Annotated in this window: 47 protein-coding genes (1 of these 47 running past the window's edge); 21 read left to right on the forward strand and 26 right to left on the reverse strand. The window is 35.7% G+C overall.

Going from position 1 to position 57,671, the window contains the following annotated elements; translation table 11 throughout:
* Positions 1-74: 74 nt before the first annotated feature.
* Together ACT9TX_RS09845 and ggt are read right to left on the reverse strand one after the other, a co-directional pair.
* Positions 75-401, reverse strand: coding sequence for a hypothetical protein (locus ACT9TX_RS09845; RefSeq protein WP_481338115.1), 327 nt, complete (start codon positions 399-401; stop codon positions 75-77).
* 164 nt (positions 402-565) lie between these two features.
* Positions 566-2,329, reverse strand: a complete 1,764-nt coding sequence (ggt, locus tag ACT9TX_RS09850) for a gamma-glutamyltransferase (RefSeq protein ID WP_481338116.1) — start codon at positions 2,327-2,329, stop codon at positions 566-568.
* A gap of 130 nt (positions 2,330-2,459) precedes the next feature.
* Here ggt and ACT9TX_RS09855 point away from each other — a divergent pair, with 130 nt between their 5' ends.
* Positions 2,460-4,967 (forward strand): M14 family metallopeptidase, encoded by a 2,508-nt coding sequence (locus ACT9TX_RS09855; protein WP_481338117.1) that lies wholly within the window; start codon positions 2,460-2,462, stop codon positions 4,965-4,967.
* 482 nt (positions 4,968-5,449) lie between these two features.
* Complete coding sequence (locus ACT9TX_RS09860) at positions 5,450-5,806, forward strand: helix-turn-helix domain-containing protein (RefSeq protein WP_481338118.1); 357 nt, start codon at positions 5,450-5,452, stop codon at positions 5,804-5,806.
* 88 nt (positions 5,807-5,894) lie between these two features.
* Here ACT9TX_RS09860 and mutS read toward each other — a convergent pair whose 3' ends face one another.
* A complete protein-coding gene (gene mutS, locus ACT9TX_RS09865) occupies positions 5,895-8,588 on the reverse strand; it encodes a DNA mismatch repair protein MutS (protein ID WP_481338119.1) in 2,694 nt (897 codons plus the stop codon).
* Positions 8,589-8,704: 116 nt separating this feature from the next.
* Between mutS and ACT9TX_RS09870 the strand changes: the two genes are divergently transcribed.
* On the forward strand, positions 8,705-8,902 hold the full coding sequence (locus tag ACT9TX_RS09870; RefSeq protein ID WP_481338120.1) for a KOW motif-containing protein: 198 nt from the start codon (positions 8,705-8,707) through the stop codon (positions 8,900-8,902).
* A 43-nt stretch (positions 8,903-8,945) separates the two neighbouring features.
* Here the strand turns inward: ACT9TX_RS09870 and ACT9TX_RS09875 are convergent, their stop codons facing one another.
* Positions 8,946-9,620, reverse strand: coding sequence for a DUF4197 domain-containing protein (locus ACT9TX_RS09875; protein WP_481338121.1), 675 nt, complete (start codon positions 9,618-9,620; stop codon positions 8,946-8,948).
* Positions 9,621-9,823: 203 nt separating this feature from the next.
* On the opposite strand from ACT9TX_RS09875, the gene ACT9TX_RS09880 reads away from it, so the two are divergent.
* Positions 9,824-10,339: a DUF1572 family protein gene (locus ACT9TX_RS09880; protein ID WP_481338122.1), complete on the forward strand. Its 516-nt coding sequence runs from the start codon at positions 9,824-9,826 to the stop codon at positions 10,337-10,339.
* 52 nt (positions 10,340-10,391) lie between these two features.
* Complete coding sequence (fmt, locus tag ACT9TX_RS09885; RefSeq protein WP_481338123.1) at positions 10,392-11,375, forward strand: methionyl-tRNA formyltransferase; 984 nt, start codon at positions 10,392-10,394, stop codon at positions 11,373-11,375.
* 50 nt (positions 11,376-11,425) lie between these two features.
* Here fmt and ACT9TX_RS09890 read toward each other — a convergent pair whose 3' ends face one another.
* The 4 genes from ACT9TX_RS09890 to rpsF form a co-directional block, all read right to left on the reverse strand.
* The gene (locus tag ACT9TX_RS09890) at positions 11,426-11,875 is read right to left on the reverse strand and encodes an RNA recognition motif domain-containing protein (RefSeq protein ID WP_481338124.1); all 450 of its coding nucleotides are present in this window, start codon (positions 11,873-11,875) and stop codon (positions 11,426-11,428) included.
* Positions 11,876-12,243: 368 nt separating this feature from the next.
* On the reverse strand, positions 12,244-12,690 hold the full coding sequence (rplI, locus tag ACT9TX_RS09895; protein ID WP_379012268.1) for a 50S ribosomal protein L9: 447 nt from the start codon (positions 12,688-12,690) through the stop codon (positions 12,244-12,246).
* A gap of 85 nt (positions 12,691-12,775) precedes the next feature.
* Positions 12,776-13,039: a 30S ribosomal protein S18 gene (gene rpsR, locus ACT9TX_RS09900; protein ID WP_481338125.1), complete on the reverse strand. Its 264-nt coding sequence runs from the start codon at positions 13,037-13,039 to the stop codon at positions 12,776-12,778.
* Positions 13,040-13,041: 2 nt separating this feature from the next.
* Positions 13,042-13,395: a 30S ribosomal protein S6 gene (rpsF, locus tag ACT9TX_RS09905; RefSeq protein WP_481338126.1), complete on the reverse strand. Its 354-nt coding sequence runs from the start codon at positions 13,393-13,395 to the stop codon at positions 13,042-13,044.
* A gap of 291 nt (positions 13,396-13,686) precedes the next feature.
* On the opposite strand from rpsF, the gene ACT9TX_RS09910 reads away from it, so the two are divergent.
* A complete protein-coding gene (locus ACT9TX_RS09910; protein WP_481338127.1) occupies positions 13,687-14,919 on the forward strand; it encodes a proline dehydrogenase family protein in 1,233 nt (410 codons plus the stop codon).
* Here ACT9TX_RS09910 and ACT9TX_RS09915 read toward each other — a convergent pair whose 3' ends face one another.
* The 8 genes from ACT9TX_RS09915 to ACT9TX_RS09950 form a co-directional block, all read right to left on the reverse strand.
* The gene (locus tag ACT9TX_RS09915) at positions 14,920-15,309 is read right to left on the reverse strand and encodes a response regulator transcription factor (protein ID WP_481338128.1); all 390 of its coding nucleotides are present in this window, start codon (positions 15,307-15,309) and stop codon (positions 14,920-14,922) included.
* 226 nt (positions 15,310-15,535) lie between these two features.
* Complete coding sequence (locus ACT9TX_RS09920; RefSeq protein ID WP_481338129.1) at positions 15,536-16,165, reverse strand: response regulator; 630 nt, start codon at positions 16,163-16,165, stop codon at positions 15,536-15,538.
* A 14-nt stretch (positions 16,166-16,179) separates the two neighbouring features.
* Complete coding sequence (locus tag ACT9TX_RS09925) at positions 16,180-19,182, reverse strand: sensor histidine kinase (RefSeq protein WP_481338130.1); 3,003 nt, start codon at positions 19,180-19,182, stop codon at positions 16,180-16,182.
* A 155-nt stretch (positions 19,183-19,337) separates the two neighbouring features.
* A complete protein-coding gene (locus tag ACT9TX_RS09930) occupies positions 19,338-20,393 on the reverse strand; it encodes a glycoside hydrolase family 5 protein (RefSeq protein ID WP_481338131.1) in 1,056 nt (351 codons plus the stop codon).
* An 841-nt stretch (positions 20,394-21,234) separates the two neighbouring features.
* Positions 21,235-22,293: a glycoside hydrolase family 5 protein gene (locus ACT9TX_RS09935; RefSeq protein ID WP_481338132.1), complete on the reverse strand. Its 1,059-nt coding sequence runs from the start codon at positions 22,291-22,293 to the stop codon at positions 21,235-21,237.
* A gap of 260 nt (positions 22,294-22,553) precedes the next feature.
* The gene (locus tag ACT9TX_RS09940; protein WP_481338133.1) at positions 22,554-23,180 is read right to left on the reverse strand and encodes a response regulator; all 627 of its coding nucleotides are present in this window, start codon (positions 23,178-23,180) and stop codon (positions 22,554-22,556) included.
* Positions 23,181-23,281: 101 nt separating this feature from the next.
* On the reverse strand, positions 23,282-23,908 hold the full coding sequence (locus tag ACT9TX_RS09945) for a response regulator transcription factor (protein ID WP_481338134.1): 627 nt from the start codon (positions 23,906-23,908) through the stop codon (positions 23,282-23,284).
* Between the two features lie 38 nt (positions 23,909-23,946).
* Positions 23,947-25,818 (reverse strand): PAS domain-containing sensor histidine kinase, encoded by a 1,872-nt coding sequence (locus ACT9TX_RS09950; RefSeq protein ID WP_481338135.1) that lies wholly within the window; start codon positions 25,816-25,818, stop codon positions 23,947-23,949.
* A gap of 416 nt (positions 25,819-26,234) precedes the next feature.
* On the opposite strand from ACT9TX_RS09950, the gene ACT9TX_RS09955 reads away from it, so the two are divergent.
* The 6 genes from ACT9TX_RS09955 to ACT9TX_RS09980 all read left to right on the forward strand — a co-directional run bounded on the left by ACT9TX_RS09955 (position 26,235) and on the right by ACT9TX_RS09980 (position 31,226).
* Positions 26,235-27,029 carry a thymidylate synthase gene (locus tag ACT9TX_RS09955; RefSeq protein ID WP_481338136.1) on the forward strand — a complete coding sequence of 265 codons (795 nt, stop codon included), beginning with the start codon at positions 26,235-26,237 and terminating at the stop codon, positions 27,027-27,029.
* An 85-nt stretch (positions 27,030-27,114) separates the two neighbouring features.
* On the forward strand, positions 27,115-27,609 hold the full coding sequence (locus ACT9TX_RS09960; RefSeq protein WP_481338137.1) for a dihydrofolate reductase: 495 nt from the start codon (positions 27,115-27,117) through the stop codon (positions 27,607-27,609).
* 7 nt (positions 27,610-27,616) lie between these two features.
* Entirely contained in the window at positions 27,617-28,129 is a 513-nt protein-coding gene (locus ACT9TX_RS09965) for a hypothetical protein (RefSeq protein ID WP_481338138.1), read from the forward strand.
* Position 28,130: 1 nt separating this feature from the next.
* On the forward strand, positions 28,131-28,799 hold the full coding sequence (locus ACT9TX_RS09970; protein ID WP_481338139.1) for a hypothetical protein: 669 nt from the start codon (positions 28,131-28,133) through the stop codon (positions 28,797-28,799).
* Positions 28,800-28,809: 10 nt separating this feature from the next.
* Complete coding sequence (locus tag ACT9TX_RS09975; RefSeq protein WP_481338140.1) at positions 28,810-30,168, forward strand: methyltransferase RsmF C-terminal domain-like protein; 1,359 nt, start codon at positions 28,810-28,812, stop codon at positions 30,166-30,168.
* A 29-nt stretch (positions 30,169-30,197) separates the two neighbouring features.
* On the forward strand, positions 30,198-31,226 hold the full coding sequence (locus ACT9TX_RS09980; protein ID WP_481338141.1) for a LysM peptidoglycan-binding domain-containing protein: 1,029 nt from the start codon (positions 30,198-30,200) through the stop codon (positions 31,224-31,226).
* Positions 31,227-31,286: 60 nt separating this feature from the next.
* On the opposite strand, the gene ACT9TX_RS09985 is transcribed toward ACT9TX_RS09980, so the two are convergent.
* Both ACT9TX_RS09985 and ACT9TX_RS09990 read right to left on the reverse strand, forming a co-directional pair.
* Entirely contained in the window at positions 31,287-31,664 is a 378-nt protein-coding gene (locus ACT9TX_RS09985) for a pepsin/retropepsin-like aspartic protease family protein (RefSeq protein ID WP_481338142.1), read from the reverse strand.
* Positions 31,665-31,769: 105 nt separating this feature from the next.
* A complete protein-coding gene (locus ACT9TX_RS09990; protein ID WP_481338143.1) occupies positions 31,770-33,395 on the reverse strand; it encodes an ABC-F family ATP-binding cassette domain-containing protein in 1,626 nt (541 codons plus the stop codon).
* Between the two features lie 316 nt (positions 33,396-33,711).
* Here ACT9TX_RS09990 and ACT9TX_RS09995 point away from each other — a divergent pair, with 316 nt between their 5' ends.
* The 3 genes from ACT9TX_RS09995 to ACT9TX_RS10005 all read left to right on the forward strand — a co-directional run bounded on the left by ACT9TX_RS09995 (position 33,712) and on the right by ACT9TX_RS10005 (position 37,018).
* Positions 33,712-34,728: a threonine aldolase family protein gene (locus ACT9TX_RS09995; RefSeq protein ID WP_481338144.1), complete on the forward strand. Its 1,017-nt coding sequence runs from the start codon at positions 33,712-33,714 to the stop codon at positions 34,726-34,728.
* A 21-nt stretch (positions 34,729-34,749) separates the two neighbouring features.
* Positions 34,750-36,405 (forward strand): glucose-6-phosphate isomerase, encoded by a 1,656-nt coding sequence (gene pgi, locus ACT9TX_RS10000; RefSeq protein WP_481338145.1) that lies wholly within the window; start codon positions 34,750-34,752, stop codon positions 36,403-36,405.
* Positions 36,406-36,529: 124 nt separating this feature from the next.
* Positions 36,530-37,018, forward strand: coding sequence for a GNAT family N-acetyltransferase (locus ACT9TX_RS10005; RefSeq protein ID WP_481338146.1), 489 nt, complete (start codon positions 36,530-36,532; stop codon positions 37,016-37,018).
* Between the two features lie 8 nt (positions 37,019-37,026).
* Here the strand turns inward: ACT9TX_RS10005 and ACT9TX_RS10010 are convergent, their stop codons facing one another.
* The 6 genes from ACT9TX_RS10010 to ACT9TX_RS10035 all read right to left on the reverse strand — a co-directional run bounded on the left by ACT9TX_RS10010 (position 37,027) and on the right by ACT9TX_RS10035 (position 45,523).
* Positions 37,027-38,346: an HlyD family secretion protein gene (locus ACT9TX_RS10010; RefSeq protein WP_481338147.1), complete on the reverse strand. Its 1,320-nt coding sequence runs from the start codon at positions 38,344-38,346 to the stop codon at positions 37,027-37,029.
* 9 nt (positions 38,347-38,355) lie between these two features.
* Positions 38,356-40,572, reverse strand: coding sequence for a peptidase domain-containing ABC transporter (locus tag ACT9TX_RS10015; protein ID WP_481338148.1), 2,217 nt, complete (start codon positions 40,570-40,572; stop codon positions 38,356-38,358).
* A gap of 15 nt (positions 40,573-40,587) precedes the next feature.
* Positions 40,588-41,517 (reverse strand): hypothetical protein, encoded by a 930-nt coding sequence (locus ACT9TX_RS10020; RefSeq protein WP_481338149.1) that lies wholly within the window; start codon positions 41,515-41,517, stop codon positions 40,588-40,590.
* 610 nt (positions 41,518-42,127) lie between these two features.
* Positions 42,128-43,738 (reverse strand): vitamin K epoxide reductase family protein, encoded by a 1,611-nt coding sequence (locus ACT9TX_RS10025; RefSeq protein ID WP_481338150.1) that lies wholly within the window; start codon positions 43,736-43,738, stop codon positions 42,128-42,130.
* A gap of 101 nt (positions 43,739-43,839) precedes the next feature.
* Positions 43,840-45,090 carry a thioredoxin family protein gene (locus tag ACT9TX_RS10030; protein ID WP_481338151.1) on the reverse strand — a complete coding sequence of 417 codons (1,251 nt, stop codon included), beginning with the start codon at positions 45,088-45,090 and terminating at the stop codon, positions 43,840-43,842.
* Positions 45,091-45,160: 70 nt separating this feature from the next.
* Positions 45,161-45,523 (reverse strand): hypothetical protein, encoded by a 363-nt coding sequence (locus ACT9TX_RS10035; protein WP_481338152.1) that lies wholly within the window; start codon positions 45,521-45,523, stop codon positions 45,161-45,163.
* Positions 45,524-45,720: 197 nt separating this feature from the next.
* On the opposite strand from ACT9TX_RS10035, the gene ACT9TX_RS10040 reads away from it, so the two are divergent.
* From ACT9TX_RS10040 to ACT9TX_RS10060, 5 genes are all read left to right on the forward strand, one after another.
* On the forward strand, positions 45,721-46,431 hold the full coding sequence (locus ACT9TX_RS10040; RefSeq protein ID WP_481338153.1) for a response regulator: 711 nt from the start codon (positions 45,721-45,723) through the stop codon (positions 46,429-46,431).
* 81 nt (positions 46,432-46,512) lie between these two features.
* Positions 46,513-47,079 (forward strand): hypothetical protein, encoded by a 567-nt coding sequence (locus ACT9TX_RS10045; RefSeq protein ID WP_481338154.1) that lies wholly within the window; start codon positions 46,513-46,515, stop codon positions 47,077-47,079.
* Between the two features lie 145 nt (positions 47,080-47,224).
* Positions 47,225-50,167: a type IX secretion system periplasmic lipoprotein PorW/SprE gene (porW, locus tag ACT9TX_RS10050; protein ID WP_481338155.1), complete on the forward strand. Its 2,943-nt coding sequence runs from the start codon at positions 47,225-47,227 to the stop codon at positions 50,165-50,167.
* Between the two features lie 17 nt (positions 50,168-50,184).
* Entirely contained in the window at positions 50,185-52,653 is a 2,469-nt protein-coding gene (locus ACT9TX_RS10055) for a penicillin-binding protein 1A (protein WP_481338156.1), read from the forward strand.
* Positions 52,654-52,743: 90 nt separating this feature from the next.
* Positions 52,744-54,084 carry a sigma-54-dependent transcriptional regulator gene (locus ACT9TX_RS10060; RefSeq protein WP_481338157.1) on the forward strand — a complete coding sequence of 447 codons (1,341 nt, stop codon included), beginning with the start codon at positions 52,744-52,746 and terminating at the stop codon, positions 54,082-54,084.
* On the opposite strand, the gene ACT9TX_RS10065 is transcribed toward ACT9TX_RS10060, so the two are convergent.
* Complete coding sequence (locus ACT9TX_RS10065; protein WP_481338158.1) at positions 54,081-55,037, reverse strand: aldo/keto reductase; 957 nt, start codon at positions 55,035-55,037, stop codon at positions 54,081-54,083. The two genes, ACT9TX_RS10060 and ACT9TX_RS10065, sit on opposite strands and share 4 nt — an antisense overlap.
* A gap of 232 nt (positions 55,038-55,269) precedes the next feature.
* Positions 55,270-56,229 carry an alpha/beta fold hydrolase gene (locus ACT9TX_RS10070; RefSeq protein ID WP_481338159.1) on the reverse strand — a complete coding sequence of 320 codons (960 nt, stop codon included), beginning with the start codon at positions 56,227-56,229 and terminating at the stop codon, positions 55,270-55,272.
* Positions 56,230-56,980: 751 nt separating this feature from the next.
* On the opposite strand from ACT9TX_RS10070, the gene ACT9TX_RS10075 reads away from it, so the two are divergent.
* Positions 56,981-57,671, forward strand: the 5' portion of a protein-coding gene (locus ACT9TX_RS10075; protein WP_481338160.1) for a DUF6261 family protein. 68 nt of this gene lie beyond the right edge of the window; the window shows 691 of its 759 coding nt (coding positions 1-691); its start codon is at positions 56,981-56,983; the stop codon falls past the right edge of the window.

Consider the following 57,671-nt stretch of genomic DNA (forward strand, 5'->3'; position numbering starts at 1 on the left):
AGGCTTCCCCCTGAAAATAGCATTATTCCTGTTTGCTTTACAGCTAAAGAAAATTAACTAGCAACTTGAGTTAATTATAGAATTAAAATCAACAGTAAAATAATGATGATGATAGCGCCTACTGATAAATAAATACCACCATTATTTCTAGCTTCTTTACCTAAAACTCTTAATTCTTTTCTCAAGGCTTTTCTATCAGCACTAGTTAGTGTCGATTTATCCATGTCTTTTATTTCCTCTACCCTAGCTTTTATACGTACAAGATTGGCTTGTTTTACAGCTTCATTATCGGCCGTAGCACTTGTAATTACTGCATTTGGTGCAAGGTTGGTAGCATTTGAAGTTACGCTTGTTGCCAGTAATACCATTAGCATTAGTGACATGTAGACTTTCTTTTTCATAATAATTATTTTATTAATTATTACTTAGAACAAATCGTGCCACGTATTGCTAAATGTTAAAAGCAGACGTAAAAGAATTTTTAAATGGTAAACATAGGAGCAATAAAAACGACAAACCACATCTACACCTCATCACATCTACTTCTAAAGCACTATCACAAATGCTAAAAGCCTGCTACACTATCGTCGCCTCTTTTATCTGCGGCTGTTTCTAATTTACCATTAGGCAATATGCGAATAACTTCTGTTCTTCCTATAGCTGTTCGTGGTGATATTTTATAGCCCATTGCTTGCAGTTCTGCAATTGTTTTTGCAGGAAAACTAGGTTCTACAGCTACTTCATCTGGCAGCCATTGGTGGTGAAACTTGGGTTTATTCACAGCATCTTCTGCACTCATATTAAACTCAAGTAAGTTTACCAATGTTTGAAAAACAGAGGTAGGTATGGTTGTACCGCCAGGCGTACCACAAACAATGTATGGCTTGCCTTTTCTCAATACCAATGTTGGTGTCATACTACTTAACATGCGCTTATTTGGTTGAATAGCATTTGCTTCGCCACCAACAGCACCATACATATTGGGTACACCTGGTTTTACGCTAAAATCATCCATTTCATTGTTCATTAAAAAGCCAGCACCACCTACTACCGTTCTGCTACCATAACCACCATTTAAAGTAGTGGTCACACTCACCATATTACCTGCTGCATCCATTACACTGATGTGCGTGGTTTCATCACTTTCGTGAATGATGCCAGCTTTAATAGTAGTGCTTGGTGTTGCTTTGGTACTATCATAGTCAGCCATTCTGTTTTTTATGTAAGTATTATCTGCCAATGTTTTCAACGGCACTTTCCAAAAATCAGGGTCACCTAAATTTGCTGCCCTATCTGCATAAGCTCTGCGTTCTACTTCTACCATTAACTGCACCGCTTTTGTTGACTGAAACCCATAACTAGCAATCGGTTTTTGCGCAATCATTTTCATCATTTGCAATACAATAATACCGCCGCTACTTGGTGGTGGCATACCAATAATGCTATAATCTTTGTAGTTAAAAGTTAACGCTGTACGTGCTTTAGCTTTATAATTTTTCAAGTCTTCTTTACTAATGATGCCCTTACCTCTTTGCATTTCTGCTACAATCAAGTCAGCCGTTTTGCCTTCGTAAAAACCTTTTTGACCCAAATCTCTTACACGCTTTAAAGTTTCGGCTAGTTCTTTTTGTACCAATGTATCGCCAGCTTTCCATTTACCTTCTTTTACAAATGCGGTAGGCATGGTAGAATTTTTAATAAACGATTCTCTTGTCGCATTTAAGCCTGCGGCCTCTCTTTCTGTAATTACAAAACCAAACTCTGCAATATCAATAGCTGGCTGTATCAATGCTTTCATGGGTAATTTGGCATAAGGCAAGGTTGCAAATAAACCTGCAATGGTACCTGGCACGCCATTAGCCAAGTGACCAAGTAAAGATAAGTTTGGAATCACTTTACCTGCTCTATCTAAGTACATATCTCTAGAACCTTTGCTTGGTGCGGTTTCTCTATAATCTATGGTAATATTTTTACCAGCCGGTGTGTGACCTACCAAAAAACCACCACCACCAATATTACCAGCACCAGGATACACAACAGCCAAGGCTAATTGCGTAGCAATAACAGCATCAAAGGCATTACCACCTTGTTTCATAATGGCTGCACCTACCATACTTGCCAATGGATGCGCACAACTTACTGAGGCTTTATTAAACGATTCTGATTTTACGATACTGTAATGATATGGGTCTACCATTTTACCTGCACCAATTATTTGTAGACCTGACAGGTTTTTAAAACCTGTCAGGTCTTGTTTTGTTTTTTTTGGCTGCGCAAATAGCGAAAGTTGGCAAATGCAAATGATTAAGAGTGAGACAATTTTTTTCATAAGCGAAAGATAAATGTTTTGCTGAAACAAGTGCAACCAAATAGAGAAACGTCCTTTCAAATAAAAAACTACCATTTACTTTGGACTGTTTTTTACTTGTTATATATTCACCTCTCACACAAACATGTTTATGAGAAAACTATTCTTAGGATTGATGTTGCTTACATCTATCACTTCATTTGCACAAAACCTACAAAGCCCCGATCAATTTCTTGGCTATAAAGTAGGTACACGTTACACCCGTCACCACAAAGTAGTTGAGTATTTTAAAAGCGTAGCTGCAGCTTTGCCAAGCATGGTAAAAACTGAGAAATATGGCGAAACCAACGAAGGCAGAGAACTGATGATTGCCTACATAGCCACACCAGAAAATTTAAAAAACTTAGAAACTATTCGCTTAAATAATTTACGCATTGCTGGCGCTGCAAAAGATAAGGCTGCACCTACGGTAAAAGATGCACCTGCTATTGTATGGTTGAGTTACAATGTGCATGGCAACGAAACCTCTTCATCTGAAGCAGCCATGATGACTTTGTATGCCTTGGTAGACCCTACCAATACACAAACCAAAGAATGGTTGAAAAATACCGTCATCATTATGGATCCTTGTATTAACCCAGATGGTCGTGACCGCTATGTAAACTGGTTTAATAGCATGGTGGGTAAAAACTATAATGCTAATCCACAAGCTAGAGAACATGCAGAACCTTGGCCTGGTGGCAGAAGCAACCATTACAATTTTGACCTTAACAGAGATTGGGCTTGGCAAACACAAGTAGAAACCCAACAACGCTTGGTAAAATACAACCAATGGTTACCACAAATTCATGTTGATTATCACGAGCAAGGCATTAACGAGCCTTACTATTTTGCGCCAGCAGCAGAACCTTTTCACGAACAAATTACCCCTTGGCAACGTGAGTTTCAAGAGATGATTGGTAGAAACCATGCTAAATATTTTGATGCAAATGGTTGGTTGTTTTTCACCAAAGAACGCTTCGATTTGTTTTACCCGTCTTATGGTGATACCTACCCTATTTACAATGGTTCTATTGGTATGACCTACGAACAAGGTGGTGGCCCACGTGGTGGTCTTGGTGTATTAAAAGCAGATGGCGATACATTAACATTGCTTGACAGAGCGACGCACCATTTCACCACAGGTTTATCTACCATAGAAATAGCTAGTAAAAACGCTCAAAAGCTTATAGACGAATACAAACGCTTTTTCGACGATGCTCGTAGTGCGAAAAACTTCACGTACAAAACCTATGTACTTACAAGTGATAATGCAGACAAACTAGCCGCTGCTGAAAAACTATTTAAAGCCAATGGTATTGAATATGGTGTATTGAGCAATACTACTTTTAAAGGCTTTAACTACAATACTTTAAAAGAAGGTGATGCCAGCTTAAAGAAATACCATATTGCTGTGAGTATGCAGCAGCCAAAATCAGTATTAGCAACGGTTTTACTTGAGCCAAAAGGCAATTTATCTGACTCAAACACCTACGATATTACAGCTTGGGCCGTGCCTTATGCGTATGGCTTAGATGCTTATGCTGTAAAAGAAAATTTAGCGGTTACTGCTAAACCTGTTGAAGGTATTACACCAGCTATTTTACCAGCTAACAAGTACGGTTACTTAATTAAATACACCTCATTGGCTAGTGCTAAAGTAATGGCTAGTTTGCTTAAGCAAGGCATTAAAGTGCGTATGGCCAACTTACCATTTACCTACAATAAAGAAAGCTACGACCGTGGCACTTTAATTATTTTAAGCAAAGGCAATCCTGCTGATGTAAACCTAAAAGTTAGTGACGCTGTTAAAGGCTCATCTGTGGCTGTAAGTGTTGTAGAAACTGGCTTTATGGATAAAGGTGCTGACTTTGGTAGCCCTGATATTAGCTTCATTAATGCGCCTAAAGTAGCGATGCTTAGTGGCGAACAAACCTCTTCTACAGCTGCTGGTGAAGTTTGGAATTTCTTTGACCAAACACTTGATTATCCTATTACCTTGTTTAATGCGGCTGACCTTGCTAGAATAAGCCTGAAAGATTACACGGTATTGATTGTACCGGATGGCTTTTACCGCAACTTAAACGACAAAGCCATTAGCGATAAACTAAAAGAATTTGTACGCAGCGGAGGTAAAATTGTAGCCTTAGACAATGCGGTTATGCAATTTGCTAATGGCGATTGGGGCTTAAAACCAAAAGAAGATAAGGCTGACGATAAAGACAAAAAAGATGAATATGCAGCCATTAAAAAATATGCTGACAATGACCGTTCACGTATATCAGACCAAATACCTGGTGCTATTTACAAAATCGATTTAGACAATACGCATCCACTAGCTTATGGCTACCCTAACTATTACTACATCTTAAAACAAGACGATAATATTTATCAGTTTTTAAAAGATGGCTGGAACGTTGGTACCATTAAAAAGGAAGCCTATGTTACTGGTTTTGGTGGCGTAAAAGTAAAAGCCAAACTAAAAGATGGTACGTTATTCGGTGTGCAAAACCTAGGCAACGGTAGTGTTGTGTACCTAAGCGATGACCCAATTTTCCGATTATTCTGGGAAAATGGTAAGCTGTTGTTTTGCAATGCTGTGTTTGTGGTAGGGCAGTAAAAATTCCTCAACCTATAAGGTCACAAAATACTTTATGGGTTTACAATGAATATTGCGGTCGGCTTTGCCGACCGCTTTTGTATTTATGTAACCAGCGTTCTGCACATTAATCGGCTGCATATGCACACTGCATCTATAAAACATTTATTTAGCATTAAAACCTAGAAAGATTTTTGAGATATCTGTATTACAGGCAATAAAAAAACGCACTTAGGCAGTAAGCAGGCATTCAGCGAGAAATAAAAAACTATCTCTGACAGTAAGCAGGCATTCAGCGAGAAAGAAAAAATTATCTCTGGCAGTTAGCAGACATTCAGCAGCAAAGAGAAAAGTATCTCTGACAGTAAGCCGATCTTCATCTGGAATGAAAAAAATATCTTGGGCAGTAAGAAGACATTCATCGGGAAAGAAAAAAATATCTTGGGTAGTCAATCACCTATTTGAAAATTCTAGAAAACCAATTATTTTAGCTAAAAAAAATTATGCTACAACTAGATGTATTGAAAGTATGCAACAACAAAGGCATTGATAATCCCAAACGCTTTTTAGTACAAAACGGCTTCTCGCATTCGGCGGCTTTTAGATTGGTAAATAACCGTCAAGAAAGTGTAAGCATGTCAGTACTGCAAAAACTCTGTACCATTTTATATTGCACACCCAACGATTTAATGAGTTGGCACGCTACCGAAACAAACCCCTTACCAGAGGCACATCCACTTACCACACTAAAACCAATTGCGAAGCAAGCTTCAATTTCCAGCCAATTAAAAACAATGGCACCCGATAAAATTTTAGAAGTACAAGCGTTTATTGATAGTTTAACAAAGAAAGAGGGGTAACCCAGGCCTTTAAGTGTGGGCGAAACTTCAAGCACTTAATTACAAATAAAGTAGCATCTGCGAGAATCTGCGTTATCTGCGAGACATGCTATGCCTTCACCATCTCTTTAATAGTCTGTAATTTCAGCAAGGCTTCTACAGGTGTTAAGCGGTTAATGTCAATAGCGTTTAAAGCATTGCGTATATCGCTAAAGGTTTCAGAATGTGCATCAAAAATAGAGAGTTGCATTTGTGGTGCTTCAAGGCTGCGCAAAGAAGATGACAAGTGTTTGTTCATTCGGTCCACAGTCGACGGTCGACGGTCGACTGTAGAAAGCTTTGCTGTGGTCTGTGGTCTGTCGTCTATCGACTGTTCACTATTTACCGAATCACGACTATCTTCTAATTGCTTTAAAATATCATTGGCACGGGAAATTAATTTAGGTGGCATACCAGCCATTTTTGCCACATGAATACCAAAACTGTGCGTGCTACCGCCAGGCGCTAGCTTACGTAAGAAGATGATTTTATTACCCACTTCTTTATTGGTAACGTGGTAGTTTTTTACCGTTGGCAGTTTCTCTTCAAGTTCGTTCAATTCATGGTAGTGTGTAGCAAACAAGGTTTTAGGTGCAGCGGGCGAGCTTTGCAAAAATTCTACAATGCTCCATGCAATAGAAATACCATCATATGTAGACGTACCACGGCCAATTTCATCGAGTAATATCAAACTACGCTGCGAAATATTATTGATAATACTAGCCGTTTCGTTCATCTCAACCATAAAAGTACTTTCGCCGCCACTTAAGTTATCGCTAGCCCCTACACGGGTAAAAATCTTATCGGTCAACGGTATTTTAGCCACATCAGCGGGCACAAAACTGCCCATGTGTGCCATTAAAGTAATTAAAGCAGTTTGGCGTAAAATGGCACTTTTACCACTCATATTTGGCCCCGTGAGAATGATAATTTGTTGCTCATCAGGATGCAGGTAAATATCATTGGCAATATAGGTTTCGCCAGCTTGTAGGTTACGCTCAATAACAGGGTGGCGACTTTCTTCTAAATGTAATTCTAAGCCATCATGCAGTTGGGGCTTTTTGTAGTTATACTGCAATGCATTTTCTGCAAAGCACAGCAAACAATCTACAATAGCCAGCAAATTACCATTCACTTGTATCGGCGCTATATAATCTTGCAAAGCCAATAATAGCTTATCATACAGCGCTAATTCAATGGTTAAGATTTTATCCTCAGCACCAGTAATTTTCTCTTCGTATTCTTTTAATTCAGGTGTAATGTAGCGCTCTGCATTGGCCAAGGTTTGTTTGCGAAACCAATCAGCAGGCACTTTACTTTTGTGTAAATTGGTAACTTCTAGGTAATAGCCAAACACATTATTAAACCCAATTTTCAGCGATGAAATACCCGTTGCCTCAGCTTCTCTTTGCTGAATACCAATTAAATATTCTTTACCACCAGAAGCAATGTTACGCAACTCATCTAGTTCTGCATTTACGCCAGTTTTAATCACACTGCCTTTATTTACAGCAATAGGTGGTGCTTCATTTATTTCGTTGATAATTTTCTCTACAATAAAATGGCAAGGATTCAATGCATCGGCCAATCGCTTCAAATAATCGTTATTGCTTTGGCTCAATTGCTGTTTAATAATATCTACTTGCTGCAAGCCTTTTGCCAATTGCAATACCTCTCTTGGATTAATTTTCTTTAAAGGCAGTTTACTCACCAAACGTTCTACATCACCACAAGTTTTAATGGCTACGGCTTGTTGCTTACGCAAATCTGCTTGCAGAATAAAGTACGCCACAGCATCTAATCGCTCATTAATTTTACCAATATCTTTTAAAGGTAAAACCGTCCAGCGTTTCAGCATTCTAGCGCCCATTGGACTTACGGTATTGTCAATGGTTTTTAGCAGACTATTACCTTCATTAGCACCAGTAGATAACAATTCAAGGTTGCGAATGGTAAACTTATCCATCCACAAATAATCTTCCTTTTCCATCCGCTGTATAGCGGTTATATGTTGCAGATTGGGATGTTCTGTTTCTTTTAGATAGTATAAAACCGCACCAGCAGCCACTATGCCACTGTGCATATTTTCTACACCATAACCTTTTAAAGAATGGGTTTGAAAATGCTTGAGCAAGCTTTCGGTGGCAAAGGCTTCTTCAAACAACCAGCTTTCCATTGTGTACGTGTAAAACTTAGTACCAAACAGTTCTTTAAACTGTTTTTGGTAGCTACGCTGAAAAATGACCTCGGCAGGTTTCAGACTTTGCAGTAATTTATCCATATATTCTGCATTGCCTTCGGCTACAAAAAATTCCCCCGTACTAATATCTAAAAATGCAACGCCTAATACATCTTCTGTAAAATGTAGCGCTGCTAAAAAGTTATTGGTATTGTGTTCAAGTAGTTTATCGTTAGTGGCAATGCCAGGTGTTACCAATTCTGTTACACCACGTTTTACAATGCCTTTGGCTTCTTTAGGATTTTCTAGTTGGTCGCAAATGGCTACTCTGTAACCAGCTTTTACCAATTTGTGCAAGTACGTATCTAGCGCATGGTGCGGAAAACCAGCCAACTGACTACTATTTTCATCACCATTGTTACGCTTGGTTAATGTGATGCCCAAAACAGTAGACGCTTTTACCGCATCATCACCAAAAGTTTCGTAAAAATCGCCCACACGAAACAGCAAAATAGCGTCAGGATATCGCTGTTTGATAGCCTTATGTTGCTGCATTAATGGGGTTTCTGTACTTGCCTTTGCCATAGCGACAAATATAAGTGCCTCATCAATAATGCTTGGCTTTTGTTATTCAGATAATGTGGGTGAAAATAGGTAGCTATCTTAGCTTAAAACAGGTTCATTTACTTTTAAATGTTTTTATGGATAATACATCATTAAAAGATGGCGATAACTGCCAAGTAATAAGCGGTACACACAAGGGCAAAACTGGCATTGTACGAGATATTAATACCAGCAAGACGGGCCACATTACCATTACTGTGGTGCAAGAAAATGGTGTTCGTTTTAAAACACTTGGTAGAAATGTAACAGTAATTACTGACAATAAAAGAGCCTAGCAATACAAACATTGCTAGGCTTTCAAAAGTATTTTAAATGTTACTATTTAGCAGTTGTAGCCGTCCAATCTTTACCAAATACACGTTGCAATGTAGGTGATGTTCTCGCAGCAACATTGGTACGAATGTTTGTTTCTTGTTCTTCAATTTTCTTAAACATTTGGTTCGTTACTAGCACTGCCAAAATATTGTCTAGATTTAAGTTTAGCTTGGCTTTGTTACCCAACAATAATTTTGCAGGCCCTACTAGTTTATCCCACTCTTGGGTAATTTTATAGCTATCCAAAGCAGTTTTCATTACAGGCGTTACAGCTCTACTCAAGCTATCGCCTACTTTATTACGTAAATAATCAGTTGCTGCAGTACCACCATTTTTCACAATATCAATGGCATCAGTAAAAGACATTTGCTTAATACCACTTACAAAAATGGGTGCAGATTTATTAACAGTTTCTGTAGCTGCATTGTCTAAGGTATTGGTAAACTTATCAAGCTGCGATGTTAAGCCCAATTGATCGAGTGTTTTTACAACGCCTTGCAAATTATCAGGTAAAACTGCTGCTAACAGCACATCTTTACTAAAAGAGCCTTTTTGCCCCAAGGTTGCAGTACCATTTTGCACACCAAGTAATAAGGCTTCACGTAAAGCATTGCCAGCATCTACTTCTGTTAATAAACTACTAGCAAGGGTTTTGATAGAATCGCAACTACTAAACAAACAAGTAGATGCTAATTACACTGTGTACAAAATTTTCTTCATGGTGTAAAATGGTTTAGGCTGACTATTAGGCAAATTGCGTGCCTTAAAACCAATTGTGGCGTTAATCAATTTTTTCAAAGATAGTTTTAGCCCCCCCTAAAAATAAACTAAAAAATTTACTTCAACTTTACGTCACTTTTATTCACTAAATAATATGGAGTATGAACTTTTTAAAAGATGCCATTAAACGCTTTAGGTACTACAAAGAATTAGGCGACAAAACCTTTGCACAGCTAAACGATGAAGATGTATTGTTTCAACCTTCACCAGATAGCAACAGTATTGCCATTATTGTGCAGCATTTGTATGGTAATATGCTTAGCCGCTGGACAAATTTTTTAACAGAAGATGGTGAGAAAGAGTGGCGCAAACGAGATGGCGAATTTGAAGCAATGACGCTATCTAAGGCCGATGTTTTATCTTTTTGGAATGCTGGCTGGGATTGCTTGATTAAAACGCTAGAAAGCCTTACAGAAGCCGATTTAGAGAAAACCATTACCATACGCAGCGAGCCCTTACAAGTATATGATGCTATTTTACGTCAGCTAGCACATTACCCATATCATGTGGGGCAAATAGTAACCATTGGCAAAATGATTAAAGACGAATCATTTGCGACACTAAGTATTGCCAAAAACAAAAGCAAAGATTTTAACGATAGCATGGGGCATAAATAGATTTCCAATTTGAGATTTGACATTAGCCAATTCTGCATCTTACATTTGCCCAATGACATTGCAAGATTTGAGAATTGTTTTTATGGGTACACCTGAGTTTGCAGTTGCCTCTTTAGATGCTTTGGTACAGGCAGGTTGCAATATTGTAGGTGTAATTACAGCGCCAGATAAACCAGCCGGTAGAGGTATGCAGCTTACACAGAGTGCTGTAAAAAAATATGCAGTTGAAAAAGGCTTGTACACACTTCAACCAGAAAAGCTAAAGAATCCTGAGTTTTTAGCTGATTTAAAGGCCTTAAACGCAGATATACAAGTTGTGGTAGCATTTAGAATGTTGCCTGAAATTGTATGGTCTATGCCACCAATGGGTACCATCAATGTGCATGGCTCATTGCTACCGCAATATCGTGGTGCAGCACCCATTAACTGGGCTATTATTAATGGCGAAACTGAAACAGGCGTTACTACTTTTAAGCTGCAGCATGCCATAGATACTGGTGATATTCTATTACAGCAAACCATGCCAATACCTGAAGATGCGACTGTTGGTGATATTCATGATGCCATGAAAGAGATAGGTGCAGCAACTTTGGTTAAAACGATGCAGGGCCTAGCAGAAGGAAGCATCAAGGAAGTACCGCAAGAAATAAGTTACAAGATTCAAGAAGACAACTATGCTAACAGTATATCAGATTCACCATTCACTATTGACCATTCACTAAAACATGCACCAAAAATATTTACAGAAACTTGTGTCATTGACTGGCATAAATCTGCCGCAGAAATTCATAATCTAATTAGAGGTTTATCGCCCTACCCTGCTGCCTTTACTACTTTAAACAATAAGAAACTGAAGATTTTTAAAAGTAAAAAAGAAATTGCGTCTCATAGCGAAGCCATTGGTTCTGTAATAACTGATAATAAAACTTATTTAAAATTTAGCTGCGCAGATGGCTTTATATATGTGCTTGATATGCAGCTTGAAGGTAAAAAACGATTATTGGTAGAAGAATTTTTACGAGGTTATAGGGCATAAAAAATCCTACCCAAAACTGGGTAGGATTTTTTATGTGTAGTTAGATAGAATTAATATCTGTTGTAACCACCACCGCTGTTACCGCCACGGTCGCCACCACCACGGTTTCCACCGCCATAGCCACCACCACGACTGCCGCCGCCGTATCCACCGCCGCTACCGCCACGGCTTCCACCGCCGCCGTAACCGCCACCGCTGTTACCACCGCCGCCAAAGCTGCGTTTTTTAAATCCACCTTCTCTTCTTTCGCCTTCTGGACGAGGTGTAGATTCGTTTACAACAATTTGACGACCAGAAATTTCGCTATCGTGTAAAGCACTGATTGCAGTACGAGCTGCATCATCATCGCTCATTTCTACGAAGCCAAAACCTTTGCTACGATTGTTGTTAAATTTGTCAGTAACAATTTTAGCACTTGTTACTTCACCATACGGTGCGAAAAGCTCTTGTAATTCTTCACTAGTCATTGCCCAGTTAAGATTACCAACGTAAATGTTCATGTTTTTTTAATTAAAAAAAGTAAATAAATCAATGGGAAAACAGTAACCAAAAACCCTGAGTATTTACGTAGAAATCTTTCGAGAGAATTGTAAAACTGACCATTGTGAGAAGTAAAAGTATCATATTAATTGACTTAGCAAAATTTATTTTTCTGTTAACAAAAATAAATGGTCAAAAAATTTCGAATTGTTTGATTTTTTACGTATGCAAAGGGCCGAAAAATGTACTGGACGTACAAGTCCCGATTCAAGTGTAACATCGGGATGCCGACGAAAAAAGTCGGCAAGTGAACACAACGAAGTTTCATAGAAATACAAAAGCCCGTAACATAATTGCTACGGGCTTTAATTAAATATTGCAATTGAAATTATTCTGCAACTACTTCAAATTCAACTTCTGTAGTGTTACCATTACCGAAATCGATAGATGCTTTGTAGGTACCTAATTCTTTCACTTCCTCAGCAATTGAGATACGTTTGCGGTCAATTTCGTAACCTTTTTGGTCGCGAATTGCACGTGCAATTTGTAATGAAGTTACGCTACCGAAAATTTTACCAGTAGTACCAGTTTTTGCACCCAATTTTACTGGTGATGCGGTTAAAACTTCTATTACTTTTTTCAATTCAGCTAGCATTGCTGCTTCTTTCTTCGCTTTTACTTTAAGCGTTTCTTCCAATTTTTTAAGATTGGTAGGGTTAGCTTCGATAGCAAATTTTTGTGGAATTAAGAAGTTACGAGCATAACCGTTTTTTACGGTTACTAGTTCGTTACGGCCACCTAAATTATCAACGTCTTGAATTAATATTACTTGCATTGTGTGTATTGTTAGTTCCCAAGAGCCCAGCTTTTAAGCTGTCTTTCAACCTTATTTTGAAATTAGGGAAGGTTACTAAAATTGTTTATTTAAATAAATCTGTTACGAATGGTAATAAAGCCATTTGACGTGACTTTTTAATCGCATCAGCAACTTTACGTTGGTATTTTAAAGAGTTACCGCTTAAACGACGTGGTAACATTTTACCTTGTTCGTTAATGAATTTCTTTAAAAATTCTACGTCTTTGTAGTCTACATATTTGATACCGTATTTTTTAAAGCGGCAAAATTTCTTTTTTGGCTTTTCTTGCTTAATAGCGGTAAGGTATTTTATTTCGTTCTTTGCCATGATTATGCAGTTACTTTATCAAGGTTTTTAAATCCGCCATTTCTTTTTACATGATTGTACTCAACGGCGTTTTTGTCAAGTTTAGAAATCATGTGACGCATTACTTGTTCGTCACGTAATAATTGGATTTTCAATTTTTCGTTGAAATCGCTTTGAGCTGTAAACTCTAGTACCCAATAAATACCTGTAGTTTTTTTCTGAATTGGGTAAGCTAATGATTTTAAACCCCAAGGATTGCTGTTAACAATCTCGCCGCCAGCTTCAGTAACTAGGTCAGCGTATCTTTTTTGAGAAGCTTTAAAATCTTCTTCTGAAAGAACGGGTGTGAAAATCACCATTAATTCGTAATTGTTCATTACTTAAATTTTTTGGTTCTTAAAATGGTTTTATCCCATCGGACAATCTGCAAATGCGCAGAAAGAATATGCCAAGACATATTTGGGGCTGCGAAAGTAAGGGGTTTTAAGAAATTGAAAAATATTTTTTCTCAATAGAATAGACATGGCATGGAATTAGCTAAAACCTCGAGGCATCTTGTAGATGTTTTGGTGATTTAAAAGTAATACGAGATATTCTTTTGTAAAAACCAATAATTGACGCAGCAAAATACAATATTATTAACTCTTTTTACTAAACACTTTTTTGTTATGACGGCTACACCGATATTTGCTTTACGAACAGATGTTAGTATGACGACGATTTCTTTTGATAACACAGAAAATGCCTTTGCTTATAAAAGCGATAAAGAGTTAAAGCAATCAAAATTCTTATTTAGTACAATGGATTATCCATTGTTTGTACCAATAGGCACAAGAATTACCCCTTTTTTAATGAAAACGGGCTTGCCAATAAATGGCATCATAAAAAATACCATTTTCAAGCAATTTGTAGGTGGCGAGACTTTACATGAAACAGCTGAGGTTGCTAGTACATTAAGTAAATATGGTGTAGAGGTAATTTTAGATTATGGTGTAGAAGGTAAAGAAGGTGAAGATAATTTTGAACATGCTACTGAAGAATTTATAAAAGTGATAAAATATGCAGCTACGCAAAAAAATATTCCTTTTATAAGCATAAAAGTTAGCGGCTTTGCAAGGCATGGTTTACTACAAACCTTAAACGAAGCACCAAGGCTACGTAGTGGCATTCATGACCATGAAGAAGAACAAGCTGAATGGGATAAAGTATGCGATAGAATGTATCGCATCTGCGAAACAGCAGCCGAAAATAATATTGGTGTTTTGGTAGATGCAGAAGAAAGTTGGTTTCAAGACCCAGTAGATAGATTGACGATTGAAATGATGGAAGAATTTAATAAAGAGAAAGCCATCGTTTACAATACCATACAACTTTACAGACACGATAGATTGAAATTTTTAGAGCTATCGCACAAAATAGCAAAGCAAAGAGACTTTATACTAGGTGTCAAATTGGTGCGTGGTGCATACATGGAAAAAGAACGTAAACGTTCTAGTGACTATGGTTACCCATCGCCTATTCAGCCATCAAAAGAAGCATCTGACAATGATTACAATACTGCTATAAAATTCTGCATTGACAATATTGATAACACAGCTTTTATTGTTGCTTCGCACAATGAAAAAAGCAACTTGCTTGCAGTTAAACTACTAGAAGTAAAAGGGTTATCATTAAATCATCCTCATGTACACTTTTCGCAATTGTACGGCATGAGTGATCACATCACATTTAACTTGGCAAAGGCTGGTTGTAGTGTAAGTAAATATTTGCCTTTTGGGCCAATAAGAGATGTGATACCTTATTTAATGCGTAGAGCGCAGGAAAACAGTAGTGTAAGTGGCCAAACAGGCAGAGAATTAAGTTTAATAAAGAAAGAATTAGCTAGACGTAAAAGCGCTTAATTATTTTGTAGTTAGGCTCTTTGATATTGATTCAATTATATCTGGAATTAATTCAAATTCGGTAGACTTATCTATAAAGTATTCTGCACCAAATTCCATGCATATTGGTTTATAATAGTCTACAGATTGATTAGTAACCATCATTACTTTTACTTTTGGATAAAGTTGCTTTACCTCTCTTAGCAGTTCAATGCCATTTTTGTGTGGCATATTAATGTCTAGCAATATTAATTCAGGTTGGTGAGATGCCAAAAATTCTAATGCTTCAATGCCATTGGTGGCAATATCGATGTTATTCACACACCGTATTTCAGACAAAATCTCTCTCATTCTTGTAAGAATAGTGATAGAATCGTCAACAAGAAGAATATTAATTTTTTTTACGGGCATTGGGGGCATTTGACAATAATTCGAAAATCACAAAAAAAACGTAAATACACCTAGAGGTGTATTTACAATAATTTGGTAACGATTAGATTCGGATAATTGGCAGGATATTGACGATAAAACGGGCTTTAGGCTTTTACAAAGGAAGCACTTGGCTCTTATGAATATTGTAACCAATACTACAATTTATACGTAGTAGTTTTACTACACAAATTATAAAAAGCCGTACTTAAATAATCCCTTTATCTAAGGCATATTTTGTTAAATCAGCATTATTATCTATACTCATTTTTTGTAAAATTCTGGTTCTATAAGTACTAATAGTATTTACACTTAGCGATAATTTTGTAGCAATATCAGAAATTTTATAGCCTTCGGCAATCATTTTCATAACATCAAACTCTCTGTTAGATAGTTGTTTATATAATTGATTCTCATAAACAGCATCTTCCTTAGCATCTACTAGCAAATTAGCTATTTCTTGTGTAATAAACTTGTGACCGCTTGTAATTGTTTTAATTGCAAGTATCAATTCTTCAGATGCACTTTCCTTTGTGATATAACCATATGCACCAGCTTTTAAGGCTCTAATTGCATAATGTTCTGCAGGGTGCATGCTTAATATAAGTACAGGTATTTTGGGTGCTTGTTCTTTAATAAGCTGCATTATTTCTAGCCCGCTGCGGCCAGGCATTGAGATATCACATATAATTATATCCCACTTTTGAAGATGCAATTTTTTTAGTAATGTAGCACCATCGGCTGCTTCTTCTATAATTACATCGGGGTAAGCATCTACAATTATCATTTTCAATCCACGCCTTACCACATGGTGATCGTCACCTATTAATATTTTCATTACCAATCTATAGTTTATAGCAACGGTACTTTTATAACAATTTTTGTTCCTTTACCGGCTTCGCTCTGTAGGTCAAAAATACCATTAATCATTATAACTCGTTCTTTCATGCCCAATAAACCAAAAGTTCTACCTGTTATATCAGTTTTAAACCCATCACCATTATCTACAATTGTAAGTGTTAAAGTGTTACTAATATAAACTAAAGAGGCATTAACAGCAGTTGCATTTGCATGACGAATAATATTGGTTAACGATTCTTGAAAGATTCTAAATAGATTAGACTTTACGTCCATAGAAACCTCAATATCCTTTGATTCATTTAAAAATTGGCACTGAATATTGGTTCTTTTTTCAAATTCTTTTGCCTGCCATTCTAATGCTGCATCTAAGCCTATATCATCTAAAATACTTGGCCTTAGTTCTGATGCAATTCGCCTTACAGTATGAATAATCTCATCTGTTACTTCCATAATTGTCACCAATTTATCGCCAAGTTCAGGAGCTTGTTTTTCTACTTTCTTTTTGGTAATACTAATATCCATTTTTAAGCCCGTTACCAATTGCCCAAGCTCATCATGAATTTCTCTGGCTATGTGCTTTCGTTCTTCTTCTCGTATTTTTTGCAAATGAGACGCTAATTCTCTTAATTGAGTATGTGATTCAAGCAACTCTTTCTCTGCTTTTTTTCGCTCTGTAATATCTACAAGCATTATATAAACTACATCTTTATAAATACTAAATAAAAAGCTAAATGTTTTTGTCAATCCATTTTTGCAAAGAATAGACGTTTCAATATCTGGCACGTGCTGTAGTTCGCCACGCCTGTAAGCTGCAACAGTTTCTAGCCAATGATTGTATAATTTTTCTCGTATTTCTGAATTGGGTTGCGTATGTGCGTACCACTCTTTTAGGGTGGGAATATCTTGATTAGTGTAACCTATAGTTTGTACAAAAAATTTATTTAAAAACATTACCTCACCATCTATATGATGACTTCCAATTGCAATTGGCATATTTTCGGCCAAAGCTTTAAAACGTTGTTCGCTTTCAAATAATAATGCTTCTGCTTTTTTACGTTCTGTCACCTCATTTAAAATGGCATAAACAAGCTTATTATTAACCGTAAAGCTAATTTCAAATATTTTATGTTCACCATTTTTACAAATGATTGTACGCTCTAAAACAGGTGTTTTTCCTTTTGGGTTGCGCCATTTATTTTCAATAGCCATTAGCCATTCTTGTCTACCAATTTCGGTACTTTCAGCATCAGGATAATAAATAAAATGTGGCCAAGCATCGGCCTTGGTAACATCTTCAAATGTGTAGCCACTTATATCTAAAAACCTCTGATTGATATAAGTAATGTTCATATTCATATCAAAATTGCAAATAGGTATTGGTGTATTATCTGCAATTCTTTTAAATCTTTGCTCACTTTCTATTAAACGCTTTTGAGCTACTTTTAAATCTGTAATATTTACTGCATAGCCTATTGCAAGCTGCATATTACCGTCTGCATTTAATACGGGAAATAATGTTCGCAAGTAATACTCAACATTGCCATTTTGATTAATTAATTTTTCTTCCCAACTCTTTAACTCATTCGAGTTTTTAACATCACTAAATCGCTTATGCCTAAGTTCGGCTATAGTCAATGGCTTATCCTTAAAAATACAATATTCTTCATCTGTTTTACCAATAAGCCATTCACGCAATTCTGGATCTTTTACCGCCACAGGATTTACAAATAAATACCGATGGTCACTATCAAAAACAGCAATATCAGAAGGAATACTGTTTAATATTGTTTCATAAAAATCTTTCTGCTTTTTTAAGTTTGTATTATACAATACTCTGGCAGTAATTTCATTATATATAACGTATAAAATTTCATCTTCTAAAGAAAATGAAATTTCAAAATGCCTTTGAGTACCATCTTTACAAATAATTATACGTTCCATAACAGGAAACGAAATATTTTTACCTTTACGAAAACCTGCAAATAAGTTTTCCCACTCTTTTTGCCCTGCCTCAACTAATTGAGCAGATGTATATTTTATATAATTATAAGCAGATGCAACAGTAGGCACTTCATCAATAGAATAACCGATAATCTCAATAAATTTTTTATTCAAAAAAACAGTTTGGCTATCTTTATTGCATATTGATACAGGCAAAGGAATATTCTCAGCAATGCGTCTAAACCTATTTTCTCTGTCTAATAGTTGTTTCTCCTTATTTTTTTCGTCGGTAATATCTTTGCCAATACTTACTCTACCAATGTTTTTCCCATTTAAAATCAATGGATTATTCATCCAACTTATTACTCTTTCTTCACCATTTTTTGTTCGTAATGGCTCCTCATACGAATTAGGAAATTCTCCCGATTTACGTAGTTCTTTTATTTTTTTGTGATATTCTGGATAATAAACTTTTGGTAATAACACCTCTAAAGGATCTTTACCTCTCACTTCATCAATTGAAAAACCAATAAGCACTTCGGTATACTTACTGATGCCAGAAATTTTGTTATTAATATCAACGGTAATAATAATTGCGTTAGAATTATTTACAATGGCTTCATTAATTTGGTAAGTGTTTTGTAAAACTTCTATAGTGTGCTTTTTTTCTGCCAATTGCAGAAGAAGCTGCTCTTCTCTAAGCTTAAAGGCGTGTATATCAGTAGCAAAAATGTGAAAGGTGTTATTGGCAGTTGAAGTAGATTGCTTGTAAATATCAAGCGAAAACCAATATTCTTTTTTTGAAGTAGTAACAAACTGAAGTTCTACAGTTGTTGTCTTTTTTTTAGTAGATGAGTTGAGTAACTCAATAGTCTCTAAAAATAAATTTTGATGTCTCGGTGCAATAAAAGTAACAATACTTTTATTAATAATAAATGTATTTGTATAACCCAATACATTTTTAAATTCAATTGTTATATGGCCAATTATTAGGCTACCATCAAGGGCAAATTCTATAACATTAGTTTTTCTTGTAGGAATTTTAAGGGGCATATTATACTATGTTACAGCTAATATACCAACATTTATATTGATTAAGGCAATTGTTACAACTTAATTGATTAGTGATTTTAAATTTTATAAATAATATTACTTGATATAAAGTGAAAACATTTTAAATTATGTTTAATACATTCGTAATCAATATATTACCTTGAAGCAACAGTAGTGCTTAATGCAATTACAGGGTTGCTGCTATTTTGTAAATACTTAGCATATATCGCCATTTGTGGTTGATCGCTACCTGCAATTGGGTGTAACGATAATGGATAACTTTTCCACCACTGACCCGCTGCCCAATATGAACCACTGATGTCATTTGCAGTTAAATATTTTAAGAAATTATCTAGCATAGGTAACCAACGTGTATCATTTTTAGGCACCCCAAACTCACCCACAAAACCTCTTTTACCGTTGTCTTTTAACCATTCAATAAAAGGTTTTACTTTTTCAACACCTGTTTGCGCATTTACACCCGATGCATCGTAACCAAACTGATAGCGACCAGAATTATCATTATCAAAGTAGCAATGCGCATTGTACACAATTCTATTAGATGGATCGTTTAAGTTTTTAAGATTATCGTTGAATTTAGCCCAGTTTACAGCATTTGAATAGCTCTCGCCTTGCACCATAATTGGCACTTCTACGTTTACATCTCTAATGGCTGCAATAGCTGCTTGTGCTGATGCGAACCATGAAAAAGAGCCCATATCGTGCGGTTCATTCATAATATCTAAGCCATAAATATTACTAAAACCATTTAATTCACTTGTTAGTTTCCTCCACACATCTTTATAAGCAGTTACTGGTACCATTGGCGAGCCAATAATGTTTTCTATGCCATTTATTTTATATCTGCCAAAATTGTGCATGTTTAAAATAACCGCTACACCGGTAGAATCGCAATCGTGTAAAAACTTTTTCATTCTTCCTAGCTCTTCCACATCTAATGGGCCATATAATTCGTGCTGAATTCTTTCCCATCTAAATGGTAGTTGCATTAATGCTACGCCTTTATCGGCAAAGTATTCTATTTCTGATTTTTCTGGATATATATAGTTTTTATTGTACTGACCAGGTAAATTTTCAGTTCCAAATTCAGCACCGCAAAGCGCTACACCAAATGGTAAAACTGAAGTTTGTGCGAAAGTTGCTGAAATATACAGGCATAATGACAAGATAAAAAGAGTAATGGATTTCATAGTTTTTTTAAGTTTAGGCTATTATCAGGATATTGGTTGTTAGATATTGGTTTAGGTTTTTGTTTAGGTTTTTGTTTAGGTTTTTGTTTAGGTTTTTGTTTAGGTTTTTGTTTAGGTTTTATTTAGGTTGGTTTTCAATAGGACTTTAAAATAGTATAATTTATTTATTTTTATTTTATTTATTTACAATTATTTATACTAGTTTTATTTTTAAAATCTATTACTTTCATGCCGATAATTTTAGACTGTTGGTTACTAGGCTTCTTCTAGCTTTGCGTTCACCTTACAAAGCATTAGCGTAGTCTCTTATCTATGTAATCATGGTATTTTTTTTAAATGGTTTAACAATTGGATTTTAAGTATCATTTCATTGGTATTGGTAAAAGATATTAATAGGGTGTTAATAGAATTGATTTTGTGTGGTAAAACATAAAAAACGGCTATACTTATTGTAAAATAAATACAACCGTTTAAAAAGTAGATGCTATGTGCACATAATGGTATAACGCAAAAAAATGGCAGTACGATAGTGAAACTACCGCTGCCAAAAGTTTGTTGCAAACTATTGATGCCACTAAAACGCAATGGTATAGTGTAAGTATCTGAATCGTAAATTAAAGGAGGGCTGAAGCCATGCAACCAGCGCAACAACCTAGTGTAGGTTGCACAAAATGCGACGCTGCGATATTCGTTTGGGCTGAATATTGGCTTCATAGAATAGGATGTTCTGAGCGAAAATAAGTTTTTTTATTAACAAACAAAAAACTTGTCACGTTTTTTCCTATCTGTGCCAAAAGGCCTAGGCACTAAGCCTAGACCTTTACACTTTCCAAAAACCATATTATCTTGTAGCTACCACTCTATTCATAGCAAGTGCAGGATTAGTAGCAGGATTTTGTAAATATTTTGCGTACACACTCATTTGTGGTTGATCGTTACCAGCAACTGGGTGTAAAGACAATGGGTAACTTTTCCACCATTGGCCAGCAGCCCAATAAGAACCGCTAATATTATTTGCAGTTAAGTATTTTAAAAAATTATCTAAAACTGGTAACCAACGGCCATCATTTTTTGGTACACCAAACTCACCCACAAAACCTCTTTTACCATTTACTTTTAACCAATCAATAAATGGTTTTACTTTTTGAACACCAGTATGAGCATTTACATTTGCTTGGTCAAAACTTTGTTCGTAACGACCAGAATTGTCATTATCAAAATAGCAATGTGCATTGTAAACGATGTTATCGTAAGGGTCTTGCAAGTATTTCAAACGATCGTTGAAAACATTCCAATTTACTGCATTAGAATAACTTTCGCCCTCAATCATTATAGCTACTTCTTTATTTACTTGTCTTATTGTGTTGATGGTTTCTTGAGCAATATTGAACCAAGAATATGTACCCATATCGTGAGGTTCATTCATAATATCTAAACCATAAATATTATTGAATGGTTTTAATTCTTGTGCTAGTTTTTTCCAAACATCTTTAAAGGCTTTTAAAGGCACTTCATTAGAACCAATAATGTATTCTTGACCGTTAATTTTATATCTAGCAAAGTTGTGCATATTTAAAACCACCATTACACCTGTGTTAGCACAATCTGTAAGAAATTTTTTAATACGAGCCATTTCTTGAACATCTAATGGTGCATATAATTGGTGTTGCACTCTTTCCCATCTAAAAGGCAATTGCATTAAAGAAACACCTTTGTCTGCAAAATAATTGATTTCTGATTTTTGTGGGTAGATGTAATTTTTGTTGTATAAACCTGGTAGGCTTTCAGTACCAAATTCTGCACCACACAATGAAACGCCAAAAGGCAAAATGCTTGTTTGAGGAAATGCTTTAACCCAGCAAATGCTTAGGCTTAAAACGATGATGAATAGGTTTTTCATAACTAGGAATTTTGGATAGTGATATTGGCATCACAAAGATGCATCAGCCCAAAAGCCCAATAGCTAGTAATACGTATTGCAGTTGTTTACGCATTTGAGGTAGTAGTGTAGTAATGCGCTTAGCCCCGTTTAAACAACTTGAAATACAATAAAGTAAACAATTGTTGAGTTATACACAGCTCTTTAGTTGGTACATAAAAAAGCCCCAAAATCTACCTTGTTAGATTTTGGGGCTTTTTTATTTTTGAAGAAACTAGTAATTAAACTAGACCATGTGCGTAAGCATACTTAATAATATCCGAATTACTTTTTACATCAAGCTTAGTCATAATTCTCGCTTTATAAGTGCTTATTGTATTAATGCTTAGCGCTAGTTCTGTACTTATGTCTGATATATGTTTGCCTTTAGCAAATAATTGAAACACTTGAAATTCTCTTTCAGAGAAGTTTTCGTGTGGTAATTTATCGCTACCACCTACATAGGCATCTGCAAGCAACTCGGCCATTTCTGGTGTAATATATCTACGCTTTGTAAGCACATATTGTACTGCTTTTATTAGTTCCTCTGGTGCATTATCTTTTGTAATATACGCGTTTGCGCCAGCACGAATAACACGTACTGCACTTTGTTGTATAGCAGACATGGTAAGCACAATAATTGGTACTTTACTACCATCTGCTCTTACTTTTTTTATTACATCAATTACAAGTGGGCCGGGCATTTGTAAATCTGTAATTACAATATCTAAGGTTTCATCTGCTATTAATTCTTGCAGTGCAGTGGCATTATTGGCCTCAATTATTTCGGCAGAAGGGTAAGTTTCTTTAAGCAGCATTTTTATTCCTTGACGAACCATGCCATGGTCGTCAGCTAATAATATTTTCATCGGCTCAATTTTTTAGCGGGGTAATTTTTTATTGATAAAGGGTAATTTAACTCAAGCAAATGTGTTTTTTTAAATTAATAAATATTTCTACGAAAATAAAATTAAATAATTTGGTTTTGCAAACCATATTTTATCATTTCTGCATCCGAAGTTAGGTGCATTTTTTTAAGAATATTAACCTTGTGCGCTCGTACAGTGGTAACACTAATACACAAATCGTCACCGATGGCTTGCATAGTTTTACCATGCAATAATTGCTTAAATATGGCAAACTCTCTATCGGTTAAAGATTCGTGTGGTGCAGACTTTACATTTTCCTCATAAGCTGTTGCCAATACCATAGCAACATCTGAATTGATATATTTTTTACCAGATAAAATTTGATTAATAGCCTTAATTAATTCGTCAGAAATATTGTCTTTTGATAAAAAACCTGCAGCACCAGAGCGAATACATCTTATTGCGTACTCTTCTGCTGAATACATAGTAAGCATTAAAACAGGAATTTGTGGTGCATGAATTTTTAACTGTTTTAAAATATCAAGACCAGACAAGCCAGGAAAAGAGATGTCAGAAACAATAATATCCCATTTGTTTTTTGTGGCTTTCATTAAAAGCTCTGTACCATCTGCGGCTTCATCTATTTCCACATCTACAAATGCTTCTTTAATAATGAATTTCAGTGCTTTACGCACTAAAGTGTGATCGTCTGCGATAAGGATTTTCATAGATGGTTATTTAAAACTTAATACAAAGTTGGTGTATTTTACTGTATTGGTGTTAATTCTTTTAATAATCCTGAAGCCATAATTGTAGTACCTATGCCCTTTGTGGTTTCTATTTCTAAATTAAAGCAAATATTTGCAGCTCGCTCTTTTATACCTATTATTCCTAGTGTATTGCCTACCATATTTACGTCAAAACCTCTACCATTATCTTTAACTTTAAGCGTTATGCTATCGTGTATTTGCGTTAAACTTACAGTTACTAACGATGCATCTGCATGCCTAGCAACATTTGTAAGTGCTTCTTGGCATATTCTAAACAACGCTATTTCTAAATCTTGGTCTAATCTTTTGTCAGGTAAATTATTGGCAAACTCGCAAGCAATACCAGTTTTTCTTTCATATTCTTCGCAATAACTCTTTAAGGCTGCTTGCAACCCTACATTATCAAGCAAAGGCGGCCTTAACTGATGCGATATTTTTCTAATTTTTTTAATTAAATCATCTACTGTTTCTAATGTGTAATCTACCTTACTCATTAGCAATGCATTATCTTTTGGTAAATTATTTTTTATAGATTTAATATCTATTTTAAGTACTGTAGCGGTTTGGCCCAAATCGTCGTGCAATTCTCTTGCAATTATTTTTCGCTCTTCTTCTCTTAAATTTTGAATATGATTGGTAAGATTTCGCAATTGACGTTTTTGATTAATTATTTCTTGCTCTATTTTTTTCTGGTCTGTAATATCGGACAAGTAAATAGACACACCATTTTGTGAAGGATAAATACTAGTTTCAAACCAGCAATCAAAATAGGGCACATACTCTTTCAATTCTTGCATTTCTTGCGTTTCAAGTGCAGTAAGGCATGTTTTATAAAAACTTGTTTCGGTTATGCCTTTAAAAAAATCTTCAAACTTTCTACCAATTATGGCATCGTGTGGCAAGTTGAGATACGCAGTAATCGGATGATTAGCATAGGTACAAACCCAATTGGCATCAAAGGCTAAAAACGCCTTTTGCATACGTTCAAATACCTCTTTTATCTCTTTAGTTTTTCTTACAATTTCAATCTCTAAATCGGCATTAAGTTGTTGTAGTTTTTTTTGGCTTATTTTAAGGTCTGTAATATTAGAGCGAATGCTTGAATAGCCTTTAACAGAACCATCTTTATTTAATATGCGTGAGTAAGAAACATCAAGATATAGTTCTTCGCCAGCTTTGTTGTACTGTATCATTTCGCCACGCCAACTACCTGTTTCGTCAATGGTTTTTAAAATACTGGCCATTGCTTCATCGCTAATAACAGCATTGGTACACAATCCTACTTTCTTTCCCAAAACTTCTTGCTTTGTATAGCCATACAAGCTTTCAGCGCCTTTACTCCATTGTAAAATTTGTGAATCAGCATCAGTTGTTACAATTGCATCATGAGATAAATCAATTAGCGCAGAATATTCTTGAAGAATTACATTGGCTTTACGTTCAAAAATATTTTTTTGTATGTTAACCACAATACCAACTAATAAAAAAACCACTACCGCACCAAGTATATAGAATATGGCGTTAATAGTGAAAATCGTTTTATCGTTATCATTTCTAAATATGGCAATACGATCTGTTTCCCCAATTTCTATTTGCGAAGCGAAATTATTAAGACTTTTAAGAAAAATATCGCTATCGTTTAAGGTATTATTTATGGGTGCTTTTCTAATTGCTTCTCTTGCCGCAATACGCTCGTTTATTAAATTCTCTATCTCGTGTAAGTGGGAAAGCTGCTTTTTATCGTTAGCAACCCACGGGTACAATAATTTAATTTTATCTCGTATTTGTTCCTTAATATTTTGAGATTGTTTTAGCGTTGCAGAATCTGAAAGAGAAGTATTTTGCAGATACCTTTCGTAGTCATGCATGAGGGATACCAACTTCTGTGTTTGGTATCGTATATCATGCGATTGTTGAATAAATCTGACAGTATCCTGTACGTTTGTTGATTGCTTGTACGAAAAAAACATGATTCTCACAATCAATACTATAACTAACAGAATAGACAGCACAAAAATTCTTGTGGCTGACGAATGCATGGAATTGGATTTTAAATATTTGAACCCCAAATAACTCATAACACAACATTAATTGCTGCTTACTTGTTTATTTAGACTGTTAAAGTACATAAAATAAACAAAGTACGCACACTTTTACAGAAAATATTATTTAATGAAGTAGTATTAGGGAAGAAACAAGCACAAAAGTGCAGATAAATTAACAGTTAATCCCCATCAATTTTTCAACGTAGCTGCAATAGTTCATTTTAAAGTACTTTGCGCCCATGCAACAGTATCATCAATTATTACAACATATATTAGATAACGGCTCACAAAAGACAGATAGAACTGGCACAGGAACTATTAGTTGTTTTGGCTATCAAATGCGGTTTAATTTGCAAGAAGGTTTTCCTATGGTAACCACCAAAAAACTGCATTTAAAAAGCATTATTTACGAGTTATTGTGGTTTTTACAAGGTAGTACTAATATCAAATATTTAACCGATAATGGTGTAAGCATTTGGAACGAATGGGCCGATGAAAACGGTGATTTAGGACCTGTGTATGGTAAGCAATGGCGCAGCTGGCAAGGTGCTGATGGTAAAGTAATAGACCAAATAACCGATGTTATCCATCAAATAAAAACTACACCAGATAGCCGCAGATTAATTGTAAGTGCCTGGAACGTTGCAGATTTACCAAATATGGCTTTACAACCTTGCCATACATTGTTTCAATTTTATGTTGCTGATGGTAAATTGAGCTGTCAATTGTACCAACGTAGTGCTGATGTGTTTTTGGGTGTACCTTTCAACATAGCTTCTTATGCTCTACTTACTATGATGGTGGCGCAAGTTTGCGGCCTAGAATATGGTGATTTTGTTCACAGTTTTGGTGATGTACATTTGTACAACAATCATATTGAACAAGCACATTTACAGCTAAGGAGAGCACCTTTTCCATTACCTACGATGCAATTAAATCCAGATGTGAAAGACATATTTGCGTTCAAATACGAAGATTTTACACTAGAAAATTATCAACATCATAGCCCAATAAAAGGCAAAGTGGCGGTATAATTCTTTAGTTTATAGTTTGAAGTTTGGGGTTATTAATATTTCATTTTTTTGAATTTCACTTTTCACATTTCCACCTTTCACGCAAATGCAAATCATTCAAATAGTTGCAGTATCAAATAACAACGTAATCGGTAAAGACTATGGCCTATTATGGTCTTTACCCAATGATATGCGATGGTTTAAAAACAAAACTTGGGCTTTACCTGTGATAATGGGGCGCAAAACTTTTAAAAGCCTTGACCATAAACCTATGAATGGTAGACTGAACGTTGTAATTACAAGGCAAGCAGATTTTAAAGCAGAAGGCGCAACGGTTGTAGCAAATATTGAGGATGCAATTGCCTTTTGCAAAGCACAAAACTACAAAGAGATAATGATTATTGGGGGTGGCGAAATTTATAAGCAAAGCCTACCATTAACCGATAAAATTTACTTGACAAGGGTAGATGCAACCGCTGAGGGCGATACACATTACCCTGAACTAGACAACAACCAATGGCAGCTTGCTTTTGAAGACAAACACCCTGCCGATGCCAAACATGCTTATGCTTACAACTTTCAAACTTGGATAAGAAAATAAAGAAACTATGCCTTTTGTAGATGTTGCTTATGGTTACCTAGCCTTGGTATTTTTACTTGCCATGCTTTTAGAAAGAAAAAATAGCGTTAGCTATGGCAAAAGTTTATTGGCTGCGCTAAATGTAACGCTGCTATTTTTTGTAGTGTACAAATGTTTAGACTATTATCAGTTGTACAAAATGGCACAAATATTTGGCGTATCTATTACGTTTGATGGCATACTAAAACTAATGAGCACCAATAAATGGGAAGCATTTAAAAACATTGCTGTGCTGCTTCTACCCTTCTTGTTTTTGTTTAAAAAATTATCAACGAATGTGTTGCTAACACTTGCAGCCTTGACTTTAGTAAAATGGGATTTCATTGAAAGGACTTACGAAAAAATAGCTTACCCAAATATCACCAAAAGCTACTACCAACCTGAGTATTCGGTGTTTCATGTGTTAAACTATGGCTGCTTATTTATAGCCATTTATGCACTACTTTTTTTACTGAAAAGATTACCACATCAGGTTAAATAATATGCTCGCTTCGCTACAACAGCTTATAGAATATTACAAATATTGGCTTACTGCTGCAAATGGCAAAGGGCATGGTATACATTCGCCTTTTGTGTTCAAGTTTGTGATAGATGTGCTAAACGATGAGCGCCTTTTCTATGCATTTGAAACCATTGAAAGTATTGTAAATACTGACTTAAACAACAAAAAATACAATAGACTACTATTTAGAATTACAGACTATTATCAGCCTAAAAGTATTTTACTGATAGATGAAACGCTTGGCATTACTATTAGTTATATTGCTTTAGCAAATACAAGTGCATCTGTTTACAGCTATTTTTCACACACAAATAATATTGAAAAAGCCAAAGCAGTAGTTAGTGCATGTAAGGCTGAAAATTGCGTTTTTGTAACAAGTATTGCTGAAAAAAAACAGTACGACTTAGTTTACGTAAATGCGCAAAACGATTTTCAACTTAATGATATTTTTCAGCAAGTATTACCATTATTACACCCACAATCTATTCTCATCATCAACAATATTAGCAGTAGTAAAGAAATAGAAACGCAATGGTTACAGCTTCAAACAAATTCGGCCGTAACTTTAACCATCAATTTATTTCAAATAGGGCTAGTATTTTTTAGACCTGAAAATAAAATTACACAACACTTTACCATCAGATTTTAAATATAGTCACTTGCAACTTCCTTCGGCATTATTAACTTCTTTACAAGGCATCATAGGCTTTAACCAAGCGGCTTTTGAGGCAATACATACATCAGGTGAACAAGTTACTAGCATACGTATTAATCCGTTAAAAATAGCCGACGATCAATGGTCAACAGTCGATGGCACACCGATTAGTTGGTGCCCTTATGGTTACTATTTACCAGAAAGACCTTTTTTCACGTTCGACCCTACTTTTCATGCAGGTGCCTATTATGTGCAAGAAGCGAGTAGTATGTTTTTGTGGCAAATATTAACGCAAGCCATTGGCACAAATACCAATGGTTTAAAAGTACTTGACCTTTGTGCTGCGCCTGGCGGCAAAAGTACTTTGCTAGCTAGCTACTTTACAAATGGCCTAGTAGTAAGTAACGATGTGATAAAATCGAGAGCGAATATTCTAGTTGAAAACATTACCAAATGGGGCTACGATAATGTGGTGGTAACCAATAACGATCCATCTCATTTTAAAATACTGGAAAACTATTTTGATGTAATAGTGATTGATGCACCTTGTAGTGGTAGCGGTTTATTTAGGCGAGATAATGATGCCATCAATGAATGGAGCGAAAACAATGTAGCGCTTTGTAGTCAGCGTCAACAGCGTATTGTAGCAGATGTGTTGCCTGCTTTAAAACAAGGTGGCTTGCTTATTTACAGCACTTGTAGCTATAGCAAACAAGAAGATGAAGACATTGTTGATTGGTTAATTGAAGAACAACAACTAACAACTGTAAACTGTAAAACTACAAACGATGAAGGCATTGTAGAAACACAATCTGACAAACACCAAGGTTTTGGTTATCGCTTCTATCCGTACTTAACCAAAGGCGAAGGTTTTTTTGTAGCCGCATTTACAAAAAATAATGGTGGCTTAATGGGTAATTATAAAGAACAAACTTTAGCAAAACCATCTAAGCAGGAAGAACAAATGGTGACTGATTTTATTGGTCAAAAATCAGATTATTCATTTTTTAAACAAGCAGAAGCCATTAAATTATTACCTACAAAATGGTGGTTAGACTTGCAAATACTTGCCAAATGCCTATACATTAAAAAAGCGGGCATTGAAATAGGTACTATTAAAGGCAAAGACGTCGTTCCACATCATGAATTAGCGGTAAGTATTCTTGATTTACCACAAATAAACACTGTAGAATTAACAGAAGATGAAGCGCTACAATACTTACGCAGAAAGGATTTGACGGTAGAAACCACCAAAGGGTGGTGTGCACCTACACATTGTGGATTACGTTTAGGCTGGATGAAAGTTTTGCCCAACCGGATAAATAATTACTATCCACAGGAATGGAGAATTTTAAAAGAGTAATTTTACTTGCAACATAAAATTGCTTCACCATGGTATCTCTACACAAAACCTATTTCCTATCTTGTTTTATAGCTGCTAGCCTTTTGGCAAATATTGCTACAGCACAAAATCAGCCAATTGTTCATACCATTAAGCAAGGCGAAACATTATCAGCCTTAGCTAAAAAATACAGCACTACTGTTGGCGATATTATGCGTTTAAACGGCATGAATAGTAACAGTAAATTGCAAATAGGCCAAGCTGTAAAAATTCCTACAAGTAGTTCTACACCTTCAGTAGTTGTAGAAGCCCCTAAGCCAGAACCTGTAAAACCACAACCAGTTGTAGCTAAACAACCAGAAATAAGTGCCTCTGTTACTGATGTTACTTACCAAGTTTTAAAAGGCCAATCGTTATATGGTATTGCAAAGCAATTTAAAACCACCGAGAAACAAATTATTGCTTGGAACAACTTACCAAACGATAAAATTAAAGCTGGCCAAACCATCATTGTAGGTAAAGAAGTGATTGAAAAAAGCACTATACCAGTAACACCAAAACCACAATTATCAAAACCAGTAGAAGATAAACCTGTTGTAGCACCACCTGTAACGCAACAAACAGAAAAAAGCGAGAAACTAACCGTTTTAAACGCTGGTTCGGCAAAAGTTACACCACCTGTAGAAACAAAACCTACACCAGCACCAACACCTGTAAAAGAAGCTATTAAAACTGAACCTACAGCAATACCAGCAAGTGCTAAATACGTGGAAAGCGAAGGTTTTTTTGCCAATTATTTTAATCATAAAGACAGAAACTTAACTACAGCAGCAGGCGATGCAGCCATTTTTAAAACAACAAGTGGCTGGAATGATAAAAAATATTACGTGTTAATGAATGATGTGAATCAAGGTGATATTGTACGTTTAACAGCCAATAACAAAACCATCTGTGCTAAAGTATTAGGGCCATTACCAGACATTAAAGAAGACAATGGCTTGCTACTACGTGTGAGCAATGCAGCGGCTGCAGTTCTTGGTATTGAAGATGCTAAATTTAATGTTACAGTTAATTATTAAAGTCTATCAAATTTTATAAACAAACAGCCCGAAGTTTTAAAGCTTCGGGCTGTTTTAGTTTTATATCAATTGCATTTTTGCAACTTTAGGATCTACTTCTACTGTATCTTCTTCAAAGTTGAGTTTAATGCGCCACTTTTGCATAGTGGCTGCGCCAATAATTGCCTCTTCGCTTAAGCCAGGCACAACTAAAAACTCATCACTTAGTAATACATCATGCAGATAAAAATCAACACGAATCACATCTTTAATTTCGATGTAATGCCCTTCACTGGCAGTTGAAATCAATCTAGTTCGTCCCAAACTTTCTAAATTGGCCAAACCCTCTACAAACTCAGGATTAATACAAGACAAATTCGCACCGCTGTCAAACAATGTATACAAATGCTTCTCACCTTTTGAACCAACATATAATAATGGCAATTTTAAAACTGACATACTTGAAAAATTTTAATAAAATTACAAACAAAAACTTATTTAAATCCAACAAAAAAGCCGCTCTTTTCAGAACGGCTAAACTATTTAAACTAATAAACTACAAACTTAACTATACATTTCTACTCTCAACTCTTGTACACGTTTGTCTTCCATGTATTCATCAAAGGTCATTAATCTATCAATAATACCTTTAGGCGTTAATTCTATAATTCTATTAGCGACGGTTTGTATAAACGTATGGTCATGAGATGTTAGCAACACAATACCAGGAAATGTATTACAGCCTTCATTAAAGCTCTGGATACTCTCAAGATCTAGATGGTTGGTTGGTTGGTCTAGAATAATACAGTTAGGGTTTTGCAACATCATTTTACTTACCATACAACGCACTTTTTCACCACCGCTAAGCACGTTGTTTTTCTTCATAATATCGTCGCCACTAAACAACATTTTACCAAAGAAACCACGTAAAAATGGCTCATCAGCATCTGTAATATGCGGTGGTACAAAGTTTCTTAACCAATCTAGCAATGGCTCACCACTTGTAAAAAACTCATTGTGCTCTACTGGCAAATAAGCTTTGGTTACTGTAGTGCCCCATTCAAACTTACCAGAATCAGGTTGCATATTATCGTTAATAATCTCAAAGAAGCTAGTTACAGCCGATGGATCTTTACTTAAAAATGCAATTTTATCACCCTTATTTACACTAAAACTTACCTTATCAAATTGTTTACGACCATCAACCGTTTTACTTAGGTTTTCTACGTTCAATATTTGGTTACCTACTTCACGCAATGGCTGGAAAATAATACCAGGATATTTACGGTTACTTGGTTCAATTTCTTCAATGGTTAACTTCTCTAACGCTTTTTTACGAGAAGTCGCTTGCTTACTCTTAGAGGCATTTGCAGAGAAACGAGCGATAAAATCTAATAAAGCAGCACGTTTTTCTTCGTTCTTCTTGTTCTTATCGTTTTGTTGACGAGCTGCTAATTGGCTACTCTCATACCAGAAAGTATAGTTACCAGTAAAGGTTTTTATTTTAGAACGGTCTACGTCAGATACGTGTGTACACACAGTATCTAAAAAGTGTCTATCGTGACTAACCACCAATACAATATTCTCGTAATCAGCTAAAAAGTTTTCTAACCAGCCAATCGTTTCAATATCCAAACCATTGGTAGGCTCATCTAGTAACAAAATATCAGGATTACCAAACAATGCTTGTGCTAGTAACACACGCAATTTCAAGTTACTAGGTATATCCTTCATCAAACTTTGGTGAAACTTCTCTTCTATACCCAAGCTGCTTAATAAAGTTGCCGCATCGCTTTCAGCTGTATAACCACCCATTTCGCCAAACTCACCTTCTAGCTCACTAGCACGCATGTAGTCGTCTTCAGTTGCATCAGGATCCATATAAATAGCATCCTTCGCCTTCATTACTTCCATCATTTTTTTGTGCCCCATCAACACCGTGTTCAATACTGTCTCTTCGTCAAAAGCAAACTGATTTTGATTAAGTACCGCCAATCGTTCACCCGGTGTAATCTCTACAGTACCCTTATTTGGCTCAATTTCACCAGCCAAAATCTTCATAAAAGTCGATTTACCAGCACCATTTGCCCCAATAATACCATAGCAATTACCCTTTGTAAAGTTGATATTCACTTCATCAAACAACACCCTTTTACCATACGCTAGGGTTACATTTCTTGCACTAATCATGTGTTATATTCTATTTTCGAAGTTAGAAGTACGCTTTTTCGAGCCGCAAATGTAAGGCTAAGCCACCACTTTTTTAGCAGTGATATTGTGGTAATCAGCATTTGTACTACTATTAAACACCGTTGCAAGTTTACGCTGAGTTTACGAAGTACCTACTTGTACGTTCTGTACTTTATGGAGCTACTTAATAACCTATCAATCTATTGCAGTACAGCAATCATCTGCTTTTCGAAAAAAATGTTAAAAACAATCTTTAAAATACAATCATTTCACACTGCTTTGTACGAAAAGCCACAGACCTTATCTTTACCGCCTTATGATTGATTTTAGAAGTGATACAGTAACACAACCTACAGAAAGCATGTTGCAAGCCATGCTAAGTGCAAAAGTTGGTGACGATGTATTTGGTGAAGACCCAACCATCAATCAACTAGAACAAATGGCGGCTGAGATGTTTGGCCTAGAAGCAGGTTTGTTTTGCCCAAGCGGCACCATGACCAATCAAATTGCCATAAAAGCCCATACACAACCTGGTGACGAAGTAATTTGTGACGAACTGAGTCACATTTACCAATATGAAGGCGGTGGTATTGCCGTAAATAGCGCTTGTTCTGTAAGATTATTACATGGCAATAATGGTCGCTTAACAGCAGATATTGTTAAAGAAGCTATTAACAATCCTGAGGATATTCATAAACCAATTAGCCGCTTAGTAAGTTTAGAAAATACCGTAAACAAAGGTGGGGGTTGCTGCTACGAACTAGCTGATATTGAACAAATTAAAGCAGTTTGCTTAAGTAATAATTTAAGCTTGCATTTAGATGGTGCAAGACTTTTTAACGCCTTAGTTTATAAGCAGCAAAAAGCTAGCGATTACGGTCAGTTATTCGATACCATTTCTATTTGCCTAAGCAAAGGTTTAGGCACACCTGTAGGCAGTGTATTACTTGGTAATAAAGCATTTATAAAAAAGTCAAGGCGCATTCGTAAAGTGTTTGGCGGCGGTATGAGACAATCTGGCATTTTGGCTGCAGCAGGTATTTATGCGTTAGAGAACAATATCAATCGACTTGCAGAAGACCATTTACACGCAACACAAATTGCAGCAGCACTTGCTGCTACAGATTTTGTTGGTGATATTTTACCACTAGAAACCAATATTGTTATTGCGACAATTAAAGGACGCTTTACACCTGCAACTTTTGTAGAAGCAATGGCCAAGCATAATATTAAATTATTCAGTGTTTCTAGTACACAAATTCGTTTAGTTGTACATTTGAACATTAGCAAGCAAATGGTTGAAGAAACCATCAACATCATAAACAAGTTATAAGCAACTCAAAATTATATACTTATGCTACCAAAAATTAATCCTACCAATACGCAAGCATGGTTATTGTTGCGCAAACACTACGAAGATGAAATGAGTCGCAAGCACATGAAAGACTTGTTTGCACAAGATCCCGAACGCTTTCAAAAATTTAGTTTAACACTTGAAGAAATCGTTTTTGATTATTCTAAAAATATCATCAATCCAAAAACCTTGCAATTATTGCTACAACTAGCCGACGATTGTAAAGTTTACGATGCCATACATGATATGTTTGCTGGTTTAAAAATTAATGAAACCGAGCAACGTTCAGTATTGCACACTGCTTTGCGTAATTTTTCTGACATGCCAATTTTGGTTGATGGCAAAGACGTAATGCCATCGGTACAAAAGGTATTGGCACAAATGAAGAGCTTCTGTGCCAAGATACACAGCGGTGAATGGAAAGGTTACAGTGGTAAACCCATTAAATACATTGTAAACATAGGTATTGGCGGTAGCGATTTAGGGCCTGTAATGGTTACTGAAGCCTTAAAACCTTATTGGGTTGAAGGTATACAAACCTATTTTGTGAGCAATGTAGATGCTACGCATATTGCAGAAACTTTGAAAAAAGTAACGGCTGATGAAACGTTATTCTTGGTAGCTTCTAAAACATTTACCACACAAGAAACCATGACCAATGCACATACTTCACGTAATTGGTTTTTAGAAACTGCTGTAGATGAAGCACATATTGCTAAGCATTTTGCAGCATTAAGTACCAACGAAAAAGCAGTTACTGCTTTTGGTATAGATAAGGCCAATATGTTTGAATTTTGGGATTGGGTTGGTGGTAGATATAGCTTATGGAGCGCCATTGGCTTATCAATTGCTTTAACCATTGGCTACGATAATTTTGAACAATTGTTAAAAGGTGCGTACACCGTAGACGAACATTTTAGAAAAGAAAAGGGAGCTAAAAATATTCCTGTGTTAATGGCGCTTTTGGGTGTTTGGTACACCAATTTCTTTGGTGCACAAAGCGAAGCTATTTTACCTTATGACCAATACCTTCATCGTTTTGCAGCTTATTTTCAGCAAGGCAATATGGAAAGCAATGGCAAAAGCGTAGACAGAAGTGGCAATTCGGTTGACTATGCAACTGGCCCTGTAATTTGGGGCGAACCAGGTACGAATGGTCAACATGCATTTTACCAATTGATTCACCAAGGCACTTTGGTAATTCCCTGCGATTTTATTGCGCCAGCTATTAGCCACAATCCTATTGGTGATCATCATAATAAACTATTATCAAACTATTTTGCGCAAACCGAAGCTTTAATGAACGGTAAAAGTGAAAATGAAGTACGCGTAGAATTGATGAAAGCAGGTAAAACCGATGATGAGATTAAAAAACTCATGAAGTTTAAAGTGTTTGAAGGTAACAAACCAACCAATTCATTCTTATTAAAGAAAGTAACACCATACAGTTTGGGTAGCTTAATTGCATTGTACGAACATAAAATATTTGTGCAAGGTGTTATTTGGAATATTTTCAGTTTCGATCAATGGGGTGTTGAATTAGGCAAGCAATTGGCTGGACAAATTTTACCAGAACTTGAAAATGAAGACACCATTACTAGCCACGATAGTAGCACCAATGGTTTAATTAATTTGTATAAGAAATTTAGAGCTTAGTTTTAGTTGCTCGCAGATTTCTCGGATTGACGCAGAAAATAACCATCAGCTATACAAAATAACCAAACTTGTATAGCTGATTTTTTTGGAAAAATAAATTGCAAAAACTGTAAGAACAATAACGATGCAACAGATTATTATAAGAGATATACAACCGCAAGACAATCCGTTTATTGCAAAAATCATTCGTACCTCTTTAGAAGAATTTGGCGCAAATAAACCAGGTACTGTATATTTTGATGATAGTACAGACCATTTGTATGAACTATTTACTGCTGAACCTAAAAGCCACTATTTTATTGCTTTGGTAAATGATGAAATTGTTGGCGGTGGCGGTCTCTACCCTACTGAAGGCTTGCCAAATGGCACTTGTGAATTGGTTAAAATGTATTTGAAAAAAGAATACCGTGGTATTGGTTTAGGTAAAACCATGATGGCGACTTGCTTAGAATGGGCTAAAGAAAATGGCAACACCAAAGTATATCTCGAAACCATGCCAGAACTAAAAAATGCAGTAGCTGTGTATGAAAAATTAGGCTTTCAATATCTTAATGCACCTATGGGAAATAGTGGCCACAATGGCTGTGATATTTGGATGTTGAAAGAATTGTAGACACAAATTTATTGATTCACGCCTTTTATTATATTAGTATAAAAGCTCTCTAGTAAATTCCTATCTTTTGTTATAATCAATGCTTCAGCTTTTAAACCACTGTTGAAGTGCAATTCTTTTCTTTGGTTTGTCATCAGTCCTTCAGGAAGTAAAATCTTAGCAAGAAATCCACTATCGGTTGCAATATTACTTATATACTGAAGCCGACCTTTAACAAATCCAAATTCGTTAAAAGGATAAGCTGAAAGCCTTAATTGCACTTGTTGCCCAACTGCTATTTCACCAAAATTGTTTTGCGGCAACATAGTCTCAGCATAAAATGCAGGCGAATCAGGATTTACAAAACCTATTGATCTGCCATTCTTTAAAAATTGATTCTCCTGTATGGGTATAGAAAATTGTACCTTACCAGCTATAGGTGCTTGAATTAGAAACCGTTTTTTCCAGTCCTCTATTTGACTCTGAAGATTCTGTAAAGCTTGCCGGAAAATCAGTTGCTGCTGTGAAATACTATGTGATAACTCATTAATTTCTTTTTGTTTTTCGTGTATTTGCGTTTCATTATTCAATAAGCCAGCTTCAATTTGTGGTATCGTTAATTGTTTGGTAATCAGTTTACTTTGTTCATTTCTGTAATCTTGCTTAGAAATTACCTTGTCTTTATATAGGCCCTCATTAGCTTTATAACCATCTTCTGTAAGTTGTAAATCTTGTAATAGTAATTTTTTTTGTGAAAGCAAGTTCAACTTTGTTTGTTCAAGAAAAGCAATATCAACTTGTAATACTTTCTGTTTCTGTGGATAATAACCTTTATTCAAATAGTCTATAAATGTTTGATAAGCAATTACGAATGGCTGATATACAGTCTGTAATTCACCTAATGATGCATACTTTTCAATAAACAATTGTTGAATTTCATCGGCATTATTCTGCTGTATAAGACTAATGGCAATATCCACTTTCTTTGATAAAGACAATACTTCAAGATGATTCGCATTACTTTCTATCCAACCAATAACTGCCCCTTTTTCTACAGCTACATTATTATTTGCAAATAATTTAACTAGCTTACCATCTTGCAGAGGTATAATTTCTTTTGGCGCATTAGTACCAGTTAAAGTCGCACTAGTGGTTACTATCTCAGGGTAATGAATAAACCAGGTGCCAGCAAGTAGCAACAGTAAAATAAACGCAAAAAAAACTAATGCCCATCTAGCCATAAAACTCGGCTGTCGAGACAAAATCTCTTGCATAGGCTCACTACGTAATGGATTGTTAGTGATAACAGCTTTATTATGATTCTCAATATTATTTAAGTCTTGTTGCATTGATTACTATTAATTACCCAACTCTAATTGATTTTTCACCAACTCATAATAGCTACCCTTTAGTGCAGATAAGCTAGCATGCGTGCCTTGTTCTATAATACTTCCCTTTTGTAGCACGATAATATTATCGGCATGTTTTACTGTACTTAACCTATGTGCTACCACTACTACTGTGCGGCCTTTAAAAAAACGTTGCAGGTTTTCTGTAATTGCTTTTTCATTATTAGCATCTAACGCATTGGTGGCTTCATCAAAAAATAAATAATGCGGATTTTTATATACGGCTCTTGCAATTAGTAAGCGTTGCTTTTGCCCTTGGCTAATGCCTGTACCATCTGTACCAAGCTTTGTATTAAACCCATTTGGTAATGACTCTACAAAAGATAAAATATTAGCCATTTCTGTAGCAGCTAGCAATTGCTGATAGTTTGGCTGTTCATCGCCTACGGCTATATTTTTAGCAATAGTATCGTTAAAAATATAACCATCTTGCAATACTGCACCACATTGTTTGCGCCAAAAAGCCGCACCAAAATAGTTTAAACGACTTTCGCCTACACGTATCTCGCCTTCGTAATTGGTGTAAAATTGTAGTAGTAGTTTTATTAAGGTGGTTTTGCCGCTGCCACTTGTACCTACAATGGCTGTGGTTTTACCTTGCGGTATTAGTAAATTAATGGCTTTTAATACAGGCTCGTTACCAGCACCAGGGTAGGCAAAACTCACATCCTGCAAGTTGATGGTTGTGTTAGTGGGCAAGGTTTGTAAATAAGTTTGTGTATCACTATTCTCATCTGCTAAATTGTGTATGTCATTCAATCGTTCTAAACTAATCTTGGCATCTTGGCTGCTTTGCATAAAACCTACAAACTGTTCTATTGGGCTACTTAATTGCCCAATGATATATTGAATAGCCAACATAGCCCCTAAAGTCAACTGCCCTTTAACGACTAGTTGTGCCACTAAAAATGTAATTACCACATCTTTACCTTGGTTTATTAATAAAGCACCTGCTTGTTGCATTTGGCTATACGACAAGTTTTTAAAGCTCAGTTTAAAAATAGCTGTCTGTAAATTTTCCCATTCCCAACGCTTCAGTTGTTCTGCACCATGCAACTTTATTTCTTGCATGCCTTGCACTAGTTGTAGGGTGGCGTTATTCTCTTTGGCAGATAAATGGAAATTCTGATAGTTCAGCTTACGCCTAATACCTAAAAACAACCTTACCCAAGCAAAGTATATAATGCTGCCAATGGCAAATACAAAAAATAGTTGTGCATTGTACCAAAGCAATACGGCTGCAAAAATGAAGAAATTAACAAGCGAGAATAAGGTATTTAAAGCCGTACCAGTTAAAAAGCGCTCTATGTTTTTGGTATCACCTATGCGTTGTAATGTATCGCCTGTATGGTAACTATCAAAATAGCTAATAGGTAGTTTGGTAAGCTTAATCCAAAAATCTGATAATAAGGATAAGTTGATAACAGTAGAAATTTGCAGTAATAAACGACTTCGTATAAAATCTACTATTGTTCTACTAAATAATAGCATCAATTGTGCTATTAGTACAATGGTAATAAACTGTAAATTTTGAGTAGTAATACCCGTATCTACAATACTTTGGGTTAAAAAAGGAGCTACTAATTGTAGTAAAGAGGTAATTAATAGAGCCAAAAATACTTGGCTAAATTGCCACTTGCTATTACGTAAATATTGCAGAACCAAACCCCAATTTAGGCTAGTTTCTGTATCACCAGCTTGCTCATAAAATTTTGGTGTAGTTTCTACTAATAGTGCGATACCTACTGGCTCGCCAGCATCATTTACACTGCTAGCCCATTGTTGTAAAAATTCTGCTTTGGTATACTTAACCAACCCTTTTGCTGGGTCTGCAATGGTTACAAAATCTCGCTTTCTAAATATCCCACCTTTGGGGGGCGGCGGGGCTACCACAAAATGATTTTGCCCCCAATGCAATATGGCTGGCAAGTTGGCCTCTTGTAATAATTGGGTATAAGTCAATTGTACCCCTCTTGTTCTAAAGCCTATTTGTTCTGCCGCTTCTGCAATGCCTAGTAGGCTTACGCCATCTTTACCAAAACCTGCCGTATTGCGCATACCATCTGTACGGTAATGCTTACCATGATATTTAGCCACCATACGCAAGCAGGTAGGCCCACAATCCATGGCATTGAGTTGACGGTAGAAAGAGAAAGTAATTGGCATAATAAACTATTCACTCTATTTAATTGTTGGAATCCATAAATCAAGCTTACTCGAACTAGACGTTTTTTTTACGATACTTAAATAAACTCGCCTCGTTTTAAAAGAATCAATATGCCACAACAAATCATTTATTTTTATATAATCGCCTTCATAAAGTGTATTCTCTACTCCGCCTCGATTAATTAATGATGTACTAACAATTGTATTATACCAATTACAATTATAATTATAAGTGAAATTTGCAAAATCGAAATACATGCGCTTCCCTTTTATCCGTTTTTTTCCTTTAAAATATTGACTTGCTGAAATCCAAGGATTTAGGTTAAATAATTCGTCAAATCCAAGTGGCTGGACACTGCTTGAAAGTTGATTAATCATTATTGGAAGCTGAAAGGATATGACAGCGTTTTTATAATATGTACTTAGATTAGTTACTTTAAATTGTAGTGTATCAAAAATATGCTTATAGTTATTTGTGTCAATAATTGTTATTCTATCGTCTTTGAAGTTATTATTATTATTTTCATCTACAACCACAACAATTGTCTTGACACTTTTACTTACTCCGATAAGTATTTTAACTTCTGCATCTAATGTTGTATCAGGATAAGCAGCTAGTCCTGATATTCTAAAACCTTTTGACAATGCAATACTATCTTCTCTAATAAGCTTTAAACGACTATAGCGGTATGTAATTGAATCAATTTCATTCCTTTTCCATTTGTTAAATAAAGTTTGATAGTGATTGAAAGTGCGATAAAAAACAAAAGCAGTATCTAGCTTTAAACCCTCAAAAATTTCAGGATTATTTTTATTTATATACTCATGAAGTTGTAATGCGTCTCTTTGTTTTGCCTTTAGCAAGTAAGGTTTCAATTTTATTGTAACTATCTCTTTTGATTTACAAGAAAAAAGAATTAGCAATAGTATTAAACATATTCTCATGTAATAGAAATTAATTAACAAAAAAATCTGGGGGTCTTCCCCCCAGATACATGTTTCAAGGCTTAGAACCATATGATTCATAAGTCTAGCTAAATATTACGCACAAGATGTTGTTCCATTGCAAACAATACAGTCTGTTCTTGTCTCATGGTTAACACAGCTAGATGTTGAACCACAAATACAACCACCTGCATTACAACCGCATACTGCGTCACCATCAGAAATCAAATCTACCGGTCCATTTCCCCCTTTAACGTTTTGCATTTGTTCTCTGCTTAAAGCAGTACCAAAATTTTGTAACATAATTTTTAAGTTTGTGAAGCCGTAATTATATGGTTATAGCTTCGGTTAATTAAATTTAAAACCATTGTTTAACACAGCTTTACGCATTGGTGTTATTGGCGCTGGTCTATTACCATTTGCAACTAGTAATAGTAGTCCACCAGTTTCTTTTTAAGGACTATTTAAAAAGAAGGCATTTAGTATTTTTTATCACCACATAGACACAGTAGGCACATAGCCAATTGCTGTAATAGTTTAATTGCAGTCTTTACAAAATCTTAATATCAACAATCTACTGTGCCTATCTGCCTATGTGGTAAAATCCCTTTTAACTCAACAAATATTTTACATCTCCAATACTATATATCTCTGGCAGTTGGTAGCCATTAATAAAAAAGGTGGGGGTAAATTGTATGTCTATCCCTTCGCACCATACTTTCATGGCTGCAACCTTATCATTTTGTTGGTCTAGTATCTCACTACTCACTAGGTATTTCGCAGCAAAAGCTTCATAGTCTTTAATAGTAGCCCTATACCAATCATCCATTGCTTTACTAGCCACTACTTGCCCATGCAATTGTTGTAAAGCCAATAAATGTTTTACAGGTTTATTACGTTTGTCATCTGCTTCAATCGTTGCAGTAAACAATACTTGCACTTGTACATTTGGGTTATGGTGCAGTATGTCTTCTAATATTGGGTGCGCTTTAGCACAAGGCCCACAGTAAGGGTTACATACTTTTACAATGGTATTGGTGGCATTGGGATTGCCTAAGAGTATCCCTAAGCCTTCGGTAGTTTGGTTGATTTGTTTTTGCTTTACTAGCAAGCTCTCAAATATTAATGGGTTGGCTTTTAGCCTTGCTAGTTCTTTTGCTTTGGGTTGTAGGTCTTTATTTTTAAGAAGGCTTGGTTTTACCAAAATCCATATAGCTATGGGTACTAGAAATGCAAGTATAAATTGAGATACGGTAGTAACGGTAATACTTGTTACAAAGTGAAAACTAAAACCATTGGTAATACCTTGTAATAATAGTAATGCTTGTACTGTAAGGCATAATACACACCATTGCTTAGCTACCTGCCATTGGTAATACACACTAAATACAATATAAGGCAACGCCATAAAGTTCAATATGGCTAATACTGGCAAAGCAGCTATGCCAATAATTAACAAAGCGAAGTAACTACCTGTAAAATAGTAAAAGCCTATTTCACTCCAGCTCAGCCAGCCTAAAAATTTGGCTTGCTTTGAGTTGAGTATGGCATTACAGTTGGTTTTGCTACCTGCGGTACATATTTTTTGTAAGGTAGTATTGGTTTTGTCTACTTCGTACCATAGCAATAAGCTACTTACTATAATACCTACAAAATGCAACAGCATTAGCAAGCTGTAGGGCAATGCAATAGTAATATGATTATAAACAAAAGCAGTGATACCTAGTAAACCACCGCAAATTAGCAACCCAAACAATAGTAATGGTATTTTATAATGCTGTAACAATGCTTTGCGTTTTTGTTGGGCATAGTTGGCTTCACCTGCGTTTGGCTTTGCTTCTACCAATAAGGTTTTACCCGTCCAAATAGCATTAAATTCAGCTAAACTAGTGGTTACACTATTAGCAGCATCGCTACCATTGTAATAACTCACTGCATTATTATCAACTGCGTATACCGTTACAAAACTGCCACCTTTGGTAGTAGTATAGGCCATAAATGGCAAAGGAAATTCGGTAATACGTGCTTTATCAGCATCTATAGCCAATGCGTCAATATTAAACTGCGGCAAGGCATCGTGTATACTTAGTAAACTAGGGTAATCTGGATGTTGTTCAAGTGTTGTATTTATTGTACCGTTGGTTACTTTTACTTGCATACTTTTTAGTAACTGTATGGTTGCAAGTACTGGATTGGAATAGGTGGTTAAGTTTAGTAGCATATCGAAGTTATAATATTTTGATTATTGAGATTTATTTTAACACACCAAAAATATACATCAAAACATATACAAAAATGCAGTAGAACTACTGCATTTTGGGTTTATTGAAGCTTATCGATTTTCTCAAGTAAGGATAATGTAGGTATAGCAATTTTATTGGGGTATTCTATTTCAAATCTTTTTAGAGATTTATTAGCATAATCTAATGCCATTATTTTATTTTTCTTTAAATAGAAAAGTTCAGCCAAAAAATAATTAAAAACATATTTATCACTTAATAAAATAGCCTTTTTCGTTAAACTAATTACAGTATCAGTTATACGTCTTAAAGCAGTATTTGAACTGTCTTTGTTCCATAGAAATAATTGCGTAATATATTTATCTAAAAGCAAAGTATCGGATTTTCTCAAGTAGTAGTCAACCTCATCAAGCAGCTTTTGCTTAAATAAAGGTGATTCTATTGCCATATAATAATTAAGCGCTAATAAATCAATGTTTTGTACGTTGCTGAATAGCGAATCATATAAGTTGCCTTTTATTTGATATTGCTTGAGTAAGATTGAAAAATTATTATCCTCTTTTCTTCTATCGATAATTGTGTCTAATCGATATCTAATTGGGGACAAAATATATTTTGATAGGTCTTTTTGTTGTAAAATCGACTGGTAATTATCAATATGCTTATACACATATTGGTAGTACTTTTCAATCAAAGGGCTTGTTTCTTTAATTAAATAATTACCAATAGAATTAGACTGCTTTTCATCATCAGAAAGATTAACCCAAAGTCTAGCAAAAGCAGTATCTGCTTGACCATGTTTTCGTTGCTTCTTCATTGCTTTTGCATAGTCAAACAAAAGTTTTTTAGTTGGATTTATAGTAGTATCATATTGAATTTGTAGTAAATAGTTAGGATCTTTTTTAGGATTAATTGCGACCGTTAGTGAGTTTTCAAATGCCTTAATATTGGTATATCCAGAAAAATAATACAATAAACTATCTTTATTTGCGTAATTAAAAAATGAAGGGACACCTAGATGAAATTTCTTAATTAGATACATTGCTTGTTTAATAGAGTCTATATCCCACTTAACATTAATAAATCTACTATTCATAAATGCTACTAAGCTATCATTTCGGTTAAGTGCTTCCTCAAATGCTTTGCAAGGCGCACACCATTTAGCAGTGGTATAAACTAATACAATTTGTCTCGTCTTTTCTGCTTTTGTAAACAAATCATTGAGTGATGTATCATAATAATAAGCAACTTTTAATTTATCATCTACAGTTTGTGATAGCAACCTTGTACCAATAAATACCATAAAAAAAACGCAGCTTAAATAATTGTTCATGTCATTTTATTTGAACTCTTCAATAAAAAAGAGGTTGCTCTAAATTATTAGAAACAACCTCTTTAACTTTTTAACAAGACGTTCCAGATAGTACACACCATTCTTTAGCCCCGCCTGTGCAAGTTACATCGTAACTAGTGCATTTCTTTTCACCAGCATCACAAGTGGCATAACAATCACCTGCATCAACCATATCTATAGGTCTATTACCACCTTTTACCAATTTCATTTGTTCTCTGCTTAAAGCAGTACCAAAATTTTGTAACATGACTTTTAAGTTTGTGAAGCCATAATTAATCGTTATAGCTTCGGTTAATGAATTAAAAAAAGAAATTACATACAGCCAATTGTCGTAGTCAAACATCTGTATGTATAGTTGTTGCTTGGCTGTAATACCTACGTGTACCACAGTTGCCCCCAAGCTACCTTGCATTATCGGGCAAGTGATAATACTTGGCGTTTCAACACATCAAAAATATACACCAAAACATATACAAAAATGCAGTAGAACTACTGCATTTTGCCATTTTTAGCGTATTTAACAAAAATAAATGTCTCAATAAATAGATATATAGTATTTTGGTGCATCGTTTTTATTTCGCCACCTATTTGTTTATAAAACAAGCAGCTATGCATAAAACAATAAGAATAGCAATTGTAGATGACTATCAACCTGCAAGAGAAAAACTGATTAAAATAGTAAAAGAAATAAATGGTATTGAATTGGTAACTGTGGCAAGTAATGGTGTTGATTTTATACATACAATAGAAGCATTACCTAAACCGCCACACATGGCATTAGTTGATTATCAAATGCATCCTGTAGATGGTATAAGTGTGCTACACTACCTTAACTGTCACCATGCATCTATTAAATTGATTTGCATTACTGGTTATGATGAAACGACGGCTGCAACAGAGGCCTTTAGCGCAGCTGCAAGCGGCTTCATAACTAAAGTGGGGCTTAAATTAAATGTGAACCTATTAAATGATGCCATAGACACAATACTAAAAGGCAATATCTACATTGAGCAACATCCAACCATTAAGATTGATACAGTTACTGCAAAAGAACTAAAAGAACAATCATTAAATAGTATCAGCAAACAACAAATTACCAAAAGAGAACGCTTATTTGCTACACTCAATGCATCGTCACTTTCGTATAAAGATATCTCTACAACTCTGCATGTTAGTTTACGTACGGTAGAGTCAACTAGTTATAGGCTCAACAAAAAATTAGAGGCTAAAGGCAATAGGCTCACATTATTAAAAACTGCTTTGCTACAAGGTTGGATAAAACTAGGCAGTTTAAAAAGCAAGCATAAAAAAGAGTTGTAACATATTAAGTGTAATTAGTCTCATACAAGAAAACGCTTTCTCATCAACAATTATAATTTTCAAATCTTAAACACAAAGAACATGGCAAAATCAGTCAACAACGTTATTACCCACGGTTTAAGCGGTAAAGTAGGCGATATCATTGTATTTAGCCAACGCAATGGCAAAACAATCGTATCAAAAGTGCCTAAAAAATCATCTAAAGGCCCTACAGAAAAACAACAAGCCCATCTACGCAAGTTTCAGCAAGCTATTATTTATGCAAAAGGTGCTGTAGCAGATACTACGACGAAAGAGGCGTATGCAGCAGCAGCCAAAAAAGGCGAAACAGCTTACAATGTAGCAGTTGCTGACTTATTACATGCACCAGACATTGAATCTATAGACTTATCTAAATATACTGGCAAAGTAGGCGACACTATAGAAATAGTGGCTACAGACGATTTTGAAGTAGTAGAAATTACAGTAGCAATTTACAATGGTGATGGTAGCTTGGTAGAAAAAGGTAATGCTGCATTAGATGCAAATGGGCTAAATTGGATATACACAGCTACTGCAAAAAATGCTAGTTTAGTAGGAGATAAAATAGTGGTACAAGCCAGCGATATACCAGGCAATACCACTGAAATAGACAAAACTTTAGCATAAACAGAGCTTAGAGAAAGCATAGAGCTACCTTAGAGCGATGCCCGATAAAAGCCTGAGTAAAAAATTACTTAGGCTTTCTTATTTTATTATCATTTTCGCACCGTAAATAAATTATGTTTGTAGTATTGGAATGATGTTTTTACGTATGAACCGTCACTTACTTGTTATTTTCACGATGGCTTTGCTGCTTGTAGGTCGTTGTGCCCTTATTGCCCAACCGTATGCTACTATCGATTTAGATAAAGACAAACCCAAAAAATACGAGAACCGAAAACTGCGTTCTGAAAAAACAGGCAATAAAAAATTGACTGCCAATAAGCGTTTGTTTCAAAATGCATTTACGCATTACAACTACTACTTTAACGCCAATAATAAACTGAACGACATTATTACACGTTCTAAAGTGGCTTTTAAAGATGATTACACCAAATTGTTGCCTTTCTATAATTACTCTTTAGACGTTACGGCCGCAGAAAAAACTGAACTTGATTCGGTTATTTACAAATGCACTGCTGGTATTCTATTGCACGATTTAAGAAACGATTGGATAGATAATTTATATTTATTATTGGGCAAAGCCTATTTGCTGCGCAAAAACTACGATAGTGCAGGTTATATTTTTCAATACATCAACTATGCATGGGCGCCAAAAGATGAAGGTTACGACATTATTTTAGGTAGTAATGCTAGCAATACCAATGGTGTATTTACGGTTTCTACCAATGAAAAAGCTTCTATTTTTAAGAAAGCAATAAGCACAGCACCTAGCAGAAATGAGAGCTTATTATGGGAAGCTCGAAATTATTTAGAGCAAGAAAGAATTGGCGATGCCACAGGGTTATTGTCAATATTAAGCAGCGACCCAGTTTTTCCTAAACGCTTACAAACAGACTTGCACGAACTGATTGCGTATAACTATTACAAGCAAGCATCGTACGATAGTGCAGCATCGCATTTAAAAAGAGCACTTGACAATGCTGATGGCAGATTTGAAACCGCTCGTTGGGAATATTTATGTGGACAGATGTATGCATTAGCTGGTAAAAATGATGATGCTATTGATATGTTTGATAGAAGCATTACGCACACCACAGACCCTGTAATGGAGGTTTATGCAAGATTGAACTTTGTAGATTTAGCTTCATCTAAAAGAAACAATGGTATACAATCTAATTTACTAGAAATGTATCGCCTTGCAAGAAGAGAAAAATACATTGGCTATAGAGATATTATTTACCAAGTAATTGCTACGATTGAGCAAAGGCTAAACAATATTCCTAATACTAAATTAGCTTTAACAGAAGGCATTAAAAACGCCAATCCTGAAAATAGTGCATTAAAGCAAAAAAGCTTGCTAATGCTCGCTGATATTTATTACAACGAGAAAAAATATCCTACCGCAGCTAGCTTATACGATAGCATAGAAACAGCTTTATTGGCACAAAACGATAAAGATAGAGTGGAGAATTTGAAGCCATCGCTCAAGTTAATTAGCACCAATATTAGTACTATTGAAAAGCAAGATAGCTTACAGCATTTGGCTAATTTACCAGAATCTGAACGCAATACTTTTGTAAAAAAACTGGTGCGAAAGCTACGCAAAGCACAAGGTTTAAAAGATGATGCCTCTATTGAAGCCCTTGATAATACTGCCTTTGGTGCACCAACTGCACCTGTTGGTTTATTCGATAATAAGTCTGCCTCAGAGTTTTATTTTTCAAATACTTCATTAAAACAAAAAGGTTTAGCTGAGTTTAAAGCCAAATGGGGTGTTCGTCAAAACGTAGATAACTGGCAGCGACAAGCAGTTACGCAAAACGTAGCACCAAGTTTATCTATTGACGTTGATGACGTTGCTAGCAATCTAAATAAGGGTACAACTATAGAAGATAAGCCCAAAGACTTAAGCTTTGAAGGTTTAATGGGCGATATTCCTTTAACAGAAGATCAACTATTTGCCTCAAACTTAAGTATTGCCAAAGCCTATTTTGCCAATGGCGTAGCTTTTCAAAATGAATTACAAGACTACCCTTCTGCTATTGCTTGTTTCGATAGCTTGTTAACACGTTTTCCTAACGATGATAAGCGACCTGAAGCCATGTTGAATTTGGCATTTTGTTACAAGCAAATGAGCCAAGTAGTAAAAGCAGATTCGTTAAACAAATTGCTTAAAACAAGTTATCCTAAGCAAAAGTTCACCAATATTTTCGCTAACGAAATGACCTCAAAAGATAGTGCTAACGCCACCTATCAAAGCGTGTATAATTTATTTGTAGAAGGCAATTTTGAACAAGCAAAAGCAGCTAAAAAACAAGCTGATAGCTCATTTGGAAAGTCTTATTGGACACCTCAATTATTGTACATAGAATCTATTTACTACGTAAAGCAAAAAGATGATAGCACCGCTATCAATAGACTGCAAGATTTAGCAACAAGTTTTCCAAAGTCACCATTGGCAGATAAAGCCAACACAATGATAGATGTACTTAAAAGACGTGCAGAAATTGAAGCGCACTTAACTAACTATAACGAAGAGAAAAAAGAAGAAGAAGTTACCAAACGTGTAGATTTATCTGAACCAACAGGTATAAAACTAACGCCTGCAACCATTGTAAAAGTTGACAGTGTAAGTAAATTACCTGCTTTAGCTTCAAAACCTATCGACATTAAAATTGATACCAAACTAATTGTAAGCGATAACAAAACATTCCAATTTGTACCAACAGATGCGCATTATGCCACTTTAATTCTAGACAAAGTAGATGAAACCTTTGCAGGTGAAGTAAAAAATGCCTTCAACCGTTTTAATAGAGAGCGTTATGCTAGCACAAAACTCAATATTACGAATGTATCTATCACACCGCAGTATTCAATGATGCTAATTGGACCTTTTGCCAACGCAAGTGATGCGATAGATTATATTGATAAAACGAAACCATCTGCTGCTGGAAGAATTATACCTTGGTTACAAGCTAATAAATATTCTTTCTCAATTATTAGCAATAAAAACTTAGATATTCTAAAAACTGGCAAAGAAGTTGCAATGTACATGCAATTTTTAAAAGGGATTTTTCCAGATAAATTTTAGTTTAATACCCACAGAGTATGAATCGTTTTGTAAGAATATTTTGGCGCATATTTTTTGGTGGCTTTGCATTTGTAATACTCATTTTATTATTGGCAAATTTTGGCGCTTTGGGCGAAATGCCATCAATTGATGATATTGAAAATCCGACGGCTAATTTATCAAGTCAAGTGTATGCACAAGACGGTACATTAATGGGTAAATATTACCTAGAAGACCGTGTAAATGTTGAGTACAAAGACATTAGCAAGCATGTTGTTAACGCCCTTGTAGCTACAGAAGACGAACGTTTTTACAAACACAGCGGTATAGATGGTAAATCATTGTTAAGAGCATTTGTTTTTTTAGGTAAAGAAGGTGGTGCAAGTACCATCACCATGCAAACGGCTAAAAACTTATTTACCGATTATAAGCGTAACAAAGTAGTGCGTAGTATTCAAAAAATTAAAGAAAGCATTATTGCCATAAAACTTGAGCGCAATTTTACCAAAGAAGAAATAGCCACATTATATCTTAACACAGTACCATTTGGTGATAATGTATTTGGTATTCGTAATGCTGCAAAAACCTTTTTCCAAAAAGAACCTGATCGCTTAACGATTGAAGAAGCAGCCGTATTGGTAGGCATGTTAAAAGGCTCTAACCTTTACAATCCTAGAGTAAATCCTAAACAAGCTTTGCTAAGAAGAAATGTAGTGCTTGATCAAATGGTACGTAGCAATTATTTAGCGGCAAATGAAGCAGCTATACTAAAGAAAAAGCCAATAGAGCTTAACTACCAAAAGCTTGATGAAACAACAGGTCTTGGCCCTTATTTTAGAATGATATTGGGTGAAGAAATGAAAAAGTGGTGCAAAGAGCACAAGAAAAATAATGGCGATAATTACGACTTGTATAGAGATGGTTTAAAAATTTACACCACCATTAACCCTCGTATGCAAGTATACGCTGAAGAAGCTGTTGCAAAACATATGAGCTACATGCAAAAAATATTAGACAATCAATCTGATATCAAAACTGGCTCAGTTTGGAAAGACCATGCGAATATTTTAGAAAATGCCATGAAACAAACTGACCGCTGGCGCAATATGAAGAAAGAAGGTATTGACGAGACAGAGATTGCTAAAAGTTTTATGGCACCAACAAGAATGAAAGTATTTGCGTGGAACAATAATCGTAGAAAAGATACGGTAATGACGCCACTAGATTCTATTAAGTACCATCGCCAAATGCTTGAAACTGGTTTTATGGCAATGGATGCACAAAGTGGTGAAGTACGTGCTTGGGTAGGCGGTATTGATTTTAAAACCTTTAAATACGACCACGTTAACTTCAATACTAAACGTCAGGTTGGTAGTACGATGAAGCCTTTGCTATACAGTCTAGCAATTGAAGAAGCTGGCTTTACACCAAATACTACCGTATACGACCAACAGCAAAGCTTTGGTGCTTATGGCAAAGTACCTGCAACTACTAAAAGTTGTGGTGGTGGTGCTATGCCAATGAGTAGTGCACTAGCATTTTCTAAAAACTGTGCTACTGCCTACATTATGAAACAGCTTGATGGCACTGGCAATAATGCAGCTAAACGCTTTGTAGATTTCTTAAACAACAAATGTGGCTTGCAAACTAAAATCGAGCCTAATCCTTCTATTGCTTTAGGTGCTTGCGAAATTTCTTTGTATGAAATGATGCAGGCTTATAGCATGTTACCTGGTCGTGGGTTTAATGTAAAGCCAATGTTTATTACACGTATTGAAGATAGAAATGGCAATACCTTGCAAAGCTTTACACCAGTAAGAAGAGAAGTTATCAGCGATGTTACGGCTTATTCTATGATAAAAATGATGCAAGGCGTAATGCAATTTGGTACTGGTAGACGTATGTGGAGTTACGGTGTGAGTGGTGAAATTGCAGGTAAAACAGGTACTACCAACGACAATAGTGATGCTTGGTTTATGGGCTACACACCTCAGTTGTTATGTGGTGCTTGGGTTGGTTGCGATGATCGTTTTATACGCTTTAAGGCAACTGAAATAGGTCAAGGTTCTTCTGCTGCTTTACCTATTTGGGCTTATTTCTACGAAAAAGTACAAAACGATAGAAACATTGTTGGTATTGATCCAGGAGCAACTTTTGTAAAACCAGATGTAATGCCTAATGATATTTCGTTTGATGATTTTAACGGTACTACACCAGCTTTAGGCGCTGAAGGTGAAGATATGGGCAACGGTACGTCTAAAGATTATGAAATACCTAGCAATATTAAGCCAGAAGATATTGGTGCAGAATCACAAATAACACCAGCAGAAACAGATAAACCTGCTACTAAACCTGCTGAAACGAAGCCACCTGTAACCAAACCAACTACAACACCGCCTGCTAAACTACCTGACAATAAGGTACAAACGCAGCCGGCAACAAAACCACCAACTACACCAAGCAATAATCAACAGCCTAAAGCGGTAATGCCGCCTAAAAAGCCTTAGAAAATATTTTGCATTATAATTGTAGTAATCAAGGTCGCCTGTAAACTTATCAGGCGACCTTGTTATTTTTGAACTAATAAATGCACCAGCTTGAAAACAGTATTAATAATAGACGATGAAGAAAAATTACGTGGCCTACTAGCTAGAATTATTAAAGCCGAAGGCTTTGACGTAGTAGAAGCTGCTAACTTAAAAGATGGGCAGAGACAATTGGCACAAAAGCCAATAGATGTAATACTGTGCGATGTAAAACTACCCGATGGTAATGGTATAGAATTTATAGCTACCATTAAGCCCAAATATCCAAGTGTAGAAGTAATATTATTAACCGCCTATGGCAATATTGCCGATGGTGTACAAGCCATGCGTAATGGGGCTTTTGACTATATTACTAAAGGCGATGACAACCATAAAATTATTCCGCTGGTAAATAGAGCACTTGAAAAAGCGACATTACAAAAGCGTGTACAACAGCTAGAAGAACAAGTGGGCAAACGGTATGGCTTTGACAGCATTTTAGGCGAAGCCACCATGATACAAGAGGCTATAAACTTAGCCAAACGCGTAGCACCAACCGAAGCCACTGTGCTATTATTGGGTGAAACTGGTACAGGTAAAGAAGTATTTGCGCAAGCTATACATAATGGTAGCAAGCGAGCAGGCAAGCCATTTATGGCGCTAAACTGTAGTGCTTTTGGTAAAGAATTGCTAGAGAGCGAAATATTTGGCCATAAAGCCGGTGCTTTTACTGGTGCTTTAAAAGATAAAAAAGGCTTAATTGAAGAAGCCAACACAGGCACTTTGTTTTTAGATGAGATTGGCGAAATGCACATTGACTTACAAAGCAAACTACTGCGAGTACTAGAAACAAGCGAGTTTATAAAAGTAGGCGATACCAAACCTACCAAAGTAAGTGTGCGTATTGTAGCCGCTACCAACCGTGACCTACAGCAAGAGGTGAAAGAGGGCAAGTTTAGAGAAGACCTTTACTACAGGCTAAATGTGTTTACCATTGCCTTGCCTGCGTTAAGAGATAGACGTAAAGACATCCCTTTACTAGCGCAGCATTTCTTGCACATATTTGCACAAAAAACCAATCAGCGGATTGATGGCATGAGTGACGAGTTTTTACAACGCCTGCAACAGCACGATTGGAAAGGCAATATACGTGAGCTAAAAAACGTGATAGAACGTGCCGTTATCTTAGCCAATAGCCCACTATTATCTGTTGACAGCCTACCCTTTGATATGCAGCACGACACACCGCAACAGGGCAAACTACTCTCTGCCTTTGACCTTGCAAGTGTAGAAAAACTGCACATACAGCGTGTACTAAACCATACCAAAGGCAATAAAACCGAAACCGCCAAACTGCTAAATATTGGCTTAACCACGCTTTACAGAAAGATTGAAGAATATGGGTTATTTTAATACCGATTACCGATTGTTTTTGAAGGCATTGATTCTTGTATTAGCATCATATCTGTGGTTGTTAGTTCAACATTAAATGCACCTAAATTCTCTTCTAATCTATGAATCTTTCTTGTACCAGGAATTGCAGTAATGTCATCGTTCTGACTCAGTATCCAAGCTAAGGCTATTTGTGCTTTGGTTACCCCTTTATCTGTTGCTAATTGGTCTATAACTTCCACAAATTTGCTGTTTGCTTTAATTGCTTCGTCTGTAAATCTCGGATTGTTTAGCCTAAAATCACCAGCCTCAAAATCAGCTCTACTTTTAAATGCACCTGTCAAAAAACCTCTTCCCAAAGGACTGTAAGACACAAAGGTTATTCCAAGTTCTTTACAAACTTCAAACACTTCATGTTCTGGCTCACGGCTCCATAAAGAATATTCTGATTGGATTGCTGTGATAGGATGAATTTTATGTGCGCGCCTTATTGTTTCGGCATTAACTTCTGATAAGCCAATATATTTTATTTTACCTTCTGTAACTAAATCTGCCATTGCACCTACTATTACTTCAATCTCAACATCGGGTGCTTGACGGTGCATATAATATAAGTCTATTGACTCTGTTCCTAAGTTTAAAAGACTTTGTTCGCAAGCTTTCTTAATATATTCAGGTTGTCCATTAAGCCCAAGCCATTCACCATTTGGTCCCCTCATTACTGCAAATTTTGTAGCCAAAACAACTTTATCCCATTTGTTTTTGAATGCTTTACCCAATAGCTGTTCATTGCCCCCCCAGCCATACATATCTGCTGTGTCGAAAAAATTTACACCTAAATCTATTGCTTTATTCAAGGTATTAACGGATTCTGTTTCATTAAAAGAACCATAAAACTCTGACATACCCATACAGCCAAGACCTATTCGGTTTATATTCAGGGTACTGTTTCCTAATATTGTAGCTTGTTTCATTGTATTTCTGTTTTTTTAATTGGTACTAAAAAGTTTTGTAGGTTGTGTTTTGTGATGCGCTGCGGACTTAGGACCAAATCAAAAATAGACGCTATAGTATTATCAACAAAATAATAACGCTTGCTGCACAGCCATTCACGCAAGCAGGTCTCTTACCTGTTCGTTTTTGTTACTTAATTATGAAATACAAAATCTAACATTTAAAAAACACTCGTCGTCACCGTTTTTCTATCTATAATTGCTTTAAAAAATCTCTAATTGCGTGTTCAGTTTCTTTTGGATTGCAAAGGAAAACTTGGTGGTGAGAATGTCGTATTTCTTTAACCAGGCAACCTACACATTCTTTTTTGTATCGTTCTAATTCAACTTGGTAATACTTGTACCATCGCTTTGTACATTCTTCTGCAATCGCTTTATTGGCACTGTCTAGCAAAGCATATGTTCTAAAACGTTCAGCTGCTGTTGGTGCGTTGTTATATATTGCCAACGATGGACAATTGTTGCCTTTATAAGAAATCGTCTTTACTAATTTTAATACTTTATCAAATGCAGCAGGCAATGAATCTTCTAAAAAAATTCCACTTCTATCAAACTTACCAAACGTCCTCAGTTCGCCATCTGGAAAAGTAAAACGATGTGTTTTAAAGTAATCATCGTGCAGGTTTTTGAGGGTAGGTTTAAAATTACTGTCAGGCTGTGGTTGTTTTGGATATGGGGCTAATAAAGAATCAAAATTGCCTGCGTGGTCTAGTGCGGCATCAAGAAATACGGTTGCTAAAACTTTATCTGGAAATTGACGTGCAAAGGTTGATAGTTCATCACCAGCAATTGAATGACCAATAAGAATTACTTTTTTCAAACGTAAGCTGTCCATTACTTGTACAATGTCTTGCACCAAAGTATCTGTGCTAAAGCCAACATTTACACGTTCTGAATTGCCAAAACCACGCCTTGTAATGCCATAAACGTGAAAGTTATTGGTGAATTTTGGGGCAAAGTCTTCATATATATGTGGTGTATTTCCAAGCCCAGCCAAAAAGAAAATTGGTTTTCCATTTCCGCCCCAATCCAGTACTTCTAAATTGTTATTGCTAAAGCCTTTTACAAAAAATGTTTTAAAGTTTTGCTGACAATAAGCATTGGTTAATAATACCAAACAGAATATAATCGAGCCTATTTTTCTAGAAATCATGTTAAAATGTTTTTTTTAGATTTACAATCCCCATCAAAAATAACCGACAATTTTAATTACTACCAATCTTCATTTACCAAAACATATAAAAAAGCACTGTTTCATTAAATTTATCACTCGCCCTTTGCTTTATCACTTGCCCTTTGCTTTAGCAAAGGGGTAAAAGCATTTTATATATTGGCTTTAGCCACATAAAGCCAAGCATATTTTTGTGGCTAAAGCCAGTTATGTGTAGTCTTTCTCTCCCCGAGCTAAAGCTGTGGGGCAATTGATGCTCGCTGCGTATTTTCTAAAAAAAGCTACACCGTCTGATTTCTTAAAGCCTCACTTCACCATAAAGTAGCGCAAAACAAATCTGCAATGCCTCACTTCACCATGAAGTAGCGCAAAACAAATCTGCAAAGCTTCACTTCACCATGAAGTAACACAAAACAAACTTGCAAAGCCTCACTTCACCATGAAGTAACGCAAAACAGACTTGCAAAGCCTTATTTCACTATAACGTAGCGCAAAACAAGTCAGCAATGCCTCACTTTACCATGAAGTAGCACAAAACAAATCTGCAAAGCTTCACTTCACCATGAAGTAGCGCAAAACGAACTTGCAAAGCCTTACTTTATGGTAAAGTGACCTACATTTTTAGTGATATATTACCAATTACTTAAAAATGCATTAAAATTTAAAGATTGTTGTTCGATTTATTTGCATATTTAAAAACTCTTTTTAGTTTTATAGAAACAAATATTACACTATGAAATTAATTAAGTTAAAACACCCAAAACTAGACAATGCCGCTTTTTTTCAATTCTTAAAGCAGTTTGTAGCATTAACAAATAAATACGATGCTAGCAAACTAAAAGTAACTAAGGCTATGGCGGCACTTTCTGCCATTTTTGCTAGCTTACAAGCAGCGTTAGACAAAGAAAAAAGTAATGAATTGACCCAAATACTCAACAATCTTGACCGCCAACGTGATATACTGATTAATGCATTCATCAAGTTTTTGGAATCAATGACGGATTTTCCAGATGCAGCCATAGCTGCACAGGCTAAAACCTTGTTGCACTATGTTGATGGCTTTGGCGATAACATAGCCAGGCTAAATCAATTATCTGAAACCACTATTTTAACCAATATTGTAGATGGCTTTACCACTAATGTAGAGCGTAAAAATTCTTTAGCAGCACTCAATGGTACGCCTTGGATTACTGCCATAGGCACTGTAAATACTGACTTCGCCACCCAATATAGTAACCGTGTAACCGATGATAGCGCCACAAAAAATGTAGAAAGCTTTACATCGGTACGTAAAAAAGCATCGGTTTTGTACAATGCGCTAGCAGGCTTGCTAGAAAGCCGCTATGAGAGTGATAAGGCTGACAACTTAGATGTTTCGGTGTACGAAACTTGCATGAAAGACCTAAACGAACTAATTACAAAAG

This window comes from Parasediminibacterium sp. HNIBRBA5674 (genome assembly GCF_056745525.1).

Bases quoted from the DNA above. Each gene is read 5' to 3' on its own strand.
- ACT9TX_RS09845 (WP_481338115.1), bottom strand. From the start codon at position 401: ATGAAAAAGAAAGTCTACATGTCACTAATGCTAATGGTATTACTGGCA.
- ggt (WP_481338116.1), bottom strand. From the start codon at position 2,329: ATGAAAAAAATTGTCTCACTCTTAATCATTTGCATTTGCCAACTTTCG.
- ACT9TX_RS09855 (WP_481338117.1), top strand. From the start codon at position 2,460: ATGAGAAAACTATTCTTAGGATTGATGTTGCTTACATCTATCACTTCA.
- ACT9TX_RS09860 (WP_481338118.1), top strand. From the start codon at position 5,450: ATGCTACAACTAGATGTATTGAAAGTATGCAACAACAAAGGCATTGAT.
- mutS (WP_481338119.1), bottom strand. From the start codon at position 8,588: ATGGCAAAGGCAAGTACAGAAACCCCATTAATGCAGCAACATAAGGCT.
- ACT9TX_RS09870 (WP_481338120.1), top strand. From the start codon at position 8,705: ATGGATAATACATCATTAAAAGATGGCGATAACTGCCAAGTAATAAGC.
- ACT9TX_RS09880 (WP_481338122.1), top strand. From the start codon at position 9,824: ATGAACTTTTTAAAAGATGCCATTAAACGCTTTAGGTACTACAAAGAA.
- fmt (WP_481338123.1), top strand. From the start codon at position 10,392: ATGACATTGCAAGATTTGAGAATTGTTTTTATGGGTACACCTGAGTTT.
- ACT9TX_RS09890 (WP_481338124.1), bottom strand. From the start codon at position 11,875: ATGAACATTTACGTTGGTAATCTTAACTGGGCAATGACTAGTGAAGAA.
- rplI (WP_379012268.1), bottom strand. From the start codon at position 12,690: ATGCAAGTAATATTAATTCAAGACGTTGATAATTTAGGTGGCCGTAAC.
- rpsR (WP_481338125.1), bottom strand. From the start codon at position 13,039: ATGGCAAAGAACGAAATAAAATACCTTACCGCTATTAAGCAAGAAAAG.
- rpsF (WP_481338126.1), bottom strand. From the start codon at position 13,395: ATGAACAATTACGAATTAATGGTGATTTTCACACCCGTTCTTTCAGAA.
- ACT9TX_RS09910 (WP_481338127.1), top strand. From the start codon at position 13,687: ATGACGGCTACACCGATATTTGCTTTACGAACAGATGTTAGTATGACG.
- ACT9TX_RS09915 (WP_481338128.1), bottom strand. From the start codon at position 15,309: ATGCCCGTAAAAAAAATTAATATTCTTCTTGTTGACGATTCTATCACT.
- ACT9TX_RS09920 (WP_481338129.1), bottom strand. From the start codon at position 16,165: ATGAAAATATTAATAGGTGACGATCACCATGTGGTAAGGCGTGGATTG.
- ACT9TX_RS09925 (WP_481338130.1), bottom strand. From the start codon at position 19,182: ATGCCCCTTAAAATTCCTACAAGAAAAACTAATGTTATAGAATTTGCC.
- ACT9TX_RS09930 (WP_481338131.1), bottom strand. From the start codon at position 20,393: ATGAAATCCATTACTCTTTTTATCTTGTCATTATGCCTGTATATTTCA.
- ACT9TX_RS09935 (WP_481338132.1), bottom strand. From the start codon at position 22,293: ATGAAAAACCTATTCATCATCGTTTTAAGCCTAAGCATTTGCTGGGTT.
- ACT9TX_RS09940 (WP_481338133.1), bottom strand. From the start codon at position 23,180: ATGAAAATATTATTAGCTGACGACCATGGCATGGTTCGTCAAGGAATA.
- ACT9TX_RS09945 (WP_481338134.1), bottom strand. From the start codon at position 23,908: ATGAAAATCCTTATCGCAGACGATCACACTTTAGTGCGTAAAGCACTG.
- ACT9TX_RS09950 (WP_481338135.1), bottom strand. From the start codon at position 25,818: ATGCATGACTACGAAAGGTATCTGCAAAATACTTCTCTTTCAGATTCT.
- ACT9TX_RS09955 (WP_481338136.1), top strand. From the start codon at position 26,235: ATGCAACAGTATCATCAATTATTACAACATATATTAGATAACGGCTCA.
- ACT9TX_RS09960 (WP_481338137.1), top strand. From the start codon at position 27,115: ATGCAAATCATTCAAATAGTTGCAGTATCAAATAACAACGTAATCGGT.
- ACT9TX_RS09965 (WP_481338138.1), top strand. From the start codon at position 27,617: ATGCCTTTTGTAGATGTTGCTTATGGTTACCTAGCCTTGGTATTTTTA.
- ACT9TX_RS09970 (WP_481338139.1), top strand. From the start codon at position 28,131: ATGCTCGCTTCGCTACAACAGCTTATAGAATATTACAAATATTGGCTT.
- ACT9TX_RS09980 (WP_481338141.1), top strand. From the start codon at position 30,198: ATGGTATCTCTACACAAAACCTATTTCCTATCTTGTTTTATAGCTGCT.
- ACT9TX_RS09985 (WP_481338142.1), bottom strand. From the start codon at position 31,664: ATGTCAGTTTTAAAATTGCCATTATTATATGTTGGTTCAAAAGGTGAG.
- ACT9TX_RS09990 (WP_481338143.1), bottom strand. From the start codon at position 33,395: ATGATTAGTGCAAGAAATGTAACCCTAGCGTATGGTAAAAGGGTGTTG.
- ACT9TX_RS09995 (WP_481338144.1), top strand. From the start codon at position 33,712: ATGATTGATTTTAGAAGTGATACAGTAACACAACCTACAGAAAGCATG.
- pgi (WP_481338145.1), top strand. From the start codon at position 34,750: ATGCTACCAAAAATTAATCCTACCAATACGCAAGCATGGTTATTGTTG.
- ACT9TX_RS10005 (WP_481338146.1), top strand. From the start codon at position 36,530: ATGCAACAGATTATTATAAGAGATATACAACCGCAAGACAATCCGTTT.
- ACT9TX_RS10010 (WP_481338147.1), bottom strand. From the start codon at position 38,346: ATGCAACAAGACTTAAATAATATTGAGAATCATAATAAAGCTGTTATC.
- ACT9TX_RS10015 (WP_481338148.1), bottom strand. From the start codon at position 40,572: ATGCCAATTACTTTCTCTTTCTACCGTCAACTCAATGCCATGGATTGT.
- ACT9TX_RS10020 (WP_481338149.1), bottom strand. From the start codon at position 41,517: ATGAGAATATGTTTAATACTATTGCTAATTCTTTTTTCTTGTAAATCA.
- ACT9TX_RS10025 (WP_481338150.1), bottom strand. From the start codon at position 43,738: ATGCTACTAAACTTAACCACCTATTCCAATCCAGTACTTGCAACCATA.
- ACT9TX_RS10030 (WP_481338151.1), bottom strand. From the start codon at position 45,090: ATGAACAATTATTTAAGCTGCGTTTTTTTTATGGTATTTATTGGTACA.
- ACT9TX_RS10035 (WP_481338152.1), bottom strand. From the start codon at position 45,523: ATGCAAGGTAGCTTGGGGGCAACTGTGGTACACGTAGGTATTACAGCC.
- ACT9TX_RS10040 (WP_481338153.1), top strand. From the start codon at position 45,721: ATGCATAAAACAATAAGAATAGCAATTGTAGATGACTATCAACCTGCA.
- ACT9TX_RS10045 (WP_481338154.1), top strand. From the start codon at position 46,513: ATGGCAAAATCAGTCAACAACGTTATTACCCACGGTTTAAGCGGTAAA.
- porW (WP_481338155.1), top strand. From the start codon at position 47,225: ATGAACCGTCACTTACTTGTTATTTTCACGATGGCTTTGCTGCTTGTA.
- ACT9TX_RS10055 (WP_481338156.1), top strand. From the start codon at position 50,185: ATGAATCGTTTTGTAAGAATATTTTGGCGCATATTTTTTGGTGGCTTT.
- ACT9TX_RS10065 (WP_481338158.1), bottom strand. From the start codon at position 55,037: ATGAAACAAGCTACAATATTAGGAAACAGTACCCTGAATATAAACCGA.
- ACT9TX_RS10070 (WP_481338159.1), bottom strand. From the start codon at position 56,229: ATGATTTCTAGAAAAATAGGCTCGATTATATTCTGTTTGGTATTATTA.